Consider the following 57017-nt stretch of genomic DNA (forward strand, 5'->3'; position numbering starts at 1 on the left):
CGGTGACCGACCTGACCGGCTGCATCATCAGCGGCGGCGCCGGCAGCGACAGCGCCGACCTGATCCAGGGCGTGCTGCAGCTCGGCACGACGCTGCCCTTCGTCGAGGTGGAACTGCTCGACACCTACCTGACCGACTTCCGCGGCACGGCGGGCAACGACAGCTACGACTTCCGGCCCTTCAACACCTGGTCGCCCGGCTTCGGCCTGCCGGCCGAGATCACCCTGTCAGCCGGGGCCGGCGACGACGTGGTGTACGCCAGCAACACCCCCCTCGGCTCGTTCTTCAACACCCTCAACGGCGAGGGCGGCAACGACAGCCTGACCGGCGGCCCGAGCGGCGACCGGCTGAACGGCGGCGACCAGAACGACACCCTGATCGGCGGCGGCGGCTCCGACACGCTGACCGGCGGCGCTGCCAACGACCGGCTCGAGGGCGGCGACGGCAACGACACGCTCAACGGCAGCGGCGGCAACGACACCGCGCTGGGCGGCAACGGCAACGACCTGGTCTACGCCGTGCTCGGCACCGACGTGGCGGCCGGCGGCGACGGCGTCGACACCCTGGACACCACCTCGTACGGCGGCAACTACCTCGTCAACCTCGTCACCGGCGCGACCAACTTCGCCGGCGAGAGCTTCACCGAGTTCGAGCACCTCGTCGCCGGCGCCGGCAACGACACGCTGATCGGCACCGCGGCCGGCAACGACATCACCGGCGGCACCGGCAACGACTCGCTCGACGGCGGCGCGGGGGTCGACACGCTGCGCGGCGGCAGCGGCGACGACCTGTACATCGTCGATGCGGCCGGCGATCTGGTGCTCGAAGCCGGGAACGACACCGCCGCCGGCGCGGACACGGTGCGCAGCGCGGTCTCGCAGGTGCTGTCCGACATCGCCGGGCAGTCGGGCTACGGCATCGAGCGTGTCGAGCTGCAGGGCAGCGCCAACCTGAACGCGACCGGCAACGGACTGAACAACGTGCTGGTCGGCAACGGCGGCGCCAACCTGCTGGACGGCGGCGAAGGCAGCGACCGGCTCGAGGGCGGCGCCGGCAACGACACGCTGCGCGGCGTGATCGGCAACGACAGCGCCCTCGGCGGCGACGGCGACGACCTGGTCTACGCCTCCTACGGCACCGACACCGCCGTCGGCGGCGCCGGCATCGACACGCTGGACACCAGCTCGTACGGCGGCAACTACCTCGTCAACCTGGCCACCGGCACGACCAACTTCGCCGGCGAGAGCTACACCGAGTTCGAGAACCTGGTCGCCGCGGGCGGCAACGACACGCTGATCGGCACCGCCGCCGCCAACGCGATCAGCGGCGCGGGCGGGCACGACGGCATCACCGGCGGCGCCGGCGACGACACGCTCGCCGGCGGCCTGGGCAACGACACGCTGGATGGCGGCAGCGGGGCCGACCGGCTCGAGGGCGCCGACGGCGACGACCTCTACCTGGTCGACGACGTCGGCGACGTGGTGATCGACGCCCTGGCCGGCGCACCGGGCGGCGTGGACACCGTGCGCTCGAGTGTCTCCATCACGCTCGGTGCCACGGCCGGACAGGACAGCTTCGGCATCGAGCGCGTCGAGCTGCTCGGCAGCGCCAACCTGGTGGCCACCGGCAACGTCAACGCCAACACGCTGGTGGGCAACGACGGCGCCAACCTGCTGATCGGCGGCGGCGGCACCGACAGCGTCTACGGCGGCCTGGGCGACGACACCGTCGTCGCCTCCCTGTCCGGCGTCTACGAAGGCAACGGCGGCACCGACCTGCTCGACCTGTCCGGCGCCGCTGCCGCCGCCGACGGCACGCTCTTCGACCTCACGGCCGACGCGATGCTGGTGGCCGGCGGCGGGCAGTTCGCCGGCTTCGAGCACCTGATCGCCACCGCCGGGGCGGAGGTGGTGCACGGCTCGGCGCTGGCCAACCGCGTGGAGGGCCGCGATGGCGACGACACCCTGCTCGGCGCCGGCGGCGCCGACACGCTGGCCGGCGGCAACGGCGAAGACCTGCTCGACGGCGGCAGCGGCAACGACACGCTGGACGGCGGCGCCGGGCTGGACCTGCTCGTCGGCGGGCGCGGCAGCGACGTCTACTTCGTCGATGCCGCGGGCGACATGGTGTTCGAGGCCAGCAGCCTGGCCACCGACATCGACACGGTGAACAGCAGCGTCACCTGGACGCTCGGCGCCAACCTGGAGCGCCTGGTGCTCGGCGGCAACGCCGCGATCAACGGCACCGGCAACACGCTGGCCAACCAGCTGACCGGCAACGCCGCGGCCAACGTGCTGAACGGCGGCACCGGGGCCGACACGCTGATCGGCGGCGCGGGCGGCGACACCTACGTGGTCGACCACAGCGGCGACGTGACCACCGAGACCGGCCCGGCCGGCGAGATCGACACCGTGCGCGCGAGCGTCACCCGCACGCTCGGCGCCAACCTCGAGAACCTGGTGCTGACCGGCAGCGCCGCGCTGAACGGCACCGGCAATGCGCTGGCCAACACGCTGACCGGCAACGGCGGCGCCAACGAGCTGCGCGGCGGCAGCGGCAACGACACGCTCAGCGGTGGCGCGGGCGACGACGTGCTGGACGGCGGGCTCGGCAACGACCTGCTGGCCGGCGGCAGCGGCGCCGACCTGTTCCGCTTCGGCACCGCGCTGAACGCCACGAGCAACGTCGACCAGGTGCAGGGCTTCGTCGCCGCCGACGACAGCTTCGTGCTCGCCCGCACGGTGTTCTCGGCGATCGGCGTCGGCACGCTGGCGGCGGGCGCCTTCCGCGCCGGCACCGCCGCCGGCGACACGAACGACCGCATCGTCTACGACAGCGCGAGCGGACAACTCTTCTACGACGCCGACGGCTCGGGCGCCGGCGCGCAGGTGCTGTTCGCCACCGTGACGGCGGGCACCGCGCTGACGGCGTCGGACTTCGTGATCGTGTAGGGCGTTCGGCTCCCCGGGGCAGAATGGCGGCCCCGGGAAGCACAGACGCCGCGACGGCGCGTTGCCGGGGAGGGAGGCAGCGCATGGAGATCGTCGGCGACGAGGACAACGACACCCTGGACGGCACCGCCGGCAGCGACGTCATCCGGGGCCTGGGCGGGGCCGACCTGCTGCGCGGCGGGGACGGCGACGACCTGCTGATCGGCGGCGCCGGAGCCGACATCCTCGGCGGAGGCAACGGCAACGACACGCTGGTGGCCGACCAGGGCGAGTTGCTCGACGGCGGCGCCGGCAACGACCTGCTGATCGGCGCCGGCCAGGCCGGGGTGATGTACGGCTACGACGGCGACGACCGCTTCGACCTGAACGCCGTGACCAGCCTGGTGGCCTCGGACATCGAAGGCGGCGACGGCTTCGACAGCGTGGACCTGGTCAACGGCGACCTTCAGCTCGCGACCAGCCTGCCCCTGCGGGCGATCGAGCGGATCGACTCCACGGGAACCCACTTCCGTGGAACCCCGGGCGTGGACGTCTACGACTTCTTCTTTCTCGAGCCGTACTCGGGCACCCTCGGCCGGCCGACGGCGCTGCTCGTGTCGGCCGGTGCCGGCAACGATGTCGTCGTCGCCCCGATGGCCGATCCGGGCAGTGTCATCCACGTCTTCAACGGCGAGGCCGGCAACGATGCGCTCGACGGCGGCCCGGGCGGCGACCGCCTCAACGGCGGCGCCGACAACGATTCGCTGACCGGGTTCGACGGGGCCGATACCCTCGACGGCAGCGCCGGCATCGACAGCCTCGCGGGCTACGACGGCAACGACGTCTACGTGGTCGACCACCCGCTGGACATCGTCTTCGAGGCCGGCGATACCGCCTTCGAGCTCGATACCGTGCGCGCCAGCGTGAGCTGGACGCTCGGCCCCGGGCTCGAGCGCCTGGTGCTGACCAGCGCCGCCGCGATCAACGGCACCGGCAATGCGCTGGCCAACCGGCTCACCGGCAACGCCGCGGCCAACGTGCTGAACGGCGGCACCGGGGCCGACACGCTGGTCGGCGGCGCGGGCAACGACACCTATGTGGTGGACAACCCGGGCGACATCGTCAGCGAGACCGGCAGCGCCTCGAACGAGATCGACACCGTGCGCAGCAGCGTCGGCCGCACGCTCGGCGCCAACCTCGAGAAGCTGGTGCTGACCGGCAGCGCGGCGATCAACGGCACGGGCAACGTTCTGGCGAACACGCTCACCGGCAACAGCGCGGCCAACCTGCTGCGCGGCGGTGCCGGCCAGGACACGCTCACCGGCGGCGCCGGCAACGACACCCTGGAGGGCGGGCTCGGCAACGACCGGCTGGTCGGCGGCACCGGGCAGGACCTGTTCCGCTTTGCCAACACACCGGGCACCGACAACGCCGACCAGCTGCAGGGTTTCGTCGCCGCCGACGACAGCTTCCAGCTCGCCCGCACGGTGTTCAGCGCGATCGGCGTCGGCACGCTGGCGGCCGGCGCCTTCCGCGCCGGCACCGCCGCCGGCGACACGAACGACCGCATCGTCTACGACAGCGCGAGCGGACAGCTCTTCTACGACGCCGACGGCTCGGGCGCCGGCGCGCAGGTGCTGTTCGCCACCGTGACGGCGGGCACCGCGCTGACGGCGTCGGACTTCGTGATCGTGTAGCGGCCGGGTCGGGCCGGCGGGCGGGCTATGCTCCCCCGGCCATGCCCGCCCTGTTCCTCTCCTACCGCCGCGCCGACAGTGCCGCCTGGTGCACCCGGCTGGGCCAGCACCTGAACCTGCGCTTCGGCGAGGACCTGGTGTTCCGCGACGTGGACGACCTCGCGCCCGGCGTGCGCTGGCAGCGCGAGATCGAGGCGGCACTGCGCGGCACGCAGGTGGTGCTGGTGCTGATCGGGCCGAAGTGGTTCGCGCCGCGCCAGCGCCGGCGGCTGGCCGACCCGCGCGACGTGCTGCGGCGCGAGATCGCCGCCGCGCTGGCCGGCCCGCGGCGCAAGGTGATCCCGGTGCTGGTGGGCGGCGCAAGGCTGCCGGCGCCCGAGGCGCTGCCGAGGCCGCTGCGCCGCCTGCTCGAATGGCAGGCCTGCCCGCTGCGCGATGCACACTGGCGGCACGACGTGGCCGCGCTGGTGGAGCGGCTGCGCGAACTGGTGCCGGCGCTGCGCCGCGGCACGCTGGGCGAGATCCATGCCGAGCTGTGGCAGCAGCAGGAGCGCTACTTCGCGCTGCTCGACGCCACGCCGGCCCGCGCCCTCGCGCAGGCGCGGCGCACGCTGCGCCTGCTCGACCGCGTCTGCCCGCGCCACCCGCAGGACGGCGACCTGCAGCTCACGCGCGGCTACGGCCACAAGAACGTCGCCCAGGCGCTGCAGCGGCTGGGCCGCGGCGACGAGGCCGGCGCCGCGCTCGACGCCGCCGAGCGCACCTTCCGCACGGCGCTGGCCGAACGCCCGGCCGATGCCGGCGCGTGGAACGGCCTGGGCAGCGTGCTGGCCCTGCGCGGCCGGCTGCGCGAGGCACTGCGCTGCGTCGACAAGGCGCTGAAGCTGCTGCCCGACTACCCGGCCGCCCGGGAGGACCGGGCCGGGCTGCTGGCGGCGCTCGGGCGCGGCTGACAAGCCGTGACCGGGCGCGGCGTATCCTCGCCCTCCCCGCCGACCGCGCCGCCGATGACCGACCCCGCCCTGACCGCCCCGACCCTCGTCACCACGCTGCCCGACGGCGTGCGCCTGGTCGCCGTGCCGCTGCCGCTGCCCACGGTCAGCGTCAGCGTGTTCGTGCGCGCCGGCAGCCTGCACGAGACGCGCCTCGCCAGCGGCATCGGCCACGTGATCGAGCACATGGCCTTCAAGGGCACGGCCACGCGCGACGCGGCACGCATCAACCTCGACGCCGAGCGGCTCGGCGCCGAGGTCAACGCGCACACCGACAAGGACCACACCGCCTTCCACATGCACGGCCTGGCGCGCGACGCGGCCGCGTTCGTCGCGATGCTGGGCGACATCGTGCGCCACGCCGCCTTTCCGGCCGACGAGCTGGAGCGCGAGCGCCAGGTGCTGCTGCACGAGTTCACCGACGACGAGGACGACCCGCTGGCCAGCGCCTTCCGCCTGTTCGACAAGGCCTGCTTCGGCACACACCCGGCGGCCCAGCCGGTGATCGGCACGCGGCGCAACATCGAGCGCTTCACCCGCGCCGACCTGGTGGCGCATGTGCAGCGCCTGTACAGCGGCGCCAACCTGATCGTCGGCGTGGCCGGCGGCATCGCGCCCGACGCGCTGCTCAAGGCCACCGAGGCCGCCTTCGGCGACATGCCTCGCGGCACACCCAACCGCGTCGAGCCGCCGGCCTACGAGGGCGGCATCCGCACGCTGCGCCTGGCCGGCAGCAGCCAGACCCACGCGGTGCTCGGCTTCCCGCTGCCCGGACTGGCGGCCGAGGACATGGCCGGCAGCGTGGCGGCGGGCGTGCTGGGCGACGGCATGAGTTCCCCGCTGCTGGCCGAGCTGCGCGAGCGGCGCGGCCTGGCCTACTACACCGCCTGCTCGGCCGATGTGTACGACGGCTTCGGCCAGTTCGTCATCGAGGCCTCGACGGCGCCGGAGCAGCTCGACGAGCTGCTGACCCAGACCATGCGGCTGCTGCGCACGCATGCCCGGCAGGTGGCGCCGCTGGACCTGGAGCGGGCCCAGAACCAGATCACCGTGCGCCGCCTGCGCGCGCTCGAGCGGCCCTACCGCCGGCTGGAGGACGCCGCGCTCGACCTGTTCGCGCTCGGCCGCGTGCGCAGCGAGGCCGAGCGGCTGGCCCAGCTGCGCGCCGTCGGCACGCGCGAGGTGCGCGCCGCCTTCGAGGGCATGCTGGCGGCCGGCGTGTCGCTCGCGCTGTCGGGCCAGGTGGGCCGTGCGGCGAGCGAAAGGGCGAGGGCTTTGCTCGACCAGGCTTGACCGCGCCCGCTGAGCGATGTCAAGGTCGGGCCTCCGACCGCAAGGTCCAATCGCCTCGCCATGACCGCCACGCAGGACGAGATCGTCGAGCAGGTGCTCAACCGCCGCGGCCGGCGCCGCGACCAGCTGGTGCAGATCCTGCGCGAGGTGCAGGCGCACACGCACTGGTTGCCGCGCGAGCTGCTCGCGCGCATCGGCGCGGGGGTCGGGCTGAGCGCGGCGGTCGTCGAGGGCGTGGCCGGCTTCTACCGCTTCTTCCACCTGCGGCCGGTGGGGCGCTACCACCTGCTGTTCAGCGACAACGTGATCGAGCGCCAGGCCGGCAGCCGCGTGCTCGCGCGCGACCTGTGCCGGCGGCTGTGGATCGAGCCCGGCAAGGTCAGCGAGGACGGCCTCGTCAGCGTCGGCTTCTGTTCCGACATCGGCCTGGGCGACCAGGGCCCGGCGCTGCTGGTCAACCAGCACCAGGTGCTGACGCGGCTGGACAGCCAGCGCATCTACGAGATCGCCGACCTGGTGCGCGCGCAGGTGCCGCCCGCGCAGTGGCCGGCCGACTGGCAGCGCATCGACGACCAGGTGCGCCGCGCCGACGTGCTGCTCGCCGCGCCGCCCGCGCAGGGCGAGGCGATCCGCGCCGCGCTGGCGCGCGGAGCCGACGCGACGCTGCAGGAACTGCGTCAGTCCGGCCTGCGCGGCCGCGGCGGGGCCGGCTTCGACACCGCCCTGAAGTGGACGCTGTGCCGCCAGGCGCCGGTGCCCGAGGGCGGCACGCGCGTGGTGGTGTGCAACGCCGACGAGGGCGAGCCCGGCACCTTCAAGGACCGCGTGCTGCTGCGGCGCCACTTCGACGCCGTGCTCGAGGGCATGACGGTCGGCGCCTTCGTGCTCGGCGCGCGCCAGGGCTTCGTCTACCTGCGCGGCGAGTACCGCTGGATGCTCGAGTCGCTCGAGGCCGTGCTGGCCGCACGCCGCGCCGCCGGGCTGCTGGGCCTGCGCATCGCCGGCCAGGCCGGCTTCGACTTCGACGTCGCGATCCACCTCGGCGCCGGCGCCTACGTGTGCGGCGAGGAGAGCTCGCTGATCGAGTCGCTCGAGGGCAAGCGCGGCACGCCGCGCATCCGCCCGCCCTTCCCGGTCGAAAGCGGCTACCTGGGCCAGCCGACCGTGGTCAACAACGTCGAGACCTGGTGCGCCGCGGCGCAAATCGCGCAGCGCGGCGGCGCCTGGTGGGCCGCGCTCGGCGTGCCGGGCAGCAGCGGCACCAAGATCCACTCGGTCAGCGGCGACTGCGAGCGCCCCGGGCTGTACGAGTACCCGTTCGGGGTCAGCGTCGAGCAGATCCTGGCCGACTGCGGCGCGAGCGAGGTGCAGGCGGTGCAGGTCGGCGGCCCCTCGGGGCAGACCCTGGCGGCGCACGAGTTCGGCCGCCGCATCGCCTTCGACGACGTGCCGACCGCCGGCGCCTTCATGGTGTTCGACGCGCGGCGCGACCTGTTCGAGGTGGCGCGCGGCTTCGCCCAGTTCTTCGCCCACGAGAGCTGCGGCTTCTGCACGCCCTGCCGCGTCGGCACCGAGCTGATCGTGCGGCGCATGGACAAGCTCGCCGAAGGCCACGGCTCGCTGTTCGACGAGGCCGAGCTGCGCGACCTCGACCGTCTGCTGCACGGCAGCACCCACTGCGGCCTGGGCGCGACCGCGGCCAACCCGCTGCGCCACACGATCGACCGCTTCCGCCCGGCCTACCTGCGCCGCCTGCAGTCGCCCGACTTCGTGCCCGGCTTCGACCCGGACGCCGAGCTGGCCAGCGCGCGGCGGGTCACGCGGCGCCACGACCCCGGCGACGAACTCGCCCACGCCCCCCGCATCGCACCATGAGCAACAGCTTCCAGCTCGACGGCGCCGAGGTGCCGTTCGAACCCGGCGACACGCTGATGCAGGCCGCGCGGCGCGCCGGCCACTACGTGCCGCACCTGTGCTGGCATGAGCGGCTCGGTCAGAGCGGTGCCTGCCGGGTGTGCACCGTGGAGGTGACCGACGCGAAGGGCCATGTGCGCAAGGCGGCGGCCTGCACCACGCGCGCCGCGCCGGGCGACCGCGTCGCCAACCGCACACCCGAGCGCGACGCCGACCGCCGCCTGCTGCTGCAGATGCTGTTCGTCGAGGGCAACCACTTCTGCCCCTCGTGCGAGAAGAGCGGCAACTGCCTGCTGCAGGCCACCGCCTACGAGATGGGCATGCTCGGGCCGCAGTTCGAGGAGTTCTATCCGCACCGGCCGGTGGACGCGAGCCACCCGACGATGTGGCTGGACCTGAACCGCTGCATCCTCTGCAAGCTGTGCGTGCGCGCCAGCCACGAGGTGGACGGCAAGGACGTGTTCGCGATCGGCGGGCACGGCATCGGCGCGCACCTGATCGTCAACTCGCCGACCGGCAAGCTGGGCGACAGCAGCTTCGCCGAGGGCGACTTCGCGGCCAGCGTCTGCCCGGTGGGCGCGATCCTGCCCAAGCGGCGCGGCTTCGTGGTGCCGATCGGGCAGCGGCGTTTCGACAAGGCGCCGGTGTCGGAGGAATAGGGCATGGGCAAACCCCGCATCGCGACGGTGTCGCTGGCCGGCTGCTTCGGCTGCCACATGTCCTTCCTCGACATCGACGAACGCCTGTTCACGCTGGCCGAGATCGTCGAGTTCGACCGCAGCCCGCTCACCGACATCAAGCACTGCGGGCCCTGCGACATCGGCCTGATCGAGGGCGGGCTGTGCAATGCCGAGAACGTGCACGTGCTGCGCGAGTTCCGCGCGGCGTGCAAGACCCTCGTGGCGGTCGGCGCCTGCGCGATCAACGGCGGGCTGCCGGCGCAGCGCAACGCGCTGGACATCGGGCGCATCCTGACCGAGGTCTACGACTCGCGGCCCGGCCTCGCCGCCGACAGCGCGGTGCCCGACGACCCCGAGCTGCCGCTGCCGCTGGCCAAGGTGCACCCGATCCACGAGGTGGTGCATGTCGACCATTTCCTGCCCGGCTGCCCGCCCGGCGCGGACGCGATCTGGGCCTGCGTCACCGCACTGCTCGAGGGCCGGCGGCCGGCGCTCGGCCATGGGCTGATCCACTATGACTGACGCGCGCTCACCGGCACTCCGAAGGGTCGCGATCGACCCGGTCTCGCGGGTCGAGGGCCATGGCAAGGTCACCCTGCTGCTGGACGAGCACAACCGCGTGCAGCAGGCGCGGCTGCACATCGTCGAGTTCCGCGGCTTCGAGAGCTTCATCGTCGGCCGGCCCTACTGGGAAGTGCCGGTCATGGTGCAGCGCCTGTGCGGCATCTGCCCGGTGTCGCACCACCTGGCGGCGAGCAAGGCGATCGACCACGCACTCGGCATCCGGCAGCTGCCGCCCACCGCCGAGACGATGCGCCGGCTGATGCACTACGGCCAGATCATGCAGTCGCACGCGCTGCACTTCTTCCACCTCAGCTCGCCGGACCTGCTGTTCGGCTTCGACAGCGCCGTCGCCAGGCGCAACATCGTCGGCGTGGCGGCCGCCCACCCGGACATCGCGCGCCAGGGCGTGCTGCTGCGCAAGTACGGGCAGGAGGTGATCCGCCTGACTGCCGGCAAGCGCGTGCACGGCAGCGGCTCGGTGCCCGGCGGCGTGAATCGTCACCTGACGCGCGAGGAGCGCGACGGCCTGGCGGCGCAGGCACCGCAGATGCTCGACTGGTGCGAGCAGGCGGTCGACCTGGTGGCGACGCTGCATGCGCAGAATCCGGCGCTGTACGACGGCTTCGGGCGGCTGCGCAGCTCGTTCCTGTCGCTGGTGCGGCCGCGCGACGGCGCGATGGAACTCTACGACGGCGTGCTGCGCGCGCGTGATGCCGACGGCGCCACCTTCCTCGACGGCGCCGACGTGCAGGGCTACCTCGACCTGATCGAGGAGGAGACGCGGCCCTGGAGCTACATGAAGTTCCCGCACCTGCGCGCGCTCGGGCGCGAGGCCGGCTGGTACCGCGTCGGCCCGCTGGCGCGGCTGCAGACCTGCGACCTGATCGACACGCCGCGTGCCGAGGCGCAGCGGCAACGGTTTCTCGCCCGCGGGCCGGTGCATGCCACGCTCGCCTACCACTGGGCGCGCATGATCGAGATGCTGCACGCGATGGAGGTGATCGCGCGCCTGCTCGACGAGCCGGCGCTGCTCGAGGGGGAACTGACCGCGCCGCTGCCGGCCGAGCGCCCCGCCAAGCGCGAGGGCGTCGGCGTGATCGAGGCGCCGCGCGGCACGCTGATCCACCACTACACGATCGGCGACGACGACCTGATCACCTGGTGCAACCTGATCGTCAGCACCACCCACAACAACCAGGCGATGAACGAATCGGTGCGCGCGGTGGCGGCGCAGTACTTCGACGGCCGCGAGGTCAGCGAAGGCCTGCTGAACCACCTCGAGGTGGCGATCCGCGCCTACGACCCCTGCCTGAGCTGCGCCACGCACGCGCTCGGGCAGATGCCGCTGGAGGTGAACCTGGTCGACGCGGACGAGCGGCTCGTCGATGCCGTCGTGCGGCATGGCGACGGCCGCTTCGAACGCCTGGACCCGGCCTGCGCGTGACCGCCCCCCTGCTGGTGATCGCCGTCGGCAACCGCAGCCGCGGCGACGACGCGCTCGGGCCGCTGCTGCTCGACGCGCTGCGCGCCGGCGCGCCGGACGGTGTCGAGCTGCTCGAGGAGTTCCAGTTGCAGGTGGAGCACGCGCTCGACCTGGTCGGCCGGCGCGCGGTGCTGTTCGTCGATGCCTCGCGCGCGCCGGTGCCCGGCGGCGCGCAGCTCGCCGCGCTGGCGCCGCAACACGGCCACCCGCCGGCCAGCCACGCGCTCGCACCGGCCGCGGTGCTCGGGGTGTTCGAGCAGGTGCAGGGCCAGAGGCCGCCCCCGGCCTGGCTGCTGGCCGTCCAGGGCGAGGCCTTCGGGCTGGGAGAGGGCCTCGGCGACGCGGCTCGCCAGCACCTGGCCCGCGCGATCGAACTCACCCGGGCCTGGCTGGAGGAGCGTCGCTGAACAGGGCATAAGAGTCTGCGCGGCAGAAACCCAGGCCCGCGTTGAGCCCGCCAAGGGGCGCAGGCCAGGCGCAGCCCGCCGGCCGGGCTGGCCGCCCGGGCCAGGGGTGCAACGACGCATGCGCCCCTCGGCGGGCTCAACCCTGCGGGCCGGGGCACCCAAGGCCGCTGGCGTGCGTTGCGCCGCTTGCGCGGGCGGCCAGCCCGCGCCGCGCGCCGCGCCTTCGCCAGCGGCCTTGGCCGCCCGGCGCGGGCCTGGGTTTCTGCCGCGCAGACTCTTAGACTGGGGCGCATGGGTTCGTTGAACCTGCTCGCGGCGCGATGGAGCGAGATCAGCGCCTTGCTCGACCAGGCGCTGGCCCTGCCGCGCGAGCAGCGTGCGGCTTGGCTCGCCGCGCAGGTCGGGGTGGACGAGGCGCTGCGCCGCACCGTGCACATGCTGCTCGAGGCCTGTCCGGCCGACACCGGGGCGGGCGACGACTTCCTCGCCGGGTTGCCGGCCCGGCTCCTGCCGGCCACGCTGGAGCCGGTTCGAGCGGCCGGGCTCGAACCGGGCGGGCGGGTCGGCCCCTACGAACTGGTCGAGGAGATCGGCCGCGGCGGCATGGGCGCGGTCTGGCTGGCCCGGCGCATCGATGGCGCGTTCGAACGCGAGGTGGCGCTGAAGCTGCCGCTGCTGAACCGCCTGCGGCCCGACCTGGCACCACGCTTCCGGCGCGAACGCGACATCCTGGCGCGGCTGGAGCACCCGAACATCGCGCGGCTGTACGACGCCGGCGTCAGCGCCGACGGGCTGCCGTACCTGGCGATGGAGCGCGTGGTCGGCCAGCCGATCAACCGCTGGTGCGACGAGCGCCGGCTCGGCATCGCCGCGCGGCTGCGGCTGTTCGAGCAGGTGCTCGACGCGGTGCAGTACGCGCATGCACACCTGGTGATCCACCGCGACCTGAAGCCGGCCAACATCCTCGTCACCACCGAGGGCCAGGTGCGACTGCTCGACTTCGGCATCGCCAAGCTGCTGGCCGACGAGGACGGCGGCGCGGAGACCGCCCTGACGCAGATGGCCGGCCGCGCGCTGACGCCGGACTACGCCAGCCCCGAGCAGGTGACGGGCGATGCGCTGACCATCGCCAGCGACGTCTACGCGCTCGGCGTCGTGCTGTTCGAGCTGCTGACCGGGCAACGGCCCTACCGGCTGGCCATGGTGTCGGCGGCGCAGATGGAGCAGGCCATCGTGGCGGCCGACGTGCTGAAGCCCAGCGCCGCCCTGTCCGCCGCCGGCGCCGCGGCCCTGGGCGGCGGTCTGCGCCACCTGCGCGCGGCCCTGGCGGGCGACCTGGACACGATCGTGCTGAAGGCGCTGGCCAAGCTGCCGGCACAGCGTTATGCGACAGCGGCCGAGTTCGCCGACGACCTGCGCCGGCACCAGCGCGGCGAACCGGTGCTGGCGCAGCCGATGTCGTGGCAGTACCGGACGCGGCGCTTCGTCGAGCGCCATCGGGTCGCGGTGGGAGCGGCCGCGGCGATCTTCGCCGCACTCGTCGGCGCGACCGGCATCTCCTGGTGGCAGGCGCAGCTCGCCGCCCGGCAGGCCGCGCGCGCCGAGGCGGTGAAGGAGTTCGTGCTGTCGTTCTTCGCCGCGGCCGACGTGGAGCTGGGCGCCACCCGCCACATGAGCTCGGCCGACCTGCTGAAGCAGGCCCGCGAGCGCCTCGACACGGCGGCGATCGGCGACGACGCGATCCGGGTCGAGCTGCTGACGACGGTCGGCAAGGGCCTGCTGGGCCTGGGCGAGCTGGACGGCTCGCTGGCGGTGCTCGACGAGGCCCTGCAGATCGCCCGGCGCAGCCTGGGCGACGCGCACCGGGCCACGGCCACCGCCGCGCTCGAGCGGGGGTTCGCGCTGCAGCTGAGCGCGAAATGTGTCGCGGCGGCGGCCTCGTTCGCTGTTGCCGAGCGCTTCGCGCGCACCGCCGGCGACCTGCGCATGCTGTCCGCCGCGCTGCGCGGCAAGGCCTGCGCGCACATGCAGCAGGGCGAGCCGGAGCGGGCGATCGAGGCGGCCCGCGAATCGGTGAACGCGGCCGAGCGGCAGGCGGCGCCGGTCGACCGGCGCGAGCTGCTGCAGGCCTACGTGCAGGCCGCGATCACGCTCGAGGGCGCCCAGCGTGCCGGCGCCATCGACCCGGCCCGACGGGCCTACGCGCTGGCGCGCGAGCTGTACGGCCAGCGCCCGACCAAGGCGCTGCTCGACGCGCGCAGCGTGCACGCCATGGCCCTGGCCGGCGAGGGCCAGATGGCGGCGGCCGCGGCCGAACAGGAAGCCGTGCTCGCCCAGCAGCTCCAGCTGCTGGGTGCCGAGCACCAGGAGGTGGTGTTCACCCGCAACCAGCTGGGACTGCTGTACCGCCGCTGGGGTGACATGGCGGCTTCGCTGCGGCACTACGACGAGGCCCTGCGGGTGGCCACGGTCCAGAGCGGCGGCCGGCCGACCTGGGACGTGGCGACGGTGCGCATGAGCCGCGCCAACACGCTCACCGCCGCACGCCGGTTCACCGAGGCGCTGGACCAGTGGCAGCAGGCCGAGCGCGAGGTCACGGCCCTGCTCGGCGCCGCGAGCGGCGCGGCGCGGACCGCGCGTGCCGGCGCGGCGTTCGTGCTCACGCGGCTGGGCCGGCTCGACGACGCGGAGGCGGCGTTCCGCACGCTGCCCGCCGCCGCACCGGCCGCCGCGGGCACGCCGCAGGAAGCGGCGATCCGGCTGCGCCTGGGCGCCTTGCGCAGCGCCCAGGGCCGGCATGACGAGGCGCTGTCGCTGATCCGCGGCGCCAAGGTCTGGGACGAGCGCGCCCCGCCCGCCGTGCGCGACCGCGAACGCGCGTTGTGGTCGGTCGCGCTGGGCCAGGCGCAGCTGGCCGGCGGGCAGCCCGCCGAGGCGCTGGCGGCCTTCGCCGACGCGCAGGCGCTGCTGGCCCCGCTGCAGCCGCAAGGCTCGCAAGAGCTCGCCGACTGCGCGGCCGGCATCGAGCGCGCCCGCCGCGCGCTCGGCCTCAGCCCGCCAGCACCTGCTGCAGCCACTGCCCCGCCGGGCCGAGCGGGCGCTGGCGTGCGCTGAGCAGGTCGAGCGCCACGCGCCGCGGCCAGCCGTTGGCGCGCAGCTCCTTCAGCCGCCCGCCGCCGTAGCGCTGCACCAGCCAGCGCGGCAGCGCGGCCCAGCCGAAGCCGAGCTGCGCCAGCTCCATCAGCATCAGGTAGCTCGGCGCCGACCAGCCCGGCGCCGGCGCGTCGCCCGCGGCCGGCCGGACGATGGTCGTCAGGCGCAGCGCACGGTGCCGGGCAAGTGCCTCGGCGTCGATCCGGCGCGCGCGGGCGAGTGCATGTCCCGGCGCCACGTACAGGCCGAGCTCCATCGGCGCGGCCAGCGTCTGCGCCAGCAGCTCGGCCGGGTAACGCGGCTGGGCCTCGACCACGCCGAGCTGCACGCGCCCGCTGCGCACCAGCGCGACCACGTCGTCGCATTCGGCGATCAGGCATTCGAGCTGCAGGTCCGGGAAACGCTCGTCGAGCTGGCCGAGCGCGGCCTCGAAAGGGTCGGAGGCGTAGGTGTCCGACAGTGCCACCGTCAGGCGCACCTCGGTGCCGGCGGCCAGCGCGCGCGCCGCGCGGTCGAGGCGCCGCGCCGCGTCGATCACCTCCTGGCTGCGTGCGAGCAGGGCCCGGCCGGGCTCGGTCAGCGTGGGCTTGCGCGTCGAGCGGTCGAACAGCGCGACGCCCAGGTCCACCTCCAGGTTGGCGATGGTCGTGCTGACGGTCGACTGGCTGCGCCCGAGCGCACGCGCCGCGGCCGAGAACGAGCCGGCCACGGCGGCTTCGGCAAACACCAGCAGGGCGTCGACGGAGGGGCTGTTCATCCATCGGGATTGTCGATGGTTATCGACTTTGTTCCATCGCAACCCGCCTGCATCATCGCGCCATGTCCCCGCCCCTGTCCCCGCCCAAGTCCCTGCCCGAACGGGTCGCCCAGGCGCTCGCCTTCGAGGCCCTGGCGATCCTGATCTGCACCCCGCTGTTCGGCTGGCTGTTTCACACCGGCTGGGCCGCGATGGGCGTGGTGACGCTGGCCAACTGCCTGATCGCGCTGGCCTGGAACGTCGCCTTCAACGCCGGCTTCGACCGTGCGCTGGCCGCGCTCGGGCGCCGCGCGAGCGCGTCGACCCGCGTCGTGCACGCGCTGCTGTTCGAAGGCGGCCTGGTGCTGCTGTGCGTGCCCTTCGCGGTCTGGTGGCTGCGCATCTCCTGGGTCGAGGCGCTGCTGCTGGACGCCGGGATGCTGGCCTTCTTCCTGCCCTACACCTACCTGTTCCACTGGGGCTGGGACCACCTGCGCCCGACGACAATCCGGCATGGTCAGCCTGCGCCCTAGGCTGCCGGCGGCCGTCTGGGCGCTGGGTGGCGTCAGCCTGCTGATGGACATCTCGTCCGAGATGATCCACAGCCTGCTGCCGCTGTTCCTGGTGGGCACGCTCGGGGTGAGCGTGCTGGCGGTCGGGCTGATCGAGGGCGTGGCCGAGGCGACCGCGCTGATCGTCAAGGTGTTCTCCGGCGCGCTGAGCGACTGGCTGGGCCGACGCAAAGGCCTGGCGCTGCTCGGCTACGGGCTCGGTGCCGCGAGCAAGCCGGCGTTTGCGCTCGCGCAGGGCCTCGGCATGGTGATGGCGGCGCGCTTCGTCGACCGCGTCGGCAAGGGCATCCGCGGCGCGCCGCGCGACGCGCTGCTGGCCGACCTGGTGCCGCGCGACGTGCGTGGCGCCGCCTTCGGCCTGCGCCAGTCGCTCGACACGGTCGGGGCCCTTGCCGGGCCGCTGCTGGCGAGCGCGCTGATGGTCTGGTGGGCCAACGACTTCCGCGCCGTGTTCTGGGTCGCCGTGGTGCCCGCGGTGCTCAGCGTGCTGCTGCTGGCCGTCGGCGTGCACGAACCGCCGCGGCCGGCACACGCCGTGCCGGTCAACCCGATCCGGCGTGCCGCGCTGGCACGGCTCGGCGCGGCCTACTGGCAGGTGGTGGCGGTCGGCGCGGTGTTCACCCTGGCCCGGTTCAGCGAGGCCTTCCTGGTGCTGCGCGCACAGCAGCTCGGCGCCGACGCGGCCGCGGTGCCGCTGGTGATGGTGGCGATGAACCTGGTCTACGCCGCCAGCGCCTACCCCTTCGGCCGGCTGGCCGACCGCCACGATCACCGGACGCTGCTCGCCCTCGGGCTGCTGCCGCTGATCGCGGCCGACCTGGTACTCGCGCAGGCCGGCGGCTGGTCCGGCCTGCTCGCCGGCGTCGCGCTGTGGGGCCTGCACATGGGCATGACGCAGGGCCTGCTCGCCGCGATGGTGGCCGACACCGCGCCCGACGACCTGCGCGGCACCGCCTACGGCGTGTTCAACCTGATGGCCGGCCTGGCGCTGCTGGCCGCCAGCGCGATCGCCGGCGGGCTGTGGGACAGCGTCGGCGCCGCCGCCACCTTCCACGCCGGCGCCGCGTTCGCCGCGCTCGCGCTGCTGGCGCTCGGCACGCTGCGCCTCGTCAGGCGCGCGTGATCGGCGGCAGGCGCCGCGCGCCCGCGCCGGCGGCGCCGCACTCGTCGCCCGGGTTGTAGAGCGCACAGGCGCGCAGCGACAGGCAGCCGCAGCCGATGCAGCCGTCGAGCCGGTCGCGCAGCGCCTGCAGCGCGGCGATGCGCTCGTCCAGGCGCGCGCGCCAGTGCGTCGACAGCCGGGCCCAGTCGGCCTTGGTCGGCGTGCGGCCCTCGGGCAGCTCGGCGAGTGCCTGCGCGACCTCGGCCAGCCCGATGCCGAGCTGCTGCGCGGCGCGGATGAAGGCCACGCGGCGCAGCGCCGCGCGCGGGTAGCGGCGCTGGTTGCCGGCGCTGCGCTGCGCGGCCAGCAGCCCGCGCGACTCGTAGTAGTGCAGCGCGGTCACCGCCACGCCGCTGCGTGCGGCCAGTTCGCGGACGCTCAGGAACTCCTGCGCCATCGCTTGACCTCGAGTGGACTCGAGGTCCTATTCTGCCGCGATGGACTCCTGCTTCACCGTTCCGCCGCCGCCCGCGCCGGGCCTGTTCTCGCGCGGCCTGGTCGCCGCCAGCCTGGGCGCGGTCGCGCTGGTCTCGCTGATCGCCTTCGAGGCGATGGCGCTGGCCGCGGCGATGCCGGCCATCGCCGCCGCGCTCGACGGGCTGGGCCTGTACGCGCTCGCCTTCGGCGGCATGGTCGCCACCTCGGTGATCGGCATGGTGGCGGCCGGGCGCTGGTGCGACCGGCATGGCGCGCGCCGCGCCACCGCGCTCGGGCTCGTCGTGTTCGGCGCCGGGCTGCTGATCGCCGGCGCCGCCTCGGGCATGGGCTGGGTGGTGGCCGGGCGCGTGGTGCAGGGCTTCGGCGCCGGCATGCTGGGCGTGGCGCTGTACGTCGGCATGGGGCAGCTGGTGCCGGCCGCGCTGCACCCGCGCCTGTTCGCGCTGCTGGCCGCGGCCTGGGTGGTGCCCGGGCTGGTCGGCCCGCCGCTGGCCGCCGGGCTGGTGCACTGGCTCGGCTGGCGCTCGGTGTTCTTCGTCGCCGCCGCGCTGGTGCCGCTCACCGCGCTGCTGCTGCTGCCCTCGTTCGGCCGCCTGCCGCGCCCGGCACGCGCGGCTGCACCGCAGGTCGACCAGCGCCTGGCCTGGGCCGCGCTCGCCGCCCTCGGTGCGCTGCTGCTGCATGCCGCGGGGCAGGCGCTGCCCGCGGCCTGGCGCGGCCCGGCGCTGCTCGCCGGCCTGGCCGCCGCCGGGCTGGCTGCGGCCCGGCTGCTGCCACGCGGCAGCCTGGCGGCGGCACCGGGGCTCCCCGCGGTGGTGGCGCTGCGCGGCCTGCTGGCCAGCGCGTTCGGCTGCGCCGAGGTGTTCCTGCCGCTCGCCCTCACCCGCGCGGCCGGCTGGAGCCTGGCCCAGGCCGGCATCGCCCTGAGCACCGGCGCGGTGATGTGGAGCCTGGGCAGCGCCGTGCAGGCGCGGCTTCAGGACGCGCAGCACCGGCGCCGCGGCCTCCAGGCCGGCCTGGCCGGCGTGGCCGTGGGCCTGGCGATCGTGGCCGCACCGCTGGCGGCCGGCACCTCCTCGACCATCGCCACCTTCACCGGCTGGGCGCTGGCCGGTTTCGGAATCGGGCTGGGCTTCCCGATGCTCTCGGTGCTCACGCTCGCGCTCTCGCGCCCCGAGGAGCAGGGCCGCCACGCCTCGGCGCTGCAGCTCGCCGACGCACTGACCACCAGCGCCGCGCTGGCGCTGGCCGGCGGGCTGTTCACGCTGGGCGGCCTCGACGGCCCGCGTGCGTTCGCACTGGTGCTCGCGCTGCCGATCGGGCTGGCGCTGCTCGGGGCGGGGCTGGCGCGACGGGCCTTCGGCTGACGCTGCGTCCGCCGCGCGGCCGGCGCCGTAGGTCGGCCGCATGTCGCCTTCGAATCCGCTGCCCGGCCGCGCGTCCGCGCCGGCCGACCACCTCGTCTGGCACAACCTTGCCGGCCACCATGCCGCCTTCGCCGTCGGCGATGCGCGGGTGCGCCGCTACCGCCCCGGTTTCCTCGGCTTCGCCGCCTGCGCCGATCCGCACGCACCCGACCCCGCGGCGCTGGCGCGCTGGTTCGCGCCGGGTGAAAGCGCCTTGCTGATGCTCGACGCGCCGCTGCCCGAGCGCGCCCGGGCCGGCTGGCAGACCCTGGTGTCCAAGCGCGCGCTGCGCATGCACTGGCACGGCGTGGCGCCGCCCATCGTTCCGGCCCCGCCGGCCGTGCCTCTCGGCCCGCGCGACCTGCCGGCCATGGCCGCGCTGGCCCGGGAGGCCGGGGCGGCGGGCATGTTCGCGCCGCGCTGCCTCGAACTCGGGCGCTTCCGGGGCGTGTTCGACGCCGGCCGGCTGGTCGCGATGGCCGGCACGCGGATGGGCGCCGGCGGCCTGCGCGAGATCGCCTCGGTCTGCACACATCCCGCGCAGCGCGGGCGCGGCCACGCCAGCGCGCTGGTGCAGCAGCTGGTGGCCGACATCGTCGCCGGGGGCGAACGGCCGATGCTGTGGGTGGCCGAAGGCAGCCCGGCGCAGCGCATCTACGAGACGCTCGGCTTTCGCGTGCAGCGGCCGCAGTTCTTCGTCATGCTGCAGCGTCGCCCGGCCGAGGGGCCGGGCCGCGCGGCGTTCAGGCCGTCAGCTCGCGCGCGCTGATCGTGTAGCGGAAGCTGTCCGGCGACAGCTCGTCGAAGCGGCCTTCGGCGTTCTCGCCGTTCGGGTACATCAGGAACGGCAGCGTGCCCTTGGCAGACTGGTTCGGCAGCGTGATGTCGTGCGCCGTGTTGAAGCCGACCCAGTTGCCCTCCCAGCGCCCGAACAGGCCGGCCTTGACCGGCGCGACCACCGGGTGCGCCGGATCCCTGATCCATTCGGCGGTCTCCTGGCGCATCACCTTCAGCACGTCGGCGGGGTCCATCGCCACCCAGCCCAGCCCGGCCAGGTAGGCCTCGGCGCGGCAGTGCTGCGCGCCCTTCAGGTTGGCCGGGTTCGCGCCCAGTTCCTTGTAGCCGAAGGCCGAGGGCGCCAGGCGCAGGCCGTAGACGTCGCGCGCCGGGATGCCCGCGGCGCGACACAGGCCGACGAAGATGGCGTTCAGGTCGGCGCACTTGCCGCCCAGGTTGCCGGTCTCGAGCATGGTGCGGATGTCGCCGTTGCCGCAGCCGCGCACCTTGGGCTCGCGGTGCGCGTTGGCCACCACCCACTCGTAGATGCCGCGCACCTTGTCGAGCTCGGTCCGCGCGCCCTTGGTGGCCTCGAGCGCGGTCTTCTTCACGATGCCGTCGGTGGGCAGCAGCTCGGTGGGCGCGAGCTGGGCGCGCAGCAGCGCCGGATCCTCGGCCGGGGCCGCGCGCCGGTTCCAGTCGACCGCGCGGTCGCGCGTCTGCAGGCGGCTGGTCAGCACCAGCGACGGCGCCGGGCCGCCGGCCGCAAACTCGGCATGGAGCATGCGCACGCCGCGTGCCGGGTCGGCCACGACGCGTGCGCTGCTCGCATTGCCGCTCCAGCTGTTGTCCAGCGGGCGCTGCCAGTCGGTCTCGAGGTCGGGCAGCGGCAGCCACAGGCGCGTCGTACCGCGGGCCTCGGGCACGTCGACGCGGGTGGTCAGCTCGAAGCTGCGCCAGGCGCCGGGCTGCGGGTCGAAACGGCGTTCCTGGGCGAGCGCCAGCCGCGGCAGCACGGCCGCCGGCCAGGCGGCGGCAGCGGCCTTCAGCAGGCGGCGGCGCAGGGGCGACGAGGTCATCGGGTTCTCCACTCGGTTGCGATCGGGGGCGAAGGCTACAGCAAGGCCTGCACCCAGCCGCGCGCCGGCTCGCCGGTCCAGTCGGCCGCGCCGACGATGGTCAGCACCGCCTGGCCGTCGCGCCGGATGAACACCGTGCTCGGGAACGCCCGCACGCCGAAGGCCTTGGCGACCAGCCCGTCGGCATCGCGCAGCACCGGCAGGTCCATCGCGGTGGTCTCCATGAAGCGGCGGATCGTGCCGGCGCCCTCGCGGTAGTTGACGGCCACCACCAGCAGCCCGTCGCGCTCGTGGCGCTGCGCCATGAGCTGCAGCGCCGGCATCTCCTCGCGGCAGGGCTGGCACCAGCTGGCCCAGAAGTTCAGCGCGACGACCTGCCCGCGCTGGTCGGCAAGGCGCCAGTGGCGGCCGTCCAGGTCGGGCAGCTCGAGCGCCGGCGTCGGCGTGCCGCGCGGCCAGGGGCGGCGCTGGGCCTGGGCCCGGGCCGGGCCCGGCGCCGCGGCCCAGGCGATCAGCGCACCGAGGGCTCGGCGGCGCGGCAGGGTCGTGTACGGCTTGTCCACGGCCCGGATTGTGGTGCCGGGCATCGGCCAGAATGGCGCCCGACCGCGACAGCGCCGAGGAGCCTCGATGAAGACCCTTGCCCATGCCCTGGCCGCCCTGCTGCTGGCGGCGACCGTCGTCGCCGCGCCCGCCCAGGTCCGCAAGGACAGCGTCGTGCTCGGCATGATCCTCGAGCCCGCGCCGGGGCTGGACCCGACCGCCGCCTCGGCCGCCTCGATCGCCGAGGTGGTGCACCTGAACGTGCTGGAGGGGCTGACGCGCATCCACCGCGACGGCAGCGTCGGCCCGCTGCTGGCCGAAAGCTGGAGCGCCGACCCGGACGGCAAGGTCTACACCTTCCGGCTGCGCCGCGGCGTGAAGTTCCACGACGGCGAGGCCTTCGACGCCAGCGACGTGAAGTTCAGCTTCGAGCGCGCCAAGGCCGAGGGCTCCACCAACAAGGCCAAGAAGGCGGTGTTCGACAACATCAGCCGCATCGACACGCCCGACGCGCACACGGTGATCCTGGTGCTGAACAACGCCGACGGGAACTTCCCGTTCCGCATGGGCGAGGCGACCGCGGTGATCCTCGACCCGAAGAGCGCCGCCGGCACCGCGAGCCGGCCGGTGGGCACCGGCCCGTACCGGTTCGAGGACTGGAAGAAGGGCAGCGCGATCTCGCTGGTGAAGAACGAGGAGTGGCGCGGTGCCGCGACGGTGAAGATGAAGAAGGTGACCTTCCGCTTCATCAGCGACCCGGCCGCGCAGGTGGCCGCGCTGCTGGCCGGCGACATCGACGGCATGCCGCGCTTCGGCGCGCCGCAGAACCTGCCACAGTTCCAGGCCGACAAGCGCTTCACGGTGGAGATCGGCGGCACCGGGGGCAAGACCATCGTCTCGATCAACCACCGGAAGAAGCCGTTCGACGACCTGCGCGTGCGCCGCGCGCTGGCCGCGGCGATCGACCGCAAGGCGATCATCGCCGGCGCGATGGAAGGCTACGGCGCGCCGATCGGCAGCCACATGGTGCCCAGCGATGCCGGCTACATCGACCTGACCGGCGCCAACCCCTACGACCCCGAGCGCGCCAAGGTGCTGCTCAAGGAGGCCGGCGTCGCGCTGCCGCTGAACGTGACGCTGACGCTGCCGCCGCCGGTCTATGCCCGCAAGGGCGGCGAGATCGTGGCGGCGCAACTGGCCAAGGTGGGCATCGTCGCGAAGATCGAGAACGTGGAATGGGCGCAGTGGCTGGCCGGCCCGTTCAAGGGCAACTTCGACCTGACCATCATCAGCCACGTCGAGCCGCTGGACTTCGACCGCTACGCCGACCCGTCGTACTACTGGGGCTACGACTCCAGGGCCTTCCGCGAGCTGCTGGCGGCCTACAACACCACGCTCGAGCCCAAGGCGCGCATGAAGCTGCTGGCCGACATGCAGAAGAAGCTGGCCGACGACGCCGCCAACGTCTACCTGTTCCAGCTGCCGCAGTTCGCGGTGGCGCGCAAGCCGCTCAAGGGGCTGTGGAGCAGTTCGCCGATCTTCGCCAACGACCTGGCGGCACTGAGCTGGTAGGCCGGGCCTTGCGAGGTCTCGCCGCCGCGCTGTTGCCGCTCGCCTTCGCCGGTGCGGCAAGCGCGCAGGGCGCCGCGCCGCCGCCCGCGCCGGCAGCACCGGCCTCGGCGCCCGAGGCCAGCCTGCCGCCGGTGGAGATCCGCGCGCGGCGCGACGATCCCATCGAGCAGCGGCGCCAGTCGACCGCGGCGAAGATCGTGGTCGGCCGCGAGGAGATCGAGCAGTACGGCGACACCTCGCTCGGCGAGGTGCTGCGGCGCCTGCCCGGCGTCACGCTGGGCGGCCGGCCCGGGCGCGGCGGCGAGGTGCGGCTGCGCGGCATGGGCAGCGGCTACACGCAGATCCTGGTGGACGGCGAGCGCACGCCGCCGGGCTTCTCGCTCGAGCAGCTCTCGCCGGACCTGGTGGAACGCATCGAGATCCTGCGCGCGCCGACCGCCGAGACCGGCACACGCGCCATCGCCGGCACCATCAACATCGTGCTGCGCGAGCCGCTGCGGCGCGAACGCGACCAGCTGCGCAGCACCCTCACCGTGGAGGACGGCCTGCCCTCGCCGCACGCCTCGTGGACCCGCGAGCGCAGCTTCGGCGCGGGCCACGGCATCAGCACCACGCTGAACGCGAGCCGCACGCAGCAGCGCAACGACTCGAGCGCGCGGCGCGTCTTCAGCGATCCGGGCCAAGCGGAGCCGGCACTCGACCTGGCGGGCGAGGACCACGCCACCAGCCTGCGCCACAACCTCAACCTGGCCACGCGGCTGCAGTGGCGGCTCGGCCCGGGCGAACAGGCCGGGCTGCAGCCCTTCCTGCTGGCCAGCCGCTCGAGCAACCACGGCGACGGCACGCTGCAGGCGCTGGCCGGCGACGCGCCCTATGCCACGCGCAGCAGCGAGGGTTCGTCGTCCTACCGCGTCGCGCGGCTGTCGGGCAACCTCACGAAACGCATCTTCCCGCAGACGCGGCTCGAGCTGCGCGGCCAGGTCGGCGGCTTCGGCTACGACAGCCGCTCCACCCTGCGCCAGGCCAACGCCGACGGCAGCCCGCGCCTGGCGCAGGCGAGCGACCTGACCCTGCGCGACCGCTCCGGCTCGCTGACCGGCAAGCTGCTGGTGGAGCTGGGCCAGGGGCACGTGCTGGTCGGCGGCGCCGAGCTGGAAACGGTGCACCGCACCGAGAACACCGTGACGCTGGTCGACGGCGTGCCGCAGGAGGGCGACTTCGGCATCGACGTGCTGGCGCGCACGCGGCGCCATGCGGTCTATCTGCAGGACGAATGGGACCCGGCACCCGACTGGTCGGCCTACCTCGGCCTGCGCGCCGAGACGCTGGCCACGCGCAGCGACAACGGCGTGCGCCCGGTCGACAACCGGCACACCGTGGTCTCGCCGCTGGCGCACCTGGTGTGGCGCTACGCGGCGCCCCGGCGCGACCAGCTGCGCGCCTCGCTGACGCAGAGCTGGCGCGCGCCCTCGCTGGCCAACCTGCTGACGGTGCCGTCGCTGGACACGCTGTACCCGGTGCCCGGCGGCAACGTCGCCTCCTCGCCCGACCGCATCGGCAACCCGGCGCTCAAGCCGGAGATCGCCCACGGACTGGACATCGCCTGGGAGCGCTACCTGTCCGGCGGCGGCGTGGTCTCGGTGAACCTGTTCCACCGCCGCATCCGCGACGTGATCCGCAACGTCACCACGCTGGAGACGGTGGAATGGGCCGGCGAGCCGCGCTGGGTCTCGAGCCCGCGCAACCTCGGCCACGCCACCGCGCAGGGCATCGAGTTCGACGGCAAGTTCCGGCTCGACGAATGGCAGCGCGAGTGGCCCGGCGTGGCGCTGCGCCTGAACCTGAGCCTGTACCGCTCGCGCGTCGACTCGGTGCCCGGCCCCGACAACCGGCTCGACCAGCAGCCGCCGGCCAGCGGCAACCTGGGCGCCGACTGGCGCATTCCCGGCAGCGGCTGGACGCTCGGCGGCACGCTCGGATGGACACCCGCCTACCGCACCCAGCTCACCGAACTGGCCGCGCAGGAGCTCGGCCGCAAGCGCGTGATCGACGGCTACGCGCTCTGGCAGGCCAGCCCGTCGACACGCTGGCGACTGAGCCTGTCCAACCTGCTGCCCGAGGACAGCCTGAGTACCGGCAGCGTGCTGCAGGACGAGCAGCTGCAGACCGTGCGCAGCGCCGGGCGCAACCAGCTGGCCGCGAGCCTGCAGCTCGAGGTGAAGCTCTGAGGCGCTCAAGGCACGAATTCGCAGCCGAGCGCGGTGACCGTGCCGCGCCAGTAGACCCGGCGCCCCTGCGGCGTCAGCCAGGCCACCTCGCCGCGCATCGGCACCGTCATCCCGCCCTGCTCGGCAGGGTCCGACCAGCGCCCCTCCCACGGTGTCATCACCACGTCCTTGCCGATCGTGCGCCCGCGCGCCGCGGCACGCACCGACTCGATCAGGCCGGTGCGCGGATCGAAGCGCATCAGCAGCGAGACGCCGACGGCGTCGTCGGCGAGCGTCACCGTCGCAGAATGCTCGTCGACGGCCGACCACCGGGCACCCTGGCTCGGCAGCAGCGCGGTCGGGTACCAGGCGGCCTCGGCCACGAAGCGCATGAACTCGCCGTGCGCCACGCCGCCGGGCTCGGGGCTCGATCCGCGCAGGTCGGCCAGCGACACGAGCCCCAGCGCGGCCGCGTGCAGCAGGCCTTCGCCCGCGACATAGGCGTCGTGCACCCGCACCACGGCGCCCGGCGCCAGCGCCATGCGCGCATCCCAGACGAAGCCCGGCCGTCGTGTCGTCACGCGCTGCGTCGACGTGAAGGGAATCCACCGGTCCGGCCCCTCGGCCGCCAGGTTGAACGTGCCGCGATGCGTCAGGCGCAGCGCCGCGACGATGGGCGCCCCGTCGGCGAGCGCGGCCCGGAAGAAGCGCTGCACCGGTGGCGGGAGGCCTTCGAGATCGCGTCCGGCGTCGAAGCGTGGCGCTGCGGCGGGCCGGCGGGCCGCCTCGAGCCGCTCGATCAGGGCACGGGTGCGGGCATGCCAGCGCCAGGCCCCGACGGCCGACAGCAGCAGGACGAGCGCCAGCAGCGCGCCGGCGGCCGCAACCGTCCACATGAGCCCGCTCACCATGCCATGCGCCTCATCGCGGGTTCACCTCGTGCAGCCAGCCGACGATCGCGTCGTGCACCGCGTCGCCGCGTCCCACCAGCAGGTGGCCGCCGTCGGCATAGCCGATGAACCGCGCCCCGGGGATGCGGCCGGCGCTGTACTCGGCGCCGGCGTAGGTGCCGAAGCCGTCGTCGCGGGCGCTGATGGTCAGCGTCGGCACGCGGATCGTCTCCAGTGCCAGCGGCCGCAGGCCCTTGCCCAGGCGCGTGTCGTCGCGCAGGCCCGTGGCGCGCTGCGACACCGGCAGCACGCGCTCGGCCAGGTCGTGGACACGCGCCTGCTCCTGCGCACTCGCGGCATGGATCAGCTCGGGCGGTGTCGCCAGCACGTGACGGAACACCTGATCGCGTGCGATCCGCAAGCCGACCCAGTACAGGAGGTCGGAGCCGAGCAGGCGCAACAGCCAGGCGTCCTTCGTGTCGGACACGGGCGGTGCCGAGTCGGCCACGCTGCCCGGCTTCCAGACGATCGGCACCACCAGCACCAGCGCCCCGACCCGGTCCGGATGGCGCAGCGCCATCTGCAGCGCGGAGGCCGCGCCCGCGGAGACACCGATCACCGCCGCCCGGTCGACCCCCAGCGCATCGAGCAGGCACCGATGCGCATCGGCCTGCGCCTCGGGCGAGGCGTCGGCCGGGCGCGGCGTGCGCAGGTAGCCGAAGCGCGACATCGCGATCACGCGAAATCCTTGCCGCGACATCGGGCGCGCCCAGTCCATGCCCTGGTCGTGGCCGCCGCCGCTGCCGTGCACCATCAGCAGCGGGGCGCCGTCGCCGGCCTGCTGCACCTCGATCGGCCCGCAGCGCGTCGCGAGCACGCTGCTGCCCTGCGCCGCGTGTGCTGCGGCAGCGTCGAGGTCGCGCCGCAAGCGCGTGTGCACCGCCGCGGCGCCGACCACCGCCACGGCGACGATCCCCAGCAGCACGCGGCGCGAACCCGACGTCACGGCCTAGGCCAGCACCGCCTGCAGCGGGCGCCGCAGCGACGGCGGCAGCGTCGGCCCCCGGCCGAAGCGCAGCACCAGGTCCGGCCGGCGCCCGGGCAGGCCGAGGAAGCCCGCGAAGGCCGGCCGCAGCGCGGCCACCTCGACCGGCTGGTTCAGGTGCGCGGTGCGCACCCCCAGGGCCGTGGCCTGCAGCGCGAAGCGCTCGTAGGCGCGGCCGGCCGCGATCCGTCCGGCCGGGTCGTCGGACGGCCCGACGAAGACCGCGATCCCCGCCGAGCTGCGCACCTGCCTGGCGTACTTGTCGTTCTCGCCCTTCTCGGTGAAGAAGAACCCGAACATCAGCCGGCCGAGCCACGCGGGCACCGACGGGTTGCCTGACGATGCGCTGTACAGGCCGTCGCCGAGCCGCACCGCGTCGCCGGCGGAGAAGCGGATCCAGGCCCGCAGCTCGTCGACGAACGCCGGGTCGTTCATCTGCGCGCTGTTGCCCTGCACGACGAACGCCAGGACCTCCTCGAGCGCCGGCTTGCCGGTGAGCAGGACCAGCTGCACGCCGTCGCCGGCGGCGGCCCGTTCGAGCGCCCGCAGCTCGTCGGCCGACAGGGGCCGGCCGTCGTACTCCGCGCGCGTGGACTGGCGCCGCGGGATCGCCTGGAACAGCGGCGAGTCCTGCGCCGCCGTCGGCTCGAGCGCCAGGCGCAGCAGCTTGTTGGCACCGTCGAAACGCGCCGACGCCTCGAGCCCGTGCGCGCGCGCGGCCTGCACCAGGTTCTCGGCCGCGCAGCCCAGCGAGACGAACAGGTGGTGGTCGTCGGGATCGACGGCCGGGCAGCGGCGAGTCAGGTCGGGCAGGATCGTGATCGCCTGCGGTTCGATGCCGAAGCGCCAGCACTGCGTGTTGTGGCTCGATGGCGCGAGCGTCGCGCAGCGCACCAGCTCGCGCCTGACGGCGGCCGCGTCGCCGCGATCGACCGCGCCGTGGCGCCACAGCGCCCGCACGGCCTCCTCGTAGGGCATCACGCCGGCCGGCGGCGCACAGCCGGGCAGCAGCGCCGGTGCGCCCGCCGCCAGCGATGCGGTTGCGAACCGGCGCCGTGTGACCCTGAACGAACGCTGCACGCTGCCGACCTCCCTGCGCCAGAAGCAGGCATCGTAGGGCGGCGGTGCGACGCCACCTTGATGCCGCTCAGCCGGCCGCCTGGCGGCGGAAGTCGCTCGGCGTGAGGCCGAGGTGGGTGCGGAACACGCGGCTGAAGTGCGCCATGTTCTGGAAGCCGAGACCGAGCGCGACGTCGGTCAGGCTGCGGTGCTGCTGGGCACGGTCGGCCAGCACCCGGCGGCAGGCCTCGAGCCGGCGCGCGAGGATGTAGCCGGCCACGCCGTCGGGCTCCTCCGCGAAGGCGTTGTAGAGCTGGCGGCGGCTGCAGTTGAGCGCGCGCGCGATCTGGTCCACCGTCAGGGCGGGGTCGGCCAGGTGCTGCGCCACATGCTGCTTGATGCGCTCGCGCAGCGCCTCGCGCTGGGTCTGCGCGGTGGCCTGGCCGGCGAGGTCGAGCAGGCTCAGCTGCACCAGCTGCAGGATCGCCTCGCCGGTGCCGCGCGCCGCACCCTCGTTCATGCTGGGCAGTTCGGCGAAGGCGTTGCGCATGGTCTGCAGCGCCAGCGTGCCGACCCCGCCGCTGCCGCCCAGGCGGCGCGCCATCAGGGCGTCCAGCGGCAGGCCGCGCTCGGCGACCATCGACTTGGGCAGCATGACGATCAGGTGCTCCACCCGCTCGGGGTTGGCCACGGCGTAGCTGTCGGTGGTGTCGTAGATGCTCCACTGGCCCGGCGTGACCCAGGTCTCGCGCCCCTTCTGCTCCACGCCGGCGCAGCCCTTCCAGGGCGCGACGATCTTCAGGTAGGGCAGCTCGGTCCGGCGCGCGATCGACGGCGAGCGCATCACGCGGTGGCGCGTGGCCTCCAGGCGGGTGAGCACCACCTCGCCGGCACGCAGCGTGCGCGCCCGGCCGTCGAAGTCGGCATCGCCGTAGGTGTCGTTCCTGAGCCCCTGGAACAGTCGCGCCAGCCAGTCGCCGAAGAAGCCGGCGCGCTCGCCGGCCGGCACGTGGTCGGTGTCCATGGTCTCGGACCGGGCGGTGGCGGGGGTGCTCACGGCGCCAGATTAGCCCCGCCCGGGCGCCCGCGCGCGGCGCAGGGACATCGGATCGGGAAAGTCCCGAGCCGGCGTGCACGGATGGGCAAGCGCCGTGCACACGCGGCAAAGCCGCCGGCGGACCGGTCTCGAACAATCCCGGCGCAGCCACCACGGAGACAAGCCCATGACACTGACCCGCCGCACCGCCGTGCAAGCCATGGCGGCCTCGACCGCCTTCCCGGCCCTGGCCCAGTCCGCCGCGCCCGTGCGCGTGGGTTACGCGATCGCCCGCACCGGCCCCTGGAGCGTGGGCGCGCAGACCAGCCAGGAGCCCAACTTCCTGCTCTGGGCCGAGATGCAGAACGCCGCCGGCGGGCTGGACGTGAAGGGCACCCGGCGCCCGATCGAGCTGATCAGCAGCGACGACCAGAGCAACGTCGAGACCTGCGTGCGCACCTACGAGAAGCTGATGGGCAGCGACAAGGTCGACCTGATCCTGCCGCCCTGGGGCAGCAACGCCAACTTCGCCGTGGCGCCGCTGGCCAACCGCTACGGCTACCCCTTCCTCGCGCCCACCGCGCTGAGCCGCCGGCTGGTGGAGATGAAGCTGCCCTACTTCTTCCTGCTGCTGCAGCAGCCCAAGCCGATGATGGACGCGCTGGTGGACATGCTGAAGGCGAGCGGCGCGAAGACGGTGGCCGTGATCTACGTCGACGACCTGTTCGGCCTGGAGAACTACGCCGCGCTCAAGGTGGCGCTGGCCGGCAGCGGCATCTCCATCGTCGAGGACAAGAGCTACCCGCTGGGCGTGAAGGACCTGGGGCCGGTGCTGCGCAGCATGAAGGACAAGAACCCGGACGCCTTCGTCGGCCTGACCTACCCGCCCGACACCATCCTGGCCAGCCGCCAGGCCAAGGAGATCGGCTTCAACCCGAAGTTCTTCTACGCCAGCGTGGGCACCGCGTTCCAGCTCTACCGCAACGTGATGAAGGAGGGCGCCGAAGGCGTGCTCGGCATGGGCAGCTGGAACCCGAAGACCAGCCCGGGCGCCAAGGCCTACTTCGACGCCCACGTGCAGAAGTTCGGCGCCGCCAAGGAGCCCGACCGCTGGGCCAGCGGCCATGCCTGGGCCGGCCTGGAGATCCTGAGCGCGGCCGTGGCCAAAGTGGGCCTGGACCGCAAGGCGATCCGCGACTACGTGGCCGGCAACACGCACAAGACCATCGTCGGCGACATCCGCTTCGCCGGCAGCGAGAACGTCGGGGTGCCGGGCACGGTGAGCCAGTGGCAGAAGGGCGAGTTCGAGGTGGTGTGGCCGAAGAACCGCGCCACCGCGCCGCTCGTGGCCAGCAAGCCGGCCTGGGTCTGAACGCCGCATGACGCCCGGCGCCTGGATCGAGCTGATCGCCTCCGGTCTGATCACCGGAGGCGTGTACGCGCTCGTGGCGCTGGGGCTGAACCTGCAGTACGGGCTGATGCGCATCCTGAACATCGCGCACGGCGAGTTCCTGATGGTGGGCGCCTTCCTCACCTACACGGTGCACGTGGCCACCGGGCTGTCGCCGCTGCTGATGCTGCCGCTGGCCTTTGCGCTGATGATGGCCATCGGCATCGGCGTGCACCGGCTCACCTTCCGCAAGCTGGCGCGCACCTCGCCGAACCTGGACGTGTTCGAGGCCCGCGGCCTGATGGTGTCCTTCGGCCTGATGTTCATCGCGCAGAACGCGGCGCAGATGATCTGGGGCGCCGACCTGCGCGGCTACGACTACCTGACCGAGCCCGTGCACCTGGCCGGCGCGCAGTTCGCCGGCAACAAGCTGCTGCTGTTTGCGCTCTCGCTGGCGTTCAGCGCGGCGCTGATCGTGCTGCTCAAGCAGACGCTGCTGGGCAAGGGCGTGCGCGCGCTGATGCAGTCGCCCACCGGGGCGCAGCTGGTGGGCATCGACACGCAGCGGCTGCACCCGCTGATGTTCGGCGTCGGCCTCGGCCTGTCCGGCGTGGCCGGGGTGCTGCTGTCCACCACCTACACCATCACGCCGGCGATGGGCGAACCCTACACCGTGACGGCGCTGATCGTGATCACGCTCGGCGGCTTCGGCTCGATGCCCGGCGCGCTGGTCGGCGGCCTGGCGCTCGGGGTGGTCGAGGCGCTCGGCATGCACTGGACCAGCCCCTCGCTGAAGAGCCTGCTGAGCTACGCGATCTTCATCGCCGTGCTGCTGTGGCGGCCCAACGGGCTGTTCAACAAGAAGACCTGAGAAGGTGTGAGAGAACCCGGCATGCTGCTGAACACCAGGCTCCTCGGCCGCGACCTGCTCGTGCTCGTCGCCCTCGTGGGCTGGGCACTGGCGCTGCCGCACTACGGCAGCGAGTTCGCCGTCTCGATGCTGCTGACCTGCCTGATGTACGTGGCGCTGTCCTCCAGCTGGAGCCTGTTCTGCGGCAGCACGCGCTACCTCAGCCTCGCCACCGCGGCGTTCTTCGGCATCGGCGCCTACACCAGCGCGCTCACGCTCGAGCAGCTGCCCTGGCTGCTGGTCATCGCGCTCGGCGCGCTGCTCGCCGCCGCGGTGGCGCTGGTGATCGGGGCGGCCGTGCTGCACCTGCGCGGCACCTACTTCGCGGTGCTGACCTTCGGCATGACCGAGCTGATCCGCCACGCGGTGACCACCTTCGAGAAGACGGTCACCGGCACCGTCGGCCGGGTCCTGACGGTCGCGCCCGAGCGCGACACGGTCTACCTCAGCGTGCTCGCGCTGGCGGCGCTGGCGGTGCTCACCAGCATCCTGGTGCGCCGCAGCCGCTTCGGCCTGGCGATGGCCGGCATCGGCAGCGACGAGCAGCGCGCCCAGACGCTGGGCGTGCCGACCAAGCTCGTGAAGATGGGCGGCTTCGCGCTCACCGCCGCCTTCGCCGGGGCGGTGGGCGCGGCCATGGCCACGCGCTGGACCTACATCGACCCGGCCACCGTGTTCAATCCGTTCATCGGCTTCCAGACCGTGCTGATCGCGCTGATCGGCGGCGCCGCCACGCTGTGGGGGCCGCTGCTGGCCGCGGTGGTGTTCAGCCTGCTGGCCGAGACGCTGCGGCTGCAGGTGCCGCAGGCCTACATGATCGGCCTCGGGCTGCTGCTGATCCTGTGCGTGCTCTACCTGCCCGGCGGCCTGGCCAGCCTGCGCTGGGGCACCCTGGTGCAGTGGCGCGACGACACCCGCGCCTGGTGGAAGGCGCTGCGCGCGCCGCAGAAGGAGTCCGCCGCATGAACGGCCACGCGATGCTCGAGGCGCGCGGCGTCACGGTGCGCTTCGGCGGGCTGACCGCGGTCGACGGCGTGAGCGCCGCCTTCGCCGCCGGCGAGCTGGTGGGCATCATCGGCCCCAACGGCGCCGGCAAGACCACCTTCTTCAACACGCTGTCGGGCGTGCAGCGGCCCAGCAGCGGCGACCTGTACGCCCATGGACAGCGCCTGACCGGCGCCGGGCCGCACCGCTACGCCGCGCAGGGCATCGCCCGCACCTTCCAGACGCCGCGCGTGTTCGCCGAGCTCTCGGTGCTCGAGAACATCGAGTTCGGGCTGGAGTTCGCCGGCCGCGGGCGCCAGGCCAGCTGGCTGCTGAAGGACGCGCAGAGCATCCTGCACCTGATCGGCCTGGCGGCACAGGCCGAGCTGCCGGCCGCGACGATCACGCCCTCGCAGCAGCGCCTGCTCGAGATCGGCATGGCGCTGGCCACGCGCCCGCGCCTGCTGCTGCTCGACGAGGTGGCCGCCGGGCTGACCGAGTCCGAGGTCGACGCGATGGCCCAGCTGATCCGCCGTCTGCGCGACGAGCTCGACCTCACGGTGATCTGGATCGAACATGCCGTCACCACGCTGCTGCGCTGCGTGGAGCGCGTGATCGTGCTGCACCAGGGCCGCAAGATCGCCGACGGCACCCCGGCCGAGGTGGTGCGCCATGCCGAGGTGATCGAGGCCTACCTCGGCGACGAGATGGTCGGGACGGCATGAAGAACGACATCGAACACGCGCTCGACACCCGGCTGGCGCACCTGCGGGTCGAGGCGCTGAGCGCCGGCTACGGCCCCTTCCTCGTGCTGCGCGAGCTCACGCTCGAGGCCCGGCCGGGGCTCACCGTGATCCTCGGCCCCAACGGTGCCGGCAAGACCACGCTGCTGAAGGCGATCAACGGCCTGATCCCGCGCGGCGGGCGGATGACGCTCGACGGCGAGCTGCTGCCGCGCGACACCAAGACCAGCGAGCTGGTGCGCCGCGGCATGGCGCTGGTGCCCGAGGGCCGTCAGCTGTTCCCGCAGATGACGGTGCGCGAGAACCTCGAGCTCGGCGGCTGGCTCGTGCCCCAGGCCGGGCGCGGGGCGCGGCTGCAGGCCGTGCTGCGCGACTTTCCCAAGCTGGCCGAGCGCATCGGCCAGCTGGCCGGCACGATGAGTGGCGGCGAACAGCAGATGGTGGCCGTGGCGCGCGCCATGATGAGCGCGCCGCGCCTGTTGATGCTCGACGAGCCTTCGCTCGGCCTGTCGCCGAAGATGGTCGACGAGCTGCTGGCCATCGTGCGCCGCATCGCCGACCAGGGCACCACGGTGCTGATGGTCGAGCAGAACGTGCGCAAGGCGCTCGCCGTGGCCGACCGCGGCATCGTGCTCGAGCGCGGCCGCATCGTCGCCAGCGGGCCGGCCGGCCTGCTGGCCCGCAGCACCGTGGTGCGCGAGGCCTACCTCGGCAGGAACACCCCCCGCACCGCTTCCACCCCCTCCCAGGAGAACACCATGTCCGACCTGTCCATGCTCATCAACGGCCTGGCCGTGGGCGCCGAGAAGGGCGCCACCTTCGAGCGCCGCAACCCGCTGGACGGCAGCGTGGCCACGCGCGCGCCGGCGGCCAGCGCGGCCGACGCCGTGGCCGCGGTGGAGGCCGCCGCCGAGGCCTTCAAGACCTGGCGCGAGACCGGCCCCGGCACGCGCCGTGCGCTGCTGCTGAAGGCGGCCGACGCGCTGGAGGCCAAGACGCCGAAGTTCGTCGAGGCCGTGCCGGCCGAGACCGGCGCCACCGGCATGTGGGCCGGCTTCAACGTGATGCTGGCCGCCGGCATGATCCGCGAGGCCGCGTCGCTGACCACGCAGATCGGCGGCGAGGTGATTCCCTCCGACGTGCCCGGCTCGCTGGCGATGGGCGTGCGCCAGCCGGCCGGCGTGGTGCTCGGCATCGCGCCCTGGAACGCCCCGGTCATCCTCGGCGTGCGTGCCATCGCCACGCCGCTGGCCTGCGGCAACACGGTGATCCTCAAGGGCAGCGAGAACTGCCCGCGCACGCACCAGCTGATCGTCGAGGCGTTCCAGGACGCGGGCTTCCCGCCCGGCGTCGTCAACTACATCACCAACGCCCCGGCCGATGCGGCCACGGTGGTGGAGGCGATGGTGGCGCACCCGGCGGTGCGGCGCGTCAACTTCACCGGCAGCACGCGGGTGGGCCGGCTGATCGCGATGACCTGCGCCAAGTACCTCAAGCCGGTGGTGCTGGAGCTCGGCGGCAAGGCGCCGATGGTGGTGCTCGACGACGCCGACCTCGACGCCGCCGTCAACGGCGCGGCCTTCGGCGCCTTCGCCAACAGCGGCCAGATCTGCATGAGCACCGAGCGCATCGTCGTCGACCGCAAGATCGCCGACGACTTCGTCTCGATGTTCGCGAAGAAGGCCCGCGGGCTGCCGCTGGGCGACCCGCGCAAGCCCGAGCCGGTGGTGCTGGGCTCGGTGATCGGCATGGGCACGGTCGAGCACTGCAACGCGCTGATCGACGACGCGCTGGCCAAGGGCGCCAAGCTGGTGTGCGGCGGCAAGGCCGAGAACACGCTGATGCCCGCGACCATCCTCGACCACGTGACGCCGAATATGCGCATCTACCACGAGGAGACCTTCGGCCCGGTGAAGTGCGTGGTGCGCGTGAGCGGCGTCGACGAGGCCATCGCCTGCGCGAACGACAACGAGTACGGCCTGTCGGCCGCGGTGTTCGGCCGCGACACGGCGCGGGCGATCACCGTGGCGCAGCGCATCGACAGCGGCATCTGCCACGTCAACGGCCCGACCGTGCACGACGAGGCACAGATGCCCTTCGGCGGCGTCAAGGGCAGCGGCATGGGCCGCTTCGGCGGCAAGGCCGGCATCGCCGAGTTCACCGAGCTGCGCTGGATCACGGTGCAGACGGGCGAGCGCCACTACCCGTTCTGAGTGCTCCCAGGGCCGGGGCCGGCGCGGCGGCTTGCGCTACAGTGCCCCGGCCATGACCCGCGTGCATGACCTGAGCGCCCTGGAGCTCGCCGACGGCTACCGCCGCGACACGCTCGGCCCGGTGGAGGTGCTGCGCGAGCTGCTGCGCCACATCGGCCGCTGGGAGCCGCACCTGCAGGCGCTCTACGCCTACGACCCGGAGGCCGCGCTGGCGCAGGCCGAGGCCGCGCAGGGTCGCTGGCGGCGCGGTGCGCCGCTCTCGCCGCTGGACGGCGTGCCGGTCACGATCAAGGAGAACATCGCCACGCGCGGCGTGCCGGTGCCGCTGGGCACCGCGGCCACCGAGCTGGTGCCCGCCGCGGCCGACGCACCGCCGGCCGCGCGGCTGCGCGAGGCCGGTGCGGTGATCGTCGCCAAGACCACCATGCCGGACTACGGCATGCTGTCCTCCGGCCTGTCGAGCTTCCACCCGTTGACGCGCAACCCCTGGAACCTGGCCAAGAACCCGGGCGGCAGCAGCGCCGGCGCCGGCGCCGCCGCCGCGGCGGGCTACGCGCCGCTGCACGTCGGCACCGACATCGGCGGCTCGGTGCGCCTGCCGGGGGCCTGGTGCGGCATTGCTGCGCTCAAGCCGAGTGCCGGCCGCGTGCCGATCCACCCGCCCTATGCCGGCCGCGTGGCCGGGCCGATGACGCGCAGCGTCGCCGACGCGGCGCTGATGATGACCGTGCTGAGCCGGCCCGACGACCGCGACACCACCCGCCTGCCGTTCCAGGCGATCGACTGGCTCGCGCTCGAGCGCGACGTGAAGGGCCTGCGCCTGGGCCTGCAGCTCGACGCTGGCTGGGGCCTGCCGGTGGCGCCGCCGGTGCGCGCGGCCATCGAGGCCGCGGCGCGTGTCTTCGAGGTGGCCGGCGCCCTCGTCGAGCCGGTGGCGCCGTTCATGACCCGCGCGATGATCGACGGCATGGACGCCTTCTGGCGCTGCCGTTCCTGGCTCGACATCCAGGCCCTGCCCGAGGCGCGCCGCGCGCGGGTGCTGCCCTACATCCTCGAATGGGCGCGCGGCGGCGCGGCGCTCAGCGGCGAGCAGGTGTTCCGCGGCTTCAGCCAGATGGCGGCGATGCGCGAGGCCGCCTGCGCGGCCTGCGCGCCGTTCGACTTCGTGCTCACGCCCACCGCGCCGGTGGTCGCCTTCGCGGCCGAGCTGCCCGGCCCGACCGGCGACCCGGCGCAGCCCTTCGAGCACATCGCCTTCACGCTGCCGTTCAACATGAGCGAGCAGCCGGCGCTCTCGGTCAATGCCGGCTTCACCGACGACGGCCTGCCGATCGGCCTGCAGATCGTCGGCCATCGGCACGACGACCTCGGCGTGCTGCAGCTCGGCCGCGCCTGGGAGCGCCTGCGGCCGGCGCCGCGGCCCTGGCCGGAGCCGCCAGGAACCTGAGGCATGAACGACACGCGCGGCAATCCTGTCGGGACCACATCGCCAACCGCGCTGTCGCACGCCGAGATCGCGCTGTGGCGCCTGGTGTCGTTCTACGACGTGCCGCTGGCCGACCTCGACGCCGCCGCCGCCGAAGACCCGGCCTGGTGCTGGCCGCACCTGATGCGCGCCGGCTTCCTGCTCTCGCTGACCGAGCCCGCGCTGCTGCCCGACGCCCGCGCCGCGCTCGAGCAGGCCGAGCTGCGCGCGGCCGGCGGCGCGCCGCGCGAACGGGCCCACCATGCCGCGCTGAGCCGCTGCGCGGCGGGCGACTGGCTCGGCGCCTGCGCGGCCTGGGAGCAGGTGCTGCTGGACCACCCGCGTGACCTGGCCGCGCTGCAATGGGCGCATTTCTTCGACCTGCACCGCGGCGACGCGCGCAACCTGCGCGGCCGCGTCGCGCGCGTGCTGCCCGAGTGGCCGCACGACGACGCGCTGCGGCCCTACGTGCTGGGCCTGCTCGCCTTCGGCCTGGAGGAATGCGGGCACTACGCGCAGGCCGAGGCGGTGGGACGCGAGGTCTGCGCCGGCACGGCCAAGGTGCCGGCCGCCACGCATGCGGTGGCGCATGTGCTCGAGATGCAGGGCCGGCATGAGGAGGGCCGGCAGTGGCTGGCGCAGATGCGCCCGGTCTGGGCCGAGGGCAACGGCTTCGCGGTGCACCACGCCTGGCACCTGGCGCTGTTCCACCTCGAGGCGATGGACCTGCCCGGCGCGCTGGCGCTCTACGACGCCGAGGTCGGCGGCGCCAACCCGGTGCTGACGCTGCAGCGCCTGGACGGGGCCTCCCTGCTGTGGCGCCTGCAGCTGGTCGGCGCGGAGGTCGGTGCGCGCTGGTCCGACATCGCGCTGGGCTGGGACCTGGGCGTGCGCGACGTCGGCCACAGCGCCTTCAACGACCTGCACGCCTTCGTCGTGCTGCTGGGCCTGCGCGACCGGGTGCGCGCCCAGGCACTGCTGGCGGCGGCGCAGCGCCGCGCCGAGCGCGGCCCGGAGGCGCCGCTGCAGGCCGCGCGCGAGGTCGGCGTGCCGCTGATGCGCGGCCTGCTGGCCTTCCACGAGGGCGAGCTGGCCGAGGCGATTCGCCTGCTGCTGCCGCTGCGCGAGCGCGCGGCGCCGCTGGGGGGCAGCCACGCGCAGCGCGAGCTGATCGACTGGACGCTGCTGGCCGCGTGCACCGCCCCGGGCGGCGAACGCCGGCTCGGCCGCGCGCTGCTCAACGAGCGCCGCGTGGCCCGCGGCAACACGCCGCTGGCGGCGCACTGGCGCGCCCGGCTGACGCGCTGAAGCCGAGAGAAGCCGTGAGACGGGAGGCTGCGATGGCGATCCACTTCATCCCCAACGACCCGCGCGCCGGCCGCGCCGCACCGCCGCTGCGCCGCCAGGCGAAGCGGCCCGAGCCGGCCGAGGGCCACGCCGGCTTCAGCTACCAGCGGCCGCCGCCCGAGGGCGTGGCCGCGCCCGGCACGCCGCAGTTCCTGTTCTGGCAGGTGCGCGACGCCGCGCTGGCCGCGCTGCGCGCCTGGGAGGCCTGCGCCGGGCCGCACACCCGCTGGCAGGGCCGCCGCACGCGGCTGCCGCTGCGGCCCGACGAGGGCGAGGACCTGAACGCGTTCTACGATCGCGCGACGGTCTCGTTCTTCCACCAGGAGGTGGCGCCGGGCCGGGTGGTCTACGCCGGCGCCAGCACCGACGTGGTGGCGCACGAAGTCGGCCACGGGCTGCTCGATTCCGTGCGCGCCGACCTGTGGGACATCACCTTCCTCGAGGTCGGCGCCTTCCACGAGGCCTTCGGCGACTGCCTGGGCATCCTCACCGCGCTGGAGGACCGCGCCACGCGCGTAGCGCTGCTGGCCCAGGCACCGACGCTGCGCAAGCGCAACTTCGTCGAGAGCTTCGCCGAGGAGCTGGCCTGGGGCATCGGCCGCGCGATCCCGGGCCACAACGCGGCCGAGCCGCGCCATGCGCACAACCGCTTCCGCTTCCAGATCCCCAGCAGCCTGCCGGCCGACGGCCCGCCGGGCGCGCTGATCAACGAGGTGCACAGCTTCGCGATGCTGTTCACCGGCTGCTTCTGGGACCTGATCGCCGGGCTGTACGCCCGCGCCGCCACGCCCGGCCCGGCCGCGTTGCGCACGGCGGCGCGGCGCGCCGGCAAGCTGCTGATCGCCGGGGCGCGCGCGGCGGTCGTCACCCCGCGCTTCTTCCTCTCGGTCGGCCGCGCGATGGCGCAGGCCGACCTGGCGCTGCACCGCGGCCGCCACCTCGAGACCCTCGCCGCCGCGTTCGCCGGCCACGGGCTGGTGCTCGGCCCGGTGGCCGCGGGCGGCGGCCGGGCGCGCGGCGCCGCCCTGCCCGCGGCCGCGCCGGGCCCGCTGCAGCCGGTGCCGCTCAGCGGGCTGCACCCGCAGCTCGAGGGTGTGGTGGTCCTCGCACCGACCGTGCGCGCGGCCGGCCCGGCCGGGGCGCGCGGCGCGCCGCCGGGGTCGGACGAGGACACCGCGGCCGAGGTGCAGGCCTTCGTCGCCGGGCTGCTGGCGCGCCGGCGCATCGCGCTCGCCCCGCCCGGCGCGCGTGGCGCGGCCCTCGCCCCGCGCCACGACCACACCACCCACGAGGTGCGCGAGCTGCGCGGCCAGCGGCGCCTGGTGCGCAAGCGCTTCCTGTGCGCCTGCCACGCCGGGCCCGGGCTGTTCAGCGCGCGTTGAAGCCGCGCCGCATCAGCTTCTCGCGGCCCTGCGCGTCGACCACGATCTCGTGGCTGGCCGTACCGCGTGCGCCCGGCGCGGCGATCTGGCCATGCGCCGCCAGGCTGGCGGCGAAGGCACGCGCCTCGTCGATCTCCTCGGCCGTGGGCGCCGGCAGCGCGGCCTCGTAGCGGCCGTGCGCACCGCGCCGCACCTCGCCGGCCACCGGCAGCGCCACGTGCAGCGGTGCGGCCCGGCCGCCCAGCGTGACGGCGACCCAGCGCCGCCCGCGCACCTGCCAGCAACCCGCGGCCGGGGCCGGCTCGGCGCTCAGCAGCTCGACCTGCTCGCGCGCCAGCAGCGCACGCAGCGCGGCGGGAATGCGGCCGGGGCCCATCGCGGCCGGGCAGCCGTCAGAACGGCTGCTCCATGCCCTCGCGTGCATAGACACGCTGCACCGCCGGGCGCGCATGCACACGCTGCAGGTAGGGCAGCAGGCCGGGCAGGCTGCGCGCGGGGCGCGCCATGCCGCGCGTCCAGCGGCACAGCATCAGCACGTAGGGGTCGAGCACGGTGTAGCGCGCGCCGAGGAACCAGGGCCCGCCGGAGCGCGCCAGCTGCGCCTCGAGCTGGTCGACCATGCCGGCCACCCGCGCCTCGGCGCAGCCCTTCAGCTCGGCGGCGGCGGACGGCGTGCGGGTCCAGCGCTCGGGATAGAAGTACAGCATCAGCTCGGCCTGCAGCGTGTTGGTGAGCCAGCACAGCCACTTGTAGAACTCGCCGCGCTCGGGCGTGCCCAGCGGCGGGGCCAGGCCGGCCGCGGGGTGGGTGTCGGCCAGGTGCAGCGCGACGGCAGCGGTTTCGTACAGCACCAGGTCGCCGTCCACCAGCACCGGGATGCGGCCGTTCGGGTTGAGCTTCAGGTAGGCCGGCGAATGCTGCGCGTCGCGCGAGCGGTCGACCAGCGCCAGTTCGAAGGGCACGCCGAGTTCCTCCAGCACCATGTGCGGGGTCATGCTGGCGTCGGTGGGGGAATAGTGCAGGGTGAGCATGCGCGCATCGTAGTGCCCGCGCGTGCCCGGCGTGACCGAAATGTCATCGGCGCGTGCGGGGGGCGTGAGGCCCGGTTCCTAGAGTGAACGCATGTCGATCCCGACATGCCCTCCACCCCAGCAGGACACGACCATGACCGCACGCTCTCTTCTCGCCCTCACCGTCGCCATCGCGCTGTCCGGCGCCGCCGCCGCGACCTTCGCGATGGAAGGCACGCAGGACTTCCCGAACGCCGACCAGCTCTCCTCGCGCAGCCGCGCCGAGGTGATCGCCGAACTCGAGGCCGCGCGCCGCGACGGCACGCTGGAGGCCCTGCGCTGGGGCGAGGCCTCGCCGGCGCCGCAGCCCGTGTCGATGCTGTCGCGCGCCCAGGTGGTCGCCGAGGCCCGCGAGGCGCTGCGCCTGGGCCTGATCGGCGCCGACGAGGAAGGACTGCGCGTGCCGACGCCGGCGCAGGCCGAGCTGATCCGCGCCGCCGGCCTGCGCGCGCTCGAGCGGCAGATGGCGCAGGCGGCGAACTGACAGCCCCTCGGGTCGGCCCGCGCGGGTGCAGCCCTCGACCGGGCGGCCCTCGCAGGGCGCGCGCCGGCCGGTGTGCTGGGCCCGGTGTCGGGTTCGCCGCCGCCGCACGGCCCGTGCGAAAAGCGCCGTGGCGATCCGGACGCCCCGCTCGAGGAACTCGCATGGCACCATCGCCGCATCGGGAGCGCTCCATGCCGCCATGACGGTCGCCCAACTGTTCCTGTCCGGGGTCAGTGCCGAGTTCGGCAACCTCCGCGAGCCCTTGCGGCGCGACCTGTCCCGCGCCGACGTGTCGGTGGCGGTGCAGGAAGACTTCGCTGCCGGGGGCGCCACCACGCTGGAAAAGCTCGACGACTACCTGAGCATCTGCGACGGGGTGGTCCATCTCGTCGGTGACATGACCGGCGCCTTCGCCCAGCCGCCCTCGGTGGCTGCGATCCGGAAGCGGTACCCGGACCTGGGCGATCGTTTCCCGGCGCTCGCTCCCTTTCTCGCCGACCACGGGCCCGGCTTGCCCTACACCCAGTGGGAGGCCTGGCTGGCCCTGTACCACGGGCGGCGCGTGATCGTGTGTGCGCCGGCGGCCGATGCTCCACGCGACCCGCGCTACGCGCCCGACGACACGCAGCGCCGCCTGCAGCGGGATCACCTGGCGCGGCTGGCCGCGATCGAGCGTCATGTCGAGATCCGCTTCGCCGACGCCGCCCGCCTGGCCATCGAGGTGCTGCGGTCGCCGCTGGGCGACCTGGTGCGCCATGGCGGCGCGACGCGGGGCAACCTGCCGCTGCGCCCGAACCTGTACTTCAGCGGTCGGGATGCCCTGATGCGCGCGCTCGCGGCCACGCTCGGCCCGCCGCCGCCGGCCGGCAGGGCGGCCGCGGTGTGCGTGCTCAGCGGCCTGGGCGGGGTCGGCAAGTCACGTCTGGCGCTGGAGTTCGCCTGGGCGCAGGCGCGCGAGCACTCGGCGCTGCTGTTCGCCGCCGCCGCCGATGCCGATGCGCTCGATCGCTCGCTGGCCGCGCTGGCCTCGCCCGGCGTGCTGGACCTGCCCGAGCACCAGTCGCGCGAGCAGGACGAGCGCATCGGCGCCGTGCTGCGCTGGCTGGCTACCCACCCGGGCTGGCTGCTGATCGCCGACAACGTCGACAGCGAGGAGGCCGCCGCCGCGGTGGAGTCGCGCCTCGCGCCGCTGAGCGGCGGCCAGGTGCTGGTCACCAGCCGGCTCGGGCCTGAGCGCTGGGGGGGTTCCGCAGCGCTGCTGCGCGTCGACGAACTGGATCCGGCCGACGCCGCCGCCTTCCTGCTCGAGCGCACCGCGGGGCGGCGGCGCCCGCGCGACGACGACGACGACATCGCCCTGCAGCTCGCCGGCGAACTCGGCGGACTGCCGCTCGCGCTGGAGCAGGCCGGGGCGCATGTCGGCCTGCTGCGCCTGACGCTGCACGACTACCTGCAGCAATGGAACCACAGCCGCGACAGGCTGCTCGGCTGGTTCGACGGCCGCGTGATGGGTTATCCGCGCAGCGTGGCCGCCACCTGGCAGACCTCGGTGGCCCGGCTCTCGGCACCCGCCCTGCGGCTGCTGCAGCGCTTGAGCTGGCTCGCGCCGGCTGCGGTGCCGGAGTCGCTGCTGGCGGTGCGCGGGATCGAGCCGGATCCCGTGGCCGACGCGGGCCTGGCCGCGCTCGCCGAGCTGGCCGCGCTGTCGCTCGTGCGCCGGGACGACCTGCAGCCGCGCTTCGGCGTGCATCGCCTGGTCCAGGAGGTGACGCGCTCCGGGCTGGCCGAGCCCTTGCGTATCGAGCTGCTGGCCGAATCGCTGCTCTGGATCGATGCCGCCTTCCAGGGCGATCCGTGGGACGTGCGCAGCTGGCCGGTGCTCGACCCGCTCCTGCCCCATGCCGAGGCGGTGGCCGGCGCGGCGGACCGGGAGGGCCTCGGCCCGGCGGCCGCACCGCTGATCGACCAGGCGGGTAGGCTGGTGCACGCCAAGGCGCTGCATGAGCGCGCCGAACCGCTGCTGCGCCGGGCCCTGACCCTCGACGAGGACTACCGCGGCGCGGACGACCCGGAAGTCGCGACGCGGCTCAACAATCTGGCCGAGCTGCTGAAGGACACCAACCGGCCGGCCGAGGCCGAACCGCTGCTGCGGCGTGCCCTGGCCATCGGCGAGGCCCGCCTCGGTGCCGGCCATCCGAAGGTCGCCACCCTGCTCAGCAACCTCGCCGGGCTGCTGCTGGCGGCGAACCGGCTGGCCGAGGCCGAGCCGCTGCTGCGCCGCGCGCTGTCCGTCAGCGAGGCGGCGCTCGGGGCGCAGCATGCGGACGTGGCGATCCGGCTCACCAACCTGGCCCAGCTGCTGAAGCGGCGGAGCCGCCTGGCCGACGCCGAACCGCTGATGCGCCGGGCATTGGCCATCGGCGAGGCGCAGGCCGGACCGGACCACCCGGTGGTCGCCACGCGCCTGAGCAACCTCGCGCAGCTGCTGCAGGTCTCGCAGCGCCCGAACGAGGCCGAACCCTTGATGCGGCGGGCGCTGGCCATCGACGAAGCGAGCTTCGGCGCCCAGCACCCGACGGTGGCCATCGACCTCAGCAACCTGGGCGCGCTGCTGCTGGCGGCCGATCGTCCCGCCGAGGCGGAGCCCCTGATGCGCCGGGCGCTGGCCATCGACGAGGCGTGTTTCGGGACCGGGCATCCGAGCGTCGGCCGGGACCTCGGCAACCTGGGCGAGCTGCTGCGCCTGACGGCCCGTGCGGGCGAAGCCGAGCCGCTGGCCCGGCGCGCCTTGCAGATTGCCGAGTCCAGCCACGGGCCGGACCACCCTGAGGTCGCCACGAGCCTGAACAACCTCGCGCTTCTTCTGCTGGACACGGGCCGCGCCGCCGAGGCGGTGCCGTTGCTGCAGCGTGCCCATCGAGTGGCACTCGCGGCGCTCGGGCCGGACCACCCCGACACCCGTGCGATCGGCGCGCACCTGGCCGGGCTGCGGCCCGGGGAAGCCTGACGGCGGACGGGTCAGCCGCTCACGCCGCCGTCGCCTGCCGCACCGCGCGTTCCCACGCGGCCATGCGCTCGGCGGCCTGCTCGCGCGGCAGGGTCGGCAGGAAGCGCCGCTCGACCTGCCACTGCGCGGCCAGTTCGTCGAGGCTGCGGTACACGCCGGCCGACAGCCCGGCGAGGTAGGCCGCGCCGAGCGCGGTGGTCTCGATCACCTTAGGCCGCACCACCGGGATGCCGAGCAGGTCGGCCTGGAACTGCATCAGCAGGTCGTTCACGCAGGCGCCGCCGTCCACGCGCAGCTCGGCCACCGGGGCGGCGCCGGCAGCGACCGCGTCGCGGCTCATCGCGGCCAGCAGCGCGGCACTCTGGAAGGCGATGCTCTCGAGTGCCGCACGCGCGATGTGCGCCACCGTGCTGCCGCGCGAGAGCCCCACGATCGCGCCGCGTGCCTCGGGCTGCCAGTAGGGCGCGCCGAGCCCGGTGAAGGCCGGCACGAACATCACGCCGCCGGCATCGGGCACGCTCTGAGCGAGCTGCTGCACCTCGCCGCTGGCCTTGATCGCGTGCAGGCCGTCGCGCAGCCACTGCACCACCGCGCCGCCGATGAACACGCTGCCCTCGAGCGCGAACTCGGGCGTCGTCGACGGCTGCGCGGCGCTCGTCGTGATCAGCCCGTTGGCGCTGGTCTGGAACGCGGTGCCGGTGTGCATCAGCATGAAGCAGCCGGTGCCGTAGGTGTTCTTCGCCAGGCCGGCCTTGAAGCAGGCCTGGCCGAACAGCGCGCTCTGCTGGTCGCCCGCGACGCCGCCGATCGGCAGTGCGGCGCCGAGCAGCGCCGCCTTCGTCGTGCCGTACACGTGGCTCGAGGGGCACACCCGCGGCAGCACCTCGCGCGGCACGCGCAGCGCGGCGAGCAGCGCGTCGTCCCAGCGGTTCGTGTGCACGTCCAGCATCAGCGTGCGCGCGGCGTTGCTGACGTCGGTGGCGTGCACCGCCCCCCCCGTGAGCTGCCACATCAGCCAGCTGTCCACGGTGCCGAAGGCGAGTTCGCCGCGCGCGGCCGCGGCGCGGGCGCCGTCGACATGGTCGAGGATCCACGCGAGCTTGGTGCCGGAGAAGTACGGGTCGAGCACCAGGCCCGTCTTGCGCCGGAACAGATCGCCGTGGCCCGCCTCGCGCAGCGCAGCGCAGGCGTCGGCGGTGCGGCGGTCCTGCCAGACGATCGCGTTGTGCAGCGGCGCGCCGGTCGCGCGGTTCCACACCACCGTCGTCTCGCGCTGGTTGGTGATGCCGATCGAGGCGATGTCGCCTGCGCTCAGGCCGGCCTTGGCGATCGCCTCCTGCGCGGTGGCCAGCTGGGTCTGCCAGATCTCCAGCGGATCGTGCTCCACCCAGCCCGGCTGCGGGAAGATCTGGCGGAACTCGCGCTGCGCCATCGCGACGATGTGGCCGTCGCGGTGGAACACGATGCTGCGCGAGCTGGAGGTGCCCTGGTCCAGGGCCAGCAGATGGCTCTTCATGGTTCGGTCACATGCAATTGCACGCCGGCCTCGGCCAGCAGCGCGGGAAACGGCGGCGGCGGTTGCACGTCGGTGAACAGCGCGTCGATCTGGTCCAGCCGCGCCAGCTGCACCATCGCCGGCCGGTTGAACTTGCTGTGGTCGGCGGCCAGCCAGACCTCGCGCGAATGCTCGATGATGGCCTTGGCCACCTTCACCTCGCGGTAGTCGAAGTCGCGCAGCGTGCCGTCGGACTCGATGGCCGAGATGCCGATCAGGCCGATGTCGACCTTGAACTGGGTGATGAAGTCCACCGTCGCCTCGCCGACGATGCCGCGGTCGCGCGAGCGCACCACGCCGCCGGCGACGATCACCTCGCAGTCGGGGTTGTCGGAGAGTATCGCCGCCACGTTCAGGTTGTTGGTGATCACGCGCAGGCCCTTGTGGCGCAGCAGCTCGCGCGCCACCGCCTCGGTGGTGGTGCCGATGTTCAGGATCAGCGAGCAGCCCTCGGGCACCGCCTTGGCCACCGCACGCGCGATGCGCTGCTTGGCGCTGGCGTTGAGCTGCTGGCGCTGCCGGTAGGCGATGTTCTCGGTGGTGGAGGCCGGCACGCGCACGCCGCCGTGGAAGCGCGCCAGCAGGCCCTCGTCGGCGAGCAGCTTGACGTCGCGCCGCACCGTCTGCAGCGTGACGCCGAACTGCTCGGCGAGCGACTCCACCGTCATCGAGCCCTGGGTGCGCACCGCCTCCAGCAGCTCGGCCTGGCGCGGATTGGGAACGAGAGCAGGCATGGCGCGAGGCTGTCATGGGCTTCCGCAGACGCCAATAGGGTTTTCCTTTTATGTTCGCTTTCGTTCGGGTTTGCTCGAATGACATTCGTTTTGGCGCGAACCATCATCCGCGCCACGGTCCGAACCCCAGGGCCGGAGAACCCTTCGAACGAGGAGACCACCATGACCATGTCGAGGCCGCTGCCGACGGCGATCGCCTGCGCGGCGCTGGCGCTGTTCACCGGATCCACCCAGGCCGACCCGGCCGCCGCCAAGCGCTGGATCGACAACGAGTTCCAGCCCTCCGCGCTGAGCAAGGCCGACCAGCAGAAGGAGATGGAGTGGTTCATCAACGCGGCCAAGCCGTTCAAGGGCCTCGAGATCAACGTCCTGTCGGAGACCATCCCGACGCATGAGTACGAATCGAAGACGCTGGCCAAGGCCTTCGAGGAGATCACCGGCATCAAGGTCAACCACCAGTTGCTCGGCGAGGGCGAGGTCGTGCAGGCGGTGCAGACCCAGATGCAGACCAACCGCAACCTGTACGACGCCTACATCAACGACTCCGACCTGATCGGCACGCACTCGCGCCTGCAGTCGGCGGTGAACCTCTCCGACTGGATGGCCGGCGAGGGCAAGGACGTCACCAACCCGATGCTGGACGTGAAGGACTTCATCGGCGCCAGCTTCACCACCGGCCCGGACGGCAAGCTCTGGCAGCTGCCCGACCAGCAGTTCGCCAACCTGTACTGGTTCCGCAAGGACTGGTTCGACCGCGCCGACCTGAAGGCCAAGTTCAAGGAGAAGTACGGCTACGACCTGGGCGTGCCGGTGAACTGGAGCGCCTACGAGGACATCGCCAAGTTCTTCTCCGAGGACGTGAAGGAGATCGACGGCAAGCGCATCTACGGCCACATGGACTACGGCAAGCGCGCGCCCGACCTGGGCTGGCGCATGACCGACGCCTGGCTGTCGATGGCCGGCGCCTCCAGCCAGGGCCTGCCGAACGGCCGCCCGATCGACGAGTGGGGCATCCGCATGGAGAAGGGTTCGTGCAACCCGGCCGGCGCGAGCGTCAGCCGTGGCGGCGAGACCAACGGCCCGGCCTCGGTCTACGCGATCGCCAAGTGGGACGAGTGGCTGCGCAAGTACGCCCCGCCGGGTGCGGCCGACTACGACTTCTACCAGTCGCTGCCGGCGCTGGCGCAGGGCAACGTGGCGCAGCAGGTGTTCTGGTACACCGCCTTCACCGCCTCGATGGTGGCGCCCAAGAAGGACGGCAACAACACGGTGGACGACAAGGGCATGCCGCTGTGGCGCATGGCCCCCTCGCCCAAGGGCAGCTACTGGCAGGACGGCATGAAGCTCGGCTACCAGGACGCCGGCTCGTGGACGCTGTTCAAGAGCACCCCGGTGAACCGCCGCAAGGCCGCCTGGCTGTACGCGCAGTTCGTCGTCAGCAAGACCGTCGACACGAAGAAGAGCCATGTCGGGCTGACCTTCATCCGCGACAGCACGGTGCGCCATGCCTCGTTCACCGAGCGCGCACCCAAGCTCGGCGGCCTGGTGGAGTTCTACCGCTCGCCCGACCGCGTGATGTGGTCGCCCACCGGCGTCAACGTGCCCGACTATCCGAAGCTCGCGCAGCTGTGGTGGCAGCAGATCGGCGACGTGAACTCCGGCGCGTTCACGCCGCAGCAGGCGATGGACCGCCTGGCCGGCGAGATGGACCAGGTGATGGCGCGCATGCAGGAGGCCGACGAGAAGGCCAAGGTCTACGGCGGCTGCGGCCCGCGGCTGAACAAGCCGGTGGACCCCAAGGAATGGCTCGGCAAGCCCGACGGCCCCAAGGCCAAGCTGGCCAACGAGAAGCCCAAGGGCGTGACGATGCCGTACGAGGAGATCGTCAAGCGCTGGACCGCCGCCAAGTGAGGGCCTGAGCCGCCCTGGCCTGCCCTGCCGCGGCGGCACAACGCCGCCGCGGCCCCTCCTTCCGACCGACGCCCGACGGACCGTGACCCTCGAACTCCAGGACGTCTGCCTGCGCGTCGGCGGGCAGACCCACATCCACCCCACCACGCTCGCCCTCGAGGCGGGCGGATTCAACACGCTGCTGGGCGAGACGCTGGCCGGCAAGACCACGCTGCTGCGCCTGATGGCCGGCCTGGTGAAGCCCAGCGAAGGCCGGCTGCGCGTCGACGGGCGCGACGTCACCGGCGTGCCGGTGCAGCAGCGCGGCGTGTCGATGGTCTACCAGCAGTTCATCAACTACCCGAACCTGAGCGTGTTCGAGAACATCGCCTCGCCGCTGCGCGTGACGCACACCCCGGCCGCGCAGGTGAAGGAGCGGGTCGGCCGCATCGCCGAGCTGCTGCGCCTCGCGCCGCTGCTGGACCGCAAGCCGGCCGAGCTGTCCGGCGGCCAGCAGCAGCGCACCGCGCTGGCCCGCGCGCTGGTCAAGGATGCCACGCTGGTGCTGCTCGACGAACCGCTCGCCAACCTCGACTACAAGCTGCGCGAGTCGCTGCGCGACGAACTGCCGCGCCTGTTCGCCGACCGCGGCTGCACCGTGGTCTACGCCACCACCGAGCCGGCCGAGGCGCTGCTGCTGGGCGGCCACGTGGCCACGCTGCACCAGGGCCGCGTCACCCAGTTCGGCCGCTGCACCGAGGTCTACCGCGTGCCGGCGGACCTGACCAGCGCCAAGGTGTTCTCCGATCCGCCGATCAACGTCGCCGCCGCGCACCTGCGCGACGGCCAGGTGGTGCTCGACGAGCAGGTGCGCTGGCCCGCGCCCGCGGCCTTGCGCGGCCACGCCGGCGCGGCGCTGAGCGTGGCCTTGCGGCCGCACCATGTGCGCCCCGGCGCGGCGGCCGGCGTCACGGTGCAGGGCAAGGTGCTGATCTGCGAGATCAGCGGCTCGGAGAGCGTCACCCACTTCCAGCTTGCCGGCACGACCTGGGTCTCGCAGGCGCACGGCGTGCAACTCCACCCGGTGGGCGAGCAAGCGCGCTTCGCGCTCGACATCGACCACTGCCTGTACTTCGACGAAGCCGGCCGGCGCATCGCCGCCTGAACACCGTGAAACAGCCCCCACGCTCACTTCGTTCGCTGCCCCCCGCGGGGGCGCGTCAGCGCCTTCGGGCGGCCGGGCGGCGCTGACAAGATGGCACGCATCCACCTCGACCACCTGCGCCACAGCTACCGGGCCGACCCCCGCCCGGCCGTGGACGCCGACTGGGCGCTGCGCGGCCTGGACCTGGAATGGTCCGACGGCGGCGCCTATGCGCTGCTCGGCCCCTCCGGCTGCGGCAAAACCACGCTGCTGAACCTGATCTCCGGGCTGCTGCAGCCGACCCAGGGCCGCATCCTGTTCGGCGAGCGCGACGTGACCCGCCTCGAGCCCGGCCAGCGCAACATCGCCCAGGTGTTCCAGTTCCCGGTGGTCTACGACACGATGAGCGTGTTCGACAACCTGGCCTTCCCGCTGCGCAACCGCGGCGTGCCGGAGGCCGAGGTGAAGCAGCGTGTCACCGAGATCGCCGCGATGCTGGACCTGTCCGCGACGCTGCACGACCGGGCCGCCGGGCTGACCGCCGACGGCAAGCAGAAGATCTCGCTCGGCCGCGGGCTGGTGCGCTCGGACGTCGCGGCGATCCTGTTCGACGAGCCGCTGACGGTGATCGACCCGCACCTGAAGTGGCGCCTGCGCAGCAAGCTCAAGGAGCTGCACCAGCGTGTCGGGCGCACGATGATCTACGTCACGCACGACCAGACCGAGGCGCTGACCTTCGCCGACCAGGTGGTGGTGATGTTCGACGGCCAGGTGGTGCAGTCCGGCACGCCGGTCGAGCTGTTCGAGCGCCCGGCACATACCTTCGTCGGCCACTTCATCGGCTCGCCGGGCATGAACCTGCTGCCCTGCGAGCTCGACGCCGCCGGGCTGCCGCGCTTTGCCGGCCAGGCGGTGGAGACCGCCTCGCACGACACGGCCGGCGCACGCGGCAAGACGCTCGAGATCGGCGTGCGGCCGGAGTTCGTGCGCTTCGCCGACGCCGGCATCCCGGTGCGCGTGGAGCGTTCGGCCGACGTCGGGCGCTTCCGCATCGTCGACGCGCGCGCCGGCGAGCAGCTGATCAAGGTGATCGTCGCGGAGGGCGCGCCGGTGCCCGAGGGCGAGGCGCACCTCGCGTTCGACGCGAATCGCACGCGCGTCTACGCCGACGGCTGGGCGGTGCAATGAGCACGCGGACCGTCAACCACAAGGCCTGGTGGCTGGTGCTGCCGGTGGTGCTGCTGGTGGCCTTCAACGCCGTGATCCCGCTGATGGCGGTGGTCAACTACTCGGTGCAGGAGACCTTCGGCAACAACGAGTTCTTCTTCGAGGGCGTGCGCTGGTTCGAGCAGGTGATGCAGTCGCCGCGCTTCCGCGAGGCGCTCACGCGCCAGATCGCCTTCACCGCGATCGTGCTGGCGATCCAGGTGCCGCTGGGCGTGGCCATCGCACTGGCGATGCCGCACAAGGGCTGGGGCGTGTCGGTGTGCCTGGTGCTGATGGCGATGCCGCTGCTGATTCCCTACAACGTGGTCGGCGCGATGTGGAACATCTTCGCGCTGCCCGACATCGGCCTGATGGGCCGCGGCCTGAACGCGCTCGGCTTCGACTTCAACTACACCCGCCAGCCGACCTCGGCCTGGATCACGCTGGTGGCGATGGACGTCTGGCACTGGACCTCGCTGGTGGTGCTGCTGGCCTACGCCGGGCTCTCGGCCATTCCCGACGCCTACTACCAGGCCGCGCGCATCGACGGCGCCTCGCGCTGGGCGATCTTCCGCCATATCCAGCTGCCCAAGCTCAAGCACGTGCTGCTGATCGCGGTGCTGCTGCGCTTCATGGACAGCTTCATGATCTACACCGAGGCGGTGGTGCTGACCGGCGGCGGCCCGGGCAACGCGACCACGCTGCTGTCGATCGACCTGGTGAAGATCGCGCTCGGCCAGTTCGACCTCGGCCCGGCCGCGGCCATGTCGCTGATCTACTTCCTGATCATCCTGCTGCTGTCCTGGCTGTTCTACACGGTCATGACCAAGGACGAAGAACGATGAGACGCCTCAGCTGGCTCGTCCCGACGATCTACATCGTGTTCCTGATGCTGCCGATCTACTGGCTGCTGAACATGTCGTTCAAGAACACCAACGAGATCCTCGGCGGCTTCACGCTCTGGCCGCAGCAGTTCACGCTGGAGAACTACACCAAGATCCTGACCGACCGCACCTGGTACATGGGCTACGTCAACTCGATCACCTACGTGCTGATCAACACGGTGATCTCGGTGACGGTGGCGCTGCCGGCGGCCTATGCGTTCTCGCGCTACCGCTTCCTGGGCGACAAGCACCTGTTCTTCTGGCTGCTGACCAACCGCATGGCGCCGCCGGCGGTGTTCGCACTGCCGTTCTTCCAGCTGTACTCCTCGATCGGCCTGTTCGACACCCACCTCGCGGTGGCGCTGGCGCACTGCCTGTTCAACATCCCGCTGGCGGTGTGGATCCTGGAGGGCTTCATGTCCGGCGTGCCGCGCGAGCTCGACGAGACGGCCTTCGTCGACGGTTATCCGTTCTGGCGCTTCTTCGTGAAGATCTTCATGCCCACCATCGCCGCGGGCATCGGCGTGGCGTGTTTCTTCTGCTTCATGTTCAGCTGGGTCGAGCTGCTGCTGGCCAAGACGCTGACCTCGGTGGAGGCCAAGCCGATCGCCGCGACCATGACCCGCACGGCCAGCACCTCGGGCTACGAGCTCGGCCTGCTGGCGGCCGCCGGCGCGCTGACCATCGTGCCCGGCGCGGTGGTGATCTGGTTCGTGCGCAACTACATCGCCAAGGGCTTCGCCCTCGGGCGCGTCTGAGCGGGGTCGCGTATGCAACCGAACGTCGAAGCCGGCCTCGGGTGGATGGCCTGGACCTGGCAGACCGGGCTGTTCTGGGGCGTCATCGTGCTGCTGCTGGTGCTGATGGGCCTGTGGGAGTGGCGCGTGCCGGGCGGCGGCCCGCGCCGCGGCATGCTCGGCCTGACCACCACACGCGGCGACCGGCTGTTCATCTCGCTGCTGTCGGCCGGCTACATCCACCTGCTGTGGCTGGCCTTCTTCGGCGCGCCGCTGTGGGGCGCGAGCGCGCTGGCGCTGGCGCTGGCGTTCGTGCTGTTCCGCTATGCCTGAGACCGCCGGGGCGCTCGACTGCGACGTGCTGGTCGTCGGCGGCGGCATCAACGGCGCCGGCATCGCACGCGACCTGGCCGGCCGCGGCCTGCGCGTGGTGCTCGTCGAGAAGGACGACCTCGCTTCGCACACCTCCTCGTCGTCGACCAAGCTGATCCACGGCGGGCTGCGCTACCTCGAGTACTACGAATTCTCGCTGGTGCGCAAGGCGCTGGCCGAACGCGAGGTGCTGCTCAAGAGCGCGCCGCACATCATGTGGCCGCTGCGCTTCGTGATGCCGCACGATCCCGGCATGCGGCCGGTGTGGATGATCCGCGCCGGGCTGTTCCTGTACGACCACCTGGCGCGCCGCGAGGTGCTGCCCGGCTCGGCCACGGTGAACCTGCACCGACACCCGGCCGGTGCGCCGCTGAAGAAGGTGTTCACCAAGGGCTTCGTCTATTCCGACGGCTGGGTCGACGACGCGCGCCTGGTGCTGCTCAACGCGCTCGACGCGCGCGCGCGCGGCGCCACGGTGCTGACCCGCACCGCCTGCGTCGACGCCCAGCGCGGCCCGGCGCAGTGGCGCTGCACGCTGCGCGGCACCGACGGCGGCGAGCAGGCGCTGACGGCGCGTGCGCTGGTCAACGCCGCCGGCCCGTGGGCGGCGCAGTTCCTGGCCGAGCATGCGCATGCAGCGCAGCCGAAGACGCTGCGCCTGGTCAAGGGCAGCCACATCGTCGTGCCGCGCATGTTCGAGCACGACCATGCCTACATCTTCCAGAACCCCGACAAGCGCATCATCTTCGCCATCCCCTACGAGAGCGACTTCACGCTGATCGGCACCACCGACGTCGAGCACCGCGGCGCGATCGGCGCGGCGCGCATCGACGCCGACGAGATCGCCTACCTGTGCGCGCAGGCGAGCCGCTACTTCGAGCGCGCCGTGGCGCCGTCCGACGTGGCCTGGAGCTACTCCGGGGTGCGCCCGCTGCTCGACGACGAGTCCGGCGACCCGTCCGCGGTGACACGCGACTACTCGCTCGAGCTCGACACCGCGATGGCGCCCTTGCTCAACGTTTGGGGCGGCAAGATCACCACCTTCCGCAAGCTCGCGGAGGAGGCGGCCGACCTGCTCGCCGCGCCGCTGCGGCCGCCACGCGGCGCCTGGACCGAGGGCGCCTTCCTGCCCGGCGGCGACCTGAGCGCCGTGATCGGGCGTGCCCAGCGCCCCGACACCGACTTCAGCCGCTTCGTGCAGGCGGTCTCGCTGGCCCACCCGGCGCTGGCACCGGCGCTGGTGCGCCGGCTCTGCCGCGCCTACGGCGCGCGCGTCGACGAGTTGCTGCGCGCGCCGCTGGGCGCCGAGATCGCGCCCGGGCTGCACGAGGGCGAGCTGCAGTTCCTGCACCGCACCGAATGGGCCCGCTGCGCCGACGACGTGCTGTGGCGGCGCAGCAAGCTGGGCCTGCACTACGACGCAGCTCAGCGCGCCGCGGTGCAGGACTGGTGCCGCGCCCATTGGCGCGAGGACGTGGCGAGCCGGCTCGAAACCACGGCCTGACCTCGGCCGGGACGCTCCCGGCGCCGGCCGCGTCCCGGCGGCACGGCATGGCCGGTTCCATTGCAGCTGCAAACAAGCGCTGCCCCGCCGCAAGCGCGCGGCAACCCAGCGCCGGTGCAATGGCTCCGCGGGGCGCAAGCCTCGTCCAGCAAGCTCATGGAGCCATTCGCATGACGCACCGAACGTCCCTTCCCGGCCCTGGCGGCGCCATGAAGGTGGACCCTGCGCCGAACGACCATGCCCGGTCGCTGCGGCTGCGCGACGGCCGCCAGCTCGCCTACCGGATCTACGGCGTATCGCAGGGCCGGCCGATCTATTTCTTCCACGGCTTCCCGGGCACCCGGCTGCAGGCCGCGCTGGTGCAGGCGCAGGCAGCGGCGCTCGGCATCGCGCTGGTGGGTTTCGACCGCGCCGGCTTCGGCGACTCCACGCCGGCGCGGCAAGGCACGCTCGACAGCGTCGTCGGCGACGTGGCGGACCTGGCAGACCATCTCGGCCACCGCCGCTTCGGCCTGGTCGGCGTGTCCTGCGGCGGCGCGCACGCACTCGCCTGCGCGCGACGCCTGCCGGAGCGGGTGTCGGCCGTCGGCCTGCTCGCCGGGGCCGGCCCGATGCACCGGCCCGAGGCGCGCGCCGGCCAGCTGCCGCTGTTGCGCGTGATGTTCGCGCTCGCGCGCCTGCATCCCTGGTTCGTGAGCCCGCTGCTGGCGCTCGACCGACTGATGTTCCGCGCGAACGTCGAGCGCGCCGTCGACGCCCTGTCGTCGATGCTCACCGCTCCCGACCGCGAGCTGCTGTCCCGCGATGCCGCGGTGCGCTCGATCTTCGGTGCCAGCCTCGCCGCGGCCTACCGGCAGGGCATCGGCGGTGCGATGTACGAGGCCCGGCGCATCGCCCTGTTCAGCGAGCGCGAGCTGCACGGCATCGACGCCCCCGTGCATGTGTTCCAGGGCGGCCATGACCGCCACGTGACACCGGCCATGGGCCGCTTCATCGCGCAGGCGCTGCCCCGCGGTCGGTTGCACTGGTGTGCGGACGAGGGGCACCTGTCGATCGTCGTCAACCGCTTCGACGCGTGCGCGCGGCTCGTCCTGCAGGCGTCCTGAGCGGCGCTTTCAGCTGTCATCGAGCGCCGCGGCGGCGCAACCGTGCCGCAATCACCGCCGCGCCCAATGCCCTCGCGGCGCGCCGCCGACTCGACCTCGTACACATCCTCCACACGCGGTTCGAGGCGGCACGAGCCCTCCCTCCGGCAGACCCAGGACTTCATCCGATGCAATCCACCCCCACCCGCCGCAACGTCGGCATCGCCACGATCTTGCTGCTCGCGTTCGCTGCGGGCTGCACCACCCGGCCCGCCATTCATGCCGACCCGGAATCCGGCGCCGGCACGACGACCGACCGGCCCGTCGCCGTGCAGGCCGCCGCAGACCCCTGCCGGCGCATCGCCGCCGAACGGGAACATGTCCAGGAGGCGCGCCGACAGGCGGTCGAGAAGGGCGACGAGGCCTGGAAGACCGTGCTGCCGTTCATCGTCGTCGCACGCAAGGCGAGCAGCCGGGCCGCGGTCGATGAAGCCGACCGGCAACTCGCCGCGTTGCGCCGCCAGGCCGAAACCGAGGGATGCATCGCAGGCTGAGGCATCTGCCCCGCGCCAGCATGTCGAGCGCCTCACCCCGAGGCGCGCCAACGAACCGAATTCACAGCCATGAACACCAAGATCTCCCTCCTTGCCGCCTGTGCGGCGTTGGCCTGCCTGGCGGCGCACGCCGATCCGGTGCTCGACCGCAATGCCCGCGTCAGCGGCAACGGCAGCGCCGACGGCAGCACGGCTTCCGCCACGCGCAACACGACGGCGACGAACGCCAACACCGGCGTCAGCTACGACGGCAGCGCCACCTGGACCAGGGGCTCGGGCTTCTCGCGCAGCGGTTCGTGCACCGACAGCGGCGGCAACACCGTCACCTGCGGGACGCCGCGATGAAGCGGCACCACTACCTCCTGTTTCCCGCGCTCGCGCTGGTCGCCGGCGCGCTGCACGCGCAATCCAGCGGCCGTGGACCGACCGGGCAGATGCTCTATCCCGCCAGGGGCCAGGGTGTGCAGCAGGCCGAGCGCGACAAGTTCGAATGCCACGAGTGGGCCAAGCAGCAGTCGGGCTTCGATCCGGCCGCCTTGCAGGCACAGCCGGCGCCGCAGCAGGCCCAGGCCGGCCCCTCCACCGGCGGCATGGTCGCCGGGGCGGCCGGCGGCGCCGCGGTGGCCGAACTGGCCGACAGGGACGCCAGCAAGGGGGCGGCCGTGGGGCTGCTCGGCGCGGGTCTGCGCCAGCAGATGCAGCAGAACCGGCAGCTCAGCGCG

The 57017-nt window shown here is 73.3% G+C and carries 49 protein-coding genes and 1 pseudogene (2 of these 50 running past the window's edge); 38 read left to right on the plus strand and 12 right to left on the minus strand.

Annotated elements, in window-relative coordinates; genetic code table 11:
* The 10 genes from D9C15_RS13480 to D9C15_RS13525 form a co-directional block, all read left to right on the plus strand.
* Nucleotides 1-2951, plus strand: partial view of a beta strand repeat-containing protein gene (locus D9C15_RS13480; protein WP_127998020.1) — the 3' portion only. It extends 319 nt beyond the left edge of the window; the window shows 2951 of its 3270 coding nt (coding positions 320-3270); its start codon lies off the left edge, out of view; the stop codon is at nt 2949-2951.
* A gap of 83 nt (nt 2952-3034) precedes the next feature.
* Nucleotides 3035-4627 carry a calcium-binding protein gene (locus D9C15_RS13485; protein WP_164886721.1) on the plus strand — a complete coding sequence of 531 codons (1593 nt, stop codon included), beginning with the start codon at nt 3035-3037 and terminating at the stop codon, nt 4625-4627.
* Between the two features lie 41 nt (nt 4628-4668).
* Nucleotides 4669-5580: a TIR domain-containing protein gene (locus D9C15_RS13490; protein WP_127998024.1), complete on the plus strand. Its 912-nt coding sequence runs from the start codon at nt 4669-4671 to the stop codon at nt 5578-5580.
* Nucleotides 5581-5634: 54 nt separating this feature from the next.
* A complete protein-coding gene (locus D9C15_RS13495; protein WP_127998026.1) occupies nt 5635-6912 on the plus strand; it encodes a M16 family metallopeptidase in 1278 nt (425 codons plus the stop codon).
* Nucleotides 6913-6972: 60 nt separating this feature from the next.
* Nucleotides 6973-8787, plus strand: a complete 1815-nt coding sequence (locus D9C15_RS13500) for an NAD(P)H-dependent oxidoreductase subunit E (RefSeq protein WP_127998028.1) — start codon at nt 6973-6975, stop codon at nt 8785-8787.
* On the plus strand, nt 8784-9485 hold the full coding sequence (locus D9C15_RS13505) for a 2Fe-2S iron-sulfur cluster-binding protein (protein ID WP_127998030.1): 702 nt from the start codon (nt 8784-8786) through the stop codon (nt 9483-9485). The genes D9C15_RS13500 and D9C15_RS13505 overlap by 4 nt, the downstream gene beginning before the upstream one ends.
* Nucleotides 9486-9488: 3 nt before the next feature.
* Nucleotides 9489-10028 (plus strand): NADH-quinone oxidoreductase subunit B family protein, encoded by a 540-nt coding sequence (locus D9C15_RS13510; protein WP_127998032.1) that lies wholly within the window; start codon nt 9489-9491, stop codon nt 10026-10028.
* On the plus strand, nt 10021-11514 hold the full coding sequence (locus D9C15_RS13515) for a Ni/Fe hydrogenase subunit alpha (RefSeq protein WP_127998034.1): 1494 nt from the start codon (nt 10021-10023) through the stop codon (nt 11512-11514). The genes D9C15_RS13510 and D9C15_RS13515 overlap by 8 nt, the downstream gene beginning before the upstream one ends.
* Nucleotides 11511-11960 (plus strand): hydrogenase maturation protease, encoded by a 450-nt coding sequence (locus D9C15_RS13520; RefSeq protein ID WP_127998036.1) that lies wholly within the window; start codon nt 11511-11513, stop codon nt 11958-11960. Before D9C15_RS13515 ends, D9C15_RS13520 begins: the two co-directional genes overlap by 4 nt.
* A gap of 291 nt (nt 11961-12251) precedes the next feature.
* On the plus strand, nt 12252-15074 hold the full coding sequence (locus D9C15_RS13525) for a serine/threonine-protein kinase (protein ID WP_127998038.1): 2823 nt from the start codon (nt 12252-12254) through the stop codon (nt 15072-15074).
* On the opposite strand, the gene D9C15_RS13530 is transcribed toward D9C15_RS13525, so the two are convergent.
* The gene (locus D9C15_RS13530) at nt 15010-15870 is read right to left on the minus strand and encodes a LysR family transcriptional regulator (protein ID WP_127998040.1); all 861 of its coding nucleotides are present in this window, start codon (nt 15868-15870) and stop codon (nt 15010-15012) included. The two genes, D9C15_RS13525 and D9C15_RS13530, sit on opposite strands and share 65 nt — an antisense overlap.
* 62 nt (nt 15871-15932) lie before the next feature.
* Here D9C15_RS13530 and D9C15_RS13535 point away from each other — a divergent pair, with 62 nt between their 5' ends.
* Nucleotides 15933-16382 (plus strand): PACE efflux transporter, encoded by a 450-nt coding sequence (locus tag D9C15_RS13535; protein ID WP_205854796.1) that lies wholly within the window; start codon nt 15933-15935, stop codon nt 16380-16382.
* Complete coding sequence (locus D9C15_RS13540) at nt 16363-17544, plus strand: MFS transporter (protein WP_127998042.1); 1182 nt, start codon at nt 16363-16365, stop codon at nt 17542-17544. The genes D9C15_RS13535 and D9C15_RS13540 overlap by 20 nt, the downstream gene beginning before the upstream one ends.
* On the opposite strand, the gene soxR is transcribed toward D9C15_RS13540, so the two are convergent.
* Nucleotides 17531-17980 (minus strand): redox-sensitive transcriptional activator SoxR, encoded by a 450-nt coding sequence (gene soxR / locus D9C15_RS13545; protein WP_127998044.1) that lies wholly within the window; start codon nt 17978-17980, stop codon nt 17531-17533. The two genes, D9C15_RS13540 and soxR, sit on opposite strands and share 14 nt — an antisense overlap.
* 40 nt (nt 17981-18020) lie before the next feature.
* On the opposite strand from soxR, the gene D9C15_RS13550 reads away from it, so the two are divergent.
* A complete protein-coding gene (locus D9C15_RS13550; RefSeq protein ID WP_127998046.1) occupies nt 18021-19388 on the plus strand; it encodes an MFS transporter in 1368 nt (455 codons plus the stop codon).
* A gap of 40 nt (nt 19389-19428) precedes the next feature.
* Complete coding sequence (locus tag D9C15_RS13555; protein ID WP_127998048.1) at nt 19429-20196, plus strand: GNAT family N-acetyltransferase; 768 nt, start codon at nt 19429-19431, stop codon at nt 20194-20196.
* Here the strand turns inward: D9C15_RS13555 and D9C15_RS13560 are convergent.
* Both D9C15_RS13560 and D9C15_RS13565 read right to left on the minus strand, forming a co-directional pair.
* Nucleotides 20171-21283 (minus strand): transglutaminase-like domain-containing protein, encoded by a 1113-nt coding sequence (locus D9C15_RS13560; RefSeq protein ID WP_127998050.1) that lies wholly within the window; start codon nt 21281-21283, stop codon nt 20171-20173. The two genes, D9C15_RS13555 and D9C15_RS13560, sit on opposite strands and share 26 nt — an antisense overlap.
* Before the next feature lie 35 nt (nt 21284-21318).
* Nucleotides 21319-21846: a TlpA family protein disulfide reductase gene (locus D9C15_RS13565; RefSeq protein WP_164886722.1), complete on the minus strand. Its 528-nt coding sequence runs from the start codon at nt 21844-21846 to the stop codon at nt 21319-21321.
* Between the two features lie 67 nt (nt 21847-21913).
* On the opposite strand from D9C15_RS13565, the gene D9C15_RS13570 reads away from it, so the two are divergent.
* Nucleotides 21914-23398, plus strand: coding sequence for an ABC transporter substrate-binding protein (locus D9C15_RS13570; protein WP_127998055.1), 1485 nt, complete (start codon nt 21914-21916; stop codon nt 23396-23398).
* A gap of 8 nt (nt 23399-23406) precedes the next feature.
* The gene (locus tag D9C15_RS13575; protein ID WP_127998057.1) at nt 23407-25626 is read left to right on the plus strand and encodes a TonB-dependent receptor plug domain-containing protein; all 2220 of its coding nucleotides are present in this window, start codon (nt 23407-23409) and stop codon (nt 25624-25626) included.
* Nucleotides 25627-25631: 5 nt separating this feature from the next.
* On the opposite strand, the gene D9C15_RS13580 is transcribed toward D9C15_RS13575, so the two are convergent.
* The 4 genes from D9C15_RS13580 to D9C15_RS13595 all read right to left on the minus strand — a co-directional run bounded on the left by D9C15_RS13580 (nt 25632) and on the right by D9C15_RS13595 (nt 29623).
* Nucleotides 25632-26516, minus strand: coding sequence for a DUF6920 family protein (locus tag D9C15_RS13580; RefSeq protein ID WP_240668406.1), 885 nt, complete (start codon nt 26514-26516; stop codon nt 25632-25634).
* Nucleotides 26517-26526: 10 nt separating this feature from the next.
* Nucleotides 26527-27501 (minus strand): alpha/beta fold hydrolase, encoded by a 975-nt coding sequence (locus D9C15_RS13585; RefSeq protein WP_127998059.1) that lies wholly within the window; start codon nt 27499-27501, stop codon nt 26527-26529.
* 3 nt (nt 27502-27504) lie between these two features.
* On the minus strand, nt 27505-28620 hold the full coding sequence (locus D9C15_RS13590; protein WP_127998061.1) for an Acg family FMN-binding oxidoreductase: 1116 nt from the start codon (nt 28618-28620) through the stop codon (nt 27505-27507).
* A gap of 67 nt (nt 28621-28687) precedes the next feature.
* Entirely contained in the window at nt 28688-29623 is a 936-nt protein-coding gene (locus D9C15_RS13595; protein ID WP_127998812.1) for an AraC-like ligand-binding domain-containing protein, read from the minus strand.
* A gap of 199 nt (nt 29624-29822) precedes the next feature.
* On the opposite strand from D9C15_RS13595, the gene D9C15_RS13600 reads away from it, so the two are divergent.
* The 9 genes and pseudogenes from D9C15_RS13600 (at nt 29823) to D9C15_RS13635 (ending at nt 40069) form a co-directional block, all read left to right on the plus strand.
* Entirely contained in the window at nt 29823-31007 is a 1185-nt protein-coding gene (locus tag D9C15_RS13600) for an amino acid ABC transporter substrate-binding protein (RefSeq protein ID WP_127998063.1), read from the plus strand.
* A 7-nt stretch (nt 31008-31014) separates the two neighbouring features.
* The gene (locus D9C15_RS13605) at nt 31015-31896 is read left to right on the plus strand and encodes a branched-chain amino acid ABC transporter permease (protein WP_127998065.1); all 882 of its coding nucleotides are present in this window, start codon (nt 31015-31017) and stop codon (nt 31894-31896) included.
* Nucleotides 31897-31917: 21 nt separating this feature from the next.
* A complete protein-coding gene (locus D9C15_RS13610) occupies nt 31918-32901 on the plus strand; it encodes a branched-chain amino acid ABC transporter permease (protein WP_127998067.1) in 984 nt (327 codons plus the stop codon).
* On the plus strand, nt 32898-33644 hold the full coding sequence (locus D9C15_RS13615; protein ID WP_240668407.1) for an ABC transporter ATP-binding protein: 747 nt from the start codon (nt 32898-32900) through the stop codon (nt 33642-33644). Before D9C15_RS13610 ends, D9C15_RS13615 begins: the two co-directional genes overlap by 4 nt.
* A pseudogene (locus D9C15_RS34030) lies at nt 33641-34150 on the plus strand (ABC transporter ATP-binding protein); the annotation flags it as partial. The gene D9C15_RS13615 and the pseudogene D9C15_RS34030, both read left to right, overlap by 4 nt.
* A gap of 270 nt (nt 34151-34420) precedes the next feature.
* Entirely contained in the window at nt 34421-35875 is a 1455-nt protein-coding gene (locus tag D9C15_RS13620) for an aldehyde dehydrogenase (RefSeq protein WP_240668420.1), read from the plus strand.
* Nucleotides 35876-35927: 52 nt separating this feature from the next.
* Nucleotides 35928-37322: an amidase gene (locus D9C15_RS13625; protein WP_127998070.1), complete on the plus strand. Its 1395-nt coding sequence runs from the start codon at nt 35928-35930 to the stop codon at nt 37320-37322.
* Between the two features lie 3 nt (nt 37323-37325).
* The gene (locus D9C15_RS13630; protein WP_127998072.1) at nt 37326-38648 is read left to right on the plus strand and encodes a tetratricopeptide repeat protein; all 1323 of its coding nucleotides are present in this window, start codon (nt 37326-37328) and stop codon (nt 38646-38648) included.
* Nucleotides 38649-38680: 32 nt separating this feature from the next.
* On the plus strand, nt 38681-40069 hold the full coding sequence (locus tag D9C15_RS13635; RefSeq protein ID WP_127998074.1) for a gluzincin family metallopeptidase: 1389 nt from the start codon (nt 38681-38683) through the stop codon (nt 40067-40069).
* Here the strand turns inward: D9C15_RS13635 and D9C15_RS13640 are convergent.
* Together D9C15_RS13640 and D9C15_RS13645 are read right to left on the minus strand one after the other, a co-directional pair.
* The gene (locus D9C15_RS13640) at nt 40056-40445 is read right to left on the minus strand and encodes a hypothetical protein (protein WP_127998076.1); all 390 of its coding nucleotides are present in this window, start codon (nt 40443-40445) and stop codon (nt 40056-40058) included. The two genes, D9C15_RS13635 and D9C15_RS13640, sit on opposite strands and share 14 nt — an antisense overlap.
* A gap of 16 nt (nt 40446-40461) precedes the next feature.
* Entirely contained in the window at nt 40462-41100 is a 639-nt protein-coding gene (locus D9C15_RS13645; protein WP_127998078.1) for a glutathione S-transferase family protein, read from the minus strand.
* Nucleotides 41101-41233: 133 nt separating this feature from the next.
* Between D9C15_RS13645 and D9C15_RS13650 the strand changes: the two genes are divergently transcribed.
* Nucleotides 41234-41623 (plus strand): DUF4148 domain-containing protein, encoded by a 390-nt coding sequence (locus tag D9C15_RS13650; protein ID WP_127998080.1) that lies wholly within the window; start codon nt 41234-41236, stop codon nt 41621-41623.
* A gap of 199 nt (nt 41624-41822) precedes the next feature.
* A complete protein-coding gene (locus tag D9C15_RS13655; protein ID WP_127998082.1) occupies nt 41823-44630 on the plus strand; it encodes a tetratricopeptide repeat protein in 2808 nt (935 codons plus the stop codon).
* A 19-nt stretch (nt 44631-44649) separates the two neighbouring features.
* Here D9C15_RS13655 and glpK read toward each other — a convergent pair whose 3' ends face one another.
* Complete coding sequence (gene glpK, locus D9C15_RS13660) at nt 44650-46146, minus strand: glycerol kinase GlpK (protein WP_127998084.1); 1497 nt, start codon at nt 46144-46146, stop codon at nt 44650-44652.
* Complete coding sequence (locus D9C15_RS13665) at nt 46143-46919, minus strand: DeoR/GlpR family DNA-binding transcription regulator (RefSeq protein WP_127998086.1); 777 nt, start codon at nt 46917-46919, stop codon at nt 46143-46145. Before D9C15_RS13665 ends, glpK begins: the two co-directional genes overlap by 4 nt.
* Nucleotides 46920-47081: 162 nt before the next feature.
* On the opposite strand from D9C15_RS13665, the gene D9C15_RS13670 reads away from it, so the two are divergent.
* From D9C15_RS13670 to D9C15_RS13720, 11 genes are all read left to right on the plus strand, one after another.
* Complete coding sequence (locus tag D9C15_RS13670) at nt 47082-48830, plus strand: ABC transporter substrate-binding protein (protein WP_205854797.1); 1749 nt, start codon at nt 47082-47084, stop codon at nt 48828-48830.
* A gap of 82 nt (nt 48831-48912) precedes the next feature.
* Nucleotides 48913-49974 (plus strand): ABC transporter ATP-binding protein, encoded by a 1062-nt coding sequence (locus D9C15_RS13675; protein ID WP_127998088.1) that lies wholly within the window; start codon nt 48913-48915, stop codon nt 49972-49974.
* A gap of 90 nt (nt 49975-50064) precedes the next feature.
* The gene (locus D9C15_RS13680) at nt 50065-51141 is read left to right on the plus strand and encodes an ABC transporter ATP-binding protein (RefSeq protein WP_127998090.1); all 1077 of its coding nucleotides are present in this window, start codon (nt 50065-50067) and stop codon (nt 51139-51141) included.
* Nucleotides 51138-52004: a carbohydrate ABC transporter permease gene (locus D9C15_RS13685; RefSeq protein WP_127998092.1), complete on the plus strand. Its 867-nt coding sequence runs from the start codon at nt 51138-51140 to the stop codon at nt 52002-52004. Before D9C15_RS13680 ends, D9C15_RS13685 begins: the two co-directional genes overlap by 4 nt.
* Nucleotides 52001-52801 carry a carbohydrate ABC transporter permease gene (locus D9C15_RS13690; protein WP_127998094.1) on the plus strand — a complete coding sequence of 267 codons (801 nt, stop codon included), beginning with the start codon at nt 52001-52003 and terminating at the stop codon, nt 52799-52801. Before D9C15_RS13685 ends, D9C15_RS13690 begins: the two co-directional genes overlap by 4 nt.
* Before the next feature lie 12 nt (nt 52802-52813).
* Nucleotides 52814-53113 carry a DUF2160 domain-containing protein gene (locus tag D9C15_RS13695; protein ID WP_127998096.1) on the plus strand — a complete coding sequence of 100 codons (300 nt, stop codon included), beginning with the start codon at nt 52814-52816 and terminating at the stop codon, nt 53111-53113.
* A complete protein-coding gene (glpD, locus tag D9C15_RS13700) occupies nt 53106-54656 on the plus strand; it encodes a glycerol-3-phosphate dehydrogenase (RefSeq protein ID WP_127998098.1) in 1551 nt (516 codons plus the stop codon). Before D9C15_RS13695 ends, glpD begins: the two co-directional genes overlap by 8 nt.
* Before the next feature lie 209 nt (nt 54657-54865).
* Nucleotides 54866-55762: an alpha/beta fold hydrolase gene (locus D9C15_RS13705; RefSeq protein WP_127998100.1), complete on the plus strand. Its 897-nt coding sequence runs from the start codon at nt 54866-54868 to the stop codon at nt 55760-55762.
* A gap of 167 nt (nt 55763-55929) precedes the next feature.
* Nucleotides 55930-56295 (plus strand): hypothetical protein, encoded by a 366-nt coding sequence (locus D9C15_RS13710; RefSeq protein WP_127998102.1) that lies wholly within the window; start codon nt 55930-55932, stop codon nt 56293-56295.
* A gap of 69 nt (nt 56296-56364) precedes the next feature.
* Nucleotides 56365-56640, plus strand: coding sequence for a hypothetical protein (locus D9C15_RS13715; RefSeq protein WP_127998104.1), 276 nt, complete (start codon nt 56365-56367; stop codon nt 56638-56640).
* Nucleotides 56637-57017 carry the 5' portion of a glycine zipper family protein gene (locus tag D9C15_RS13720; protein ID WP_127998106.1) on the plus strand. 108 nt of this gene lie beyond the right edge of the window, so the window shows 381 of its 489 coding nt (coding positions 1-381); its start codon is at nt 56637-56639; the stop codon falls past the right edge of the window. The genes D9C15_RS13715 and D9C15_RS13720 overlap by 4 nt, the downstream gene beginning before the upstream one ends.

The sequence above is a fragment of the Piscinibacter defluvii genome (assembly GCF_004011805.1).
Taxonomy (GTDB): Bacteria; Pseudomonadota; Gammaproteobacteria; order Burkholderiales; family Burkholderiaceae_C; genus Piscinibacter; species Piscinibacter defluvii.

Coding starts and splice junctions, on each gene's coding strand:
- D9C15_RS13485 (WP_164886721.1), top strand. CDS start 3,035: ATGGAGATCGTCGGCGACGAGGACAACGACACCCTGGACGGCACCGCC.
- D9C15_RS13490 (WP_127998024.1), top strand. CDS start 4,669: ATGCCCGCCCTGTTCCTCTCCTACCGCCGCGCCGACAGTGCCGCCTGG.
- D9C15_RS13495 (WP_127998026.1), top strand. CDS start 5,635: ATGACCGACCCCGCCCTGACCGCCCCGACCCTCGTCACCACGCTGCCC.
- D9C15_RS13500 (WP_127998028.1), top strand. CDS start 6,973: ATGACCGCCACGCAGGACGAGATCGTCGAGCAGGTGCTCAACCGCCGC.
- D9C15_RS13505 (WP_127998030.1), top strand. CDS start 8,784: ATGAGCAACAGCTTCCAGCTCGACGGCGCCGAGGTGCCGTTCGAACCC.
- D9C15_RS13510 (WP_127998032.1), top strand. CDS start 9,489: ATGGGCAAACCCCGCATCGCGACGGTGTCGCTGGCCGGCTGCTTCGGC.
- D9C15_RS13515 (WP_127998034.1), top strand. CDS start 10,021: ATGACTGACGCGCGCTCACCGGCACTCCGAAGGGTCGCGATCGACCCG.
- D9C15_RS13525 (WP_127998038.1), top strand. CDS start 12,252: ATGGGTTCGTTGAACCTGCTCGCGGCGCGATGGAGCGAGATCAGCGCC.
- D9C15_RS13530 (WP_127998040.1), bottom strand. CDS start 15,870: ATGAACAGCCCCTCCGTCGACGCCCTGCTGGTGTTTGCCGAAGCCGCC.
- D9C15_RS13535 (WP_205854796.1), top strand. CDS start 15,933: ATGTCCCCGCCCCTGTCCCCGCCCAAGTCCCTGCCCGAACGGGTCGCC.
- D9C15_RS13540 (WP_127998042.1), top strand. CDS start 16,363: ATGGTCAGCCTGCGCCCTAGGCTGCCGGCGGCCGTCTGGGCGCTGGGT.
- soxR (WP_127998044.1), bottom strand. CDS start 17,980: ATGGCGCAGGAGTTCCTGAGCGTCCGCGAACTGGCCGCACGCAGCGGC.
- D9C15_RS13550 (WP_127998046.1), top strand. CDS start 18,021: ATGGACTCCTGCTTCACCGTTCCGCCGCCGCCCGCGCCGGGCCTGTTC.
- D9C15_RS13555 (WP_127998048.1), top strand. CDS start 19,429: ATGTCGCCTTCGAATCCGCTGCCCGGCCGCGCGTCCGCGCCGGCCGAC.
- D9C15_RS13560 (WP_127998050.1), bottom strand. CDS start 21,283: ATGACCTCGTCGCCCCTGCGCCGCCGCCTGCTGAAGGCCGCTGCCGCC.
- D9C15_RS13570 (WP_127998055.1), top strand. CDS start 21,914: ATGAAGACCCTTGCCCATGCCCTGGCCGCCCTGCTGCTGGCGGCGACC.
- D9C15_RS13580 (WP_240668406.1), bottom strand. CDS start 26,516: ATGGTGAGCGGGCTCATGTGGACGGTTGCGGCCGCCGGCGCGCTGCTG.
- D9C15_RS13595 (WP_127998812.1), bottom strand. CDS start 29,623: ATGGACACCGACCACGTGCCGGCCGGCGAGCGCGCCGGCTTCTTCGGC.
- D9C15_RS13600 (WP_127998063.1), top strand. CDS start 29,823: ATGACACTGACCCGCCGCACCGCCGTGCAAGCCATGGCGGCCTCGACC.
- D9C15_RS13605 (WP_127998065.1), top strand. CDS start 31,015: ATGACGCCCGGCGCCTGGATCGAGCTGATCGCCTCCGGTCTGATCACC.
- D9C15_RS13610 (WP_127998067.1), top strand. CDS start 31,918: ATGCTGCTGAACACCAGGCTCCTCGGCCGCGACCTGCTCGTGCTCGTC.
- D9C15_RS13615 (WP_240668407.1), top strand. CDS start 32,898: ATGAACGGCCACGCGATGCTCGAGGCGCGCGGCGTCACGGTGCGCTTC.
- D9C15_RS13620 (WP_240668420.1), top strand. CDS start 34,421: ATGTCCGACCTGTCCATGCTCATCAACGGCCTGGCCGTGGGCGCCGAG.
- D9C15_RS13625 (WP_127998070.1), top strand. CDS start 35,928: ATGACCCGCGTGCATGACCTGAGCGCCCTGGAGCTCGCCGACGGCTAC.
- D9C15_RS13630 (WP_127998072.1), top strand. CDS start 37,326: ATGAACGACACGCGCGGCAATCCTGTCGGGACCACATCGCCAACCGCG.
- D9C15_RS13635 (WP_127998074.1), top strand. CDS start 38,681: ATGGCGATCCACTTCATCCCCAACGACCCGCGCGCCGGCCGCGCCGCA.
- D9C15_RS13640 (WP_127998076.1), bottom strand. CDS start 40,445: ATGGGCCCCGGCCGCATTCCCGCCGCGCTGCGTGCGCTGCTGGCGCGC.
- D9C15_RS13645 (WP_127998078.1), bottom strand. CDS start 41,100: ATGCTCACCCTGCACTATTCCCCCACCGACGCCAGCATGACCCCGCAC.
- D9C15_RS13650 (WP_127998080.1), top strand. CDS start 41,234: ATGACCGCACGCTCTCTTCTCGCCCTCACCGTCGCCATCGCGCTGTCC.
- D9C15_RS13655 (WP_127998082.1), top strand. CDS start 41,823: ATGACGGTCGCCCAACTGTTCCTGTCCGGGGTCAGTGCCGAGTTCGGC.
- glpK (WP_127998084.1), bottom strand. CDS start 46,146: ATGAAGAGCCATCTGCTGGCCCTGGACCAGGGCACCTCCAGCTCGCGC.
- D9C15_RS13665 (WP_127998086.1), bottom strand. CDS start 46,919: ATGCCTGCTCTCGTTCCCAATCCGCGCCAGGCCGAGCTGCTGGAGGCG.
- D9C15_RS13670 (WP_205854797.1), top strand. CDS start 47,082: ATGACCATGTCGAGGCCGCTGCCGACGGCGATCGCCTGCGCGGCGCTG.
- D9C15_RS13680 (WP_127998090.1), top strand. CDS start 50,065: ATGGCACGCATCCACCTCGACCACCTGCGCCACAGCTACCGGGCCGAC.
- D9C15_RS13685 (WP_127998092.1), top strand. CDS start 51,138: ATGAGCACGCGGACCGTCAACCACAAGGCCTGGTGGCTGGTGCTGCCG.
- D9C15_RS13690 (WP_127998094.1), top strand. CDS start 52,001: ATGAGACGCCTCAGCTGGCTCGTCCCGACGATCTACATCGTGTTCCTG.
- D9C15_RS13695 (WP_127998096.1), top strand. CDS start 52,814: ATGCAACCGAACGTCGAAGCCGGCCTCGGGTGGATGGCCTGGACCTGG.
- glpD (WP_127998098.1), top strand. CDS start 53,106: ATGCCTGAGACCGCCGGGGCGCTCGACTGCGACGTGCTGGTCGTCGGC.
- D9C15_RS13705 (WP_127998100.1), top strand. CDS start 54,866: ATGAAGGTGGACCCTGCGCCGAACGACCATGCCCGGTCGCTGCGGCTG.
- D9C15_RS13710 (WP_127998102.1), top strand. CDS start 55,930: ATGCAATCCACCCCCACCCGCCGCAACGTCGGCATCGCCACGATCTTG.
- D9C15_RS13715 (WP_127998104.1), top strand. CDS start 56,365: ATGAACACCAAGATCTCCCTCCTTGCCGCCTGTGCGGCGTTGGCCTGC.